Origin of the sequence: Neptunomonas sp. XY-337, assembly GCF_004959845.1 — a bacterium.
Taxonomy (GTDB): Bacteria; Pseudomonadota; Gammaproteobacteria; order Pseudomonadales; family Balneatricaceae; genus Neptunomonas; species Neptunomonas marina.
Genome location: NZ_SPLL01000002.1, coordinates 633,340 through 688,156, shown reverse-complemented (window position 1 = coordinate 688,156; position 54,817 = coordinate 633,340). Strand labels below are relative to the sequence as shown.

Annotated in this window: 65 protein-coding genes, 4 tRNA genes and 1 pseudogene (2 of these 70 running past the window's edge); 18 read left to right on the top strand and 52 right to left on the bottom strand. The window is 50.1% G+C overall.

The window, feature by feature from the left end:
- Positions 1–525: the 5' portion of a LysR family transcriptional regulator gene (locus E4L36_RS06965; protein ID WP_136680004.1), read on the bottom strand. Its footprint begins 363 nt before the window's first position; the window shows 525 of its 888 coding nt (coding positions 1–525); the start codon lies at positions 523–525; its stop codon lies off the left edge, out of view.
- Between the two features lie 102 nt (positions 526–627).
- On the opposite strand from E4L36_RS06965, the gene E4L36_RS06960 reads away from it, so the two are divergent.
- Both E4L36_RS06960 and E4L36_RS06955 read left to right on the top strand, forming a co-directional pair.
- Complete coding sequence (locus E4L36_RS06960; protein WP_136680003.1) at positions 628–1,224, top strand: NAD(P)H-dependent oxidoreductase; 597 nt, start codon at positions 628–630, stop codon at positions 1,222–1,224.
- 131 nt (positions 1,225–1,355) lie between these two features.
- Positions 1,356–2,648 (top strand): diguanylate cyclase, encoded by a 1,293-nt coding sequence (locus E4L36_RS06955; RefSeq protein WP_136680002.1) that lies wholly within the window; start codon positions 1,356–1,358, stop codon positions 2,646–2,648.
- On the opposite strand, the gene E4L36_RS06950 is transcribed toward E4L36_RS06955, so the two are convergent.
- From E4L36_RS06950 to E4L36_RS06930, 5 genes are all read right to left on the bottom strand, one after another.
- On the bottom strand, positions 2,649–3,314 hold the full coding sequence (locus E4L36_RS06950) for a trimeric intracellular cation channel family protein (RefSeq protein ID WP_127696207.1): 666 nt from the start codon (positions 3,312–3,314) through the stop codon (positions 2,649–2,651).
- A 19-nt stretch (positions 3,315–3,333) separates the two neighbouring features.
- On the bottom strand, positions 3,334–3,849 hold the full coding sequence (gene ruvC, locus E4L36_RS06945; protein WP_136680001.1) for a crossover junction endodeoxyribonuclease RuvC: 516 nt from the start codon (positions 3,847–3,849) through the stop codon (positions 3,334–3,336).
- Between the two features lie 80 nt (positions 3,850–3,929).
- Entirely contained in the window at positions 3,930–4,667 is a 738-nt protein-coding gene (locus E4L36_RS06940) for a YebC/PmpR family DNA-binding transcriptional regulator (RefSeq protein WP_136680000.1), read from the bottom strand.
- A gap of 55 nt (positions 4,668–4,722) precedes the next feature.
- Positions 4,723–6,489 (bottom strand): aspartate--tRNA ligase, encoded by a 1,767-nt coding sequence (gene aspS / locus E4L36_RS06935; protein WP_136679999.1) that lies wholly within the window; start codon positions 6,487–6,489, stop codon positions 4,723–4,725.
- 128 nt (positions 6,490–6,617) lie between these two features.
- A complete protein-coding gene (locus E4L36_RS06930) occupies positions 6,618–7,061 on the bottom strand; it encodes an HIT domain-containing protein (RefSeq protein ID WP_127696215.1) in 444 nt (147 codons plus the stop codon).
- 43 nt (positions 7,062–7,104) lie between these two features.
- Between E4L36_RS06930 and E4L36_RS06925 the strand changes: the two genes are divergently transcribed.
- Positions 7,105–8,241 carry a GNAT family N-acetyltransferase gene (locus E4L36_RS06925; protein ID WP_136679998.1) on the top strand — a complete coding sequence of 379 codons (1,137 nt, stop codon included), beginning with the start codon at positions 7,105–7,107 and terminating at the stop codon, positions 8,239–8,241.
- Between the two features lie 16 nt (positions 8,242–8,257).
- On the opposite strand, the gene E4L36_RS06920 is transcribed toward E4L36_RS06925, so the two are convergent.
- The 5 genes from E4L36_RS06920 to E4L36_RS06900 all read right to left on the bottom strand — a co-directional run bounded on the left by E4L36_RS06920 (position 8,258) and on the right by E4L36_RS06900 (position 10,997).
- Positions 8,258–8,331, bottom strand: a tRNA-Cys gene (locus tag E4L36_RS06920).
- Positions 8,332–8,447: 116 nt separating this feature from the next.
- Positions 8,448–8,732, bottom strand: coding sequence for a hypothetical protein (locus E4L36_RS06915; protein WP_136679997.1), 285 nt, complete (start codon positions 8,730–8,732; stop codon positions 8,448–8,450).
- A gap of 158 nt (positions 8,733–8,890) precedes the next feature.
- Positions 8,891–9,472: a transglutaminase family protein gene (locus E4L36_RS06910; RefSeq protein WP_136679996.1), complete on the bottom strand. Its 582-nt coding sequence runs from the start codon at positions 9,470–9,472 to the stop codon at positions 8,891–8,893.
- Between the two features lie 44 nt (positions 9,473–9,516).
- Positions 9,517–10,149: a LysE family translocator gene (locus E4L36_RS06905; protein ID WP_136679995.1), complete on the bottom strand. Its 633-nt coding sequence runs from the start codon at positions 10,147–10,149 to the stop codon at positions 9,517–9,519.
- Between the two features lie 44 nt (positions 10,150–10,193).
- Positions 10,194–10,997, bottom strand: a complete 804-nt coding sequence (locus tag E4L36_RS06900) for a helix-turn-helix transcriptional regulator (RefSeq protein ID WP_136679994.1) — start codon at positions 10,995–10,997, stop codon at positions 10,194–10,196.
- Positions 10,998–11,113: 116 nt separating this feature from the next.
- Between E4L36_RS06900 and E4L36_RS06895 the strand changes: the two genes are divergently transcribed.
- The gene (locus E4L36_RS06895; protein WP_136679993.1) at positions 11,114–11,935 is read left to right on the top strand and encodes a sulfite exporter TauE/SafE family protein; all 822 of its coding nucleotides are present in this window, start codon (positions 11,114–11,116) and stop codon (positions 11,933–11,935) included.
- A gap of 46 nt (positions 11,936–11,981) precedes the next feature.
- Here E4L36_RS06895 and E4L36_RS06890 read toward each other — a convergent pair whose 3' ends face one another.
- Together E4L36_RS06890 and E4L36_RS17810 are read right to left on the bottom strand one after the other, a co-directional pair.
- Positions 11,982–12,518, bottom strand: coding sequence for a hypothetical protein (locus tag E4L36_RS06890; protein ID WP_136679992.1), 537 nt, complete (start codon positions 12,516–12,518; stop codon positions 11,982–11,984).
- A gap of 858 nt (positions 12,519–13,376) precedes the next feature.
- On the bottom strand, positions 13,377–13,514 hold the full coding sequence (locus E4L36_RS17810) for a hypothetical protein (RefSeq protein WP_169051494.1): 138 nt from the start codon (positions 13,512–13,514) through the stop codon (positions 13,377–13,379).
- 102 nt (positions 13,515–13,616) lie between these two features.
- Between E4L36_RS17810 and E4L36_RS06885 the strand changes: the two genes are divergently transcribed.
- The gene (locus tag E4L36_RS06885) at positions 13,617–14,468 is read left to right on the top strand and encodes a hypothetical protein (protein WP_136679991.1); all 852 of its coding nucleotides are present in this window, start codon (positions 13,617–13,619) and stop codon (positions 14,466–14,468) included.
- Positions 14,469–14,572: 104 nt separating this feature from the next.
- A complete protein-coding gene (locus E4L36_RS06880; RefSeq protein ID WP_136679990.1) occupies positions 14,573–15,136 on the top strand; it encodes a hypothetical protein in 564 nt (187 codons plus the stop codon).
- A 251-nt stretch (positions 15,137–15,387) separates the two neighbouring features.
- Here the strand turns inward: E4L36_RS06880 and E4L36_RS06875 are convergent.
- The 6 genes from E4L36_RS06875 to E4L36_RS06850 form a co-directional block, all read right to left on the bottom strand.
- Positions 15,388–15,474 (bottom strand) — tRNA-Leu (locus E4L36_RS06875).
- Positions 15,475–15,510: 36 nt separating this feature from the next.
- A tRNA-Cys gene (locus E4L36_RS06870) sits at positions 15,511–15,584 on the bottom strand.
- A gap of 16 nt (positions 15,585–15,600) precedes the next feature.
- Positions 15,601–15,676: transfer RNA gene (locus E4L36_RS06865), tRNA-Gly, on the bottom strand.
- 96 nt (positions 15,677–15,772) lie between these two features.
- Positions 15,773–16,351 (bottom strand): CDP-diacylglycerol--glycerol-3-phosphate 3-phosphatidyltransferase, encoded by a 579-nt coding sequence (gene pgsA / locus E4L36_RS06860; RefSeq protein WP_240770688.1) that lies wholly within the window; start codon positions 16,349–16,351, stop codon positions 15,773–15,775.
- A 2-nt stretch (positions 16,352–16,353) separates the two neighbouring features.
- Positions 16,354–18,171, bottom strand: coding sequence for an excinuclease ABC subunit UvrC (uvrC, locus tag E4L36_RS06855; protein ID WP_136679989.1), 1,818 nt, complete (start codon positions 18,169–18,171; stop codon positions 16,354–16,356).
- Positions 18,172–18,180: 9 nt separating this feature from the next.
- Positions 18,181–18,477 carry an excinuclease ABC subunit C gene (locus tag E4L36_RS06850; protein WP_127695854.1) on the bottom strand — a complete coding sequence of 99 codons (297 nt, stop codon included), beginning with the start codon at positions 18,475–18,477 and terminating at the stop codon, positions 18,181–18,183.
- A gap of 79 nt (positions 18,478–18,556) precedes the next feature.
- Here E4L36_RS06850 and E4L36_RS06845 point away from each other — a divergent pair, with 79 nt between their 5' ends.
- Positions 18,557–19,435 carry a DUF1853 family protein gene (locus E4L36_RS06845; RefSeq protein WP_136679988.1) on the top strand — a complete coding sequence of 293 codons (879 nt, stop codon included), beginning with the start codon at positions 18,557–18,559 and terminating at the stop codon, positions 19,433–19,435.
- 64 nt (positions 19,436–19,499) lie between these two features.
- Here the strand turns inward: E4L36_RS06845 and E4L36_RS17805 are convergent, their stop codons facing one another.
- Complete coding sequence (locus tag E4L36_RS17805) at positions 19,500–19,649, bottom strand: hypothetical protein (RefSeq protein WP_164847147.1); 150 nt, start codon at positions 19,647–19,649, stop codon at positions 19,500–19,502.
- 55 nt (positions 19,650–19,704) lie between these two features.
- On the bottom strand, positions 19,705–20,574 hold the full coding sequence (locus tag E4L36_RS06840; protein ID WP_127695850.1) for an NAD(P)-dependent oxidoreductase: 870 nt from the start codon (positions 20,572–20,574) through the stop codon (positions 19,705–19,707).
- A 109-nt stretch (positions 20,575–20,683) separates the two neighbouring features.
- Between E4L36_RS06840 and E4L36_RS06835 the strand changes: the two genes are divergently transcribed.
- The gene (locus E4L36_RS06835) at positions 20,684–21,175 is read left to right on the top strand and encodes a TlpA disulfide reductase family protein (RefSeq protein ID WP_136679987.1); all 492 of its coding nucleotides are present in this window, start codon (positions 20,684–20,686) and stop codon (positions 21,173–21,175) included.
- A 125-nt stretch (positions 21,176–21,300) separates the two neighbouring features.
- On the opposite strand, the gene E4L36_RS06830 is transcribed toward E4L36_RS06835, so the two are convergent.
- The 7 genes from E4L36_RS06830 to E4L36_RS06800 form a co-directional block, all read right to left on the bottom strand.
- Positions 21,301–21,651, bottom strand: a complete 351-nt coding sequence (locus tag E4L36_RS06830; RefSeq protein WP_136679986.1) for a RidA family protein — start codon at positions 21,649–21,651, stop codon at positions 21,301–21,303.
- A 12-nt stretch (positions 21,652–21,663) separates the two neighbouring features.
- The gene (locus tag E4L36_RS06825) at positions 21,664–23,058 is read right to left on the bottom strand and encodes an FAD/NAD(P)-binding oxidoreductase (RefSeq protein WP_136679985.1); all 1,395 of its coding nucleotides are present in this window, start codon (positions 23,056–23,058) and stop codon (positions 21,664–21,666) included.
- Positions 23,055–23,375 (bottom strand): (2Fe-2S)-binding protein, encoded by a 321-nt coding sequence (locus E4L36_RS06820; protein ID WP_136679984.1) that lies wholly within the window; start codon positions 23,373–23,375, stop codon positions 23,055–23,057. The genes E4L36_RS06825 and E4L36_RS06820 overlap by 4 nt, the downstream gene beginning before the upstream one ends.
- Positions 23,353–24,483 (bottom strand): FAD-dependent oxidoreductase, encoded by a 1,131-nt coding sequence (locus E4L36_RS06815; protein ID WP_136679983.1) that lies wholly within the window; start codon positions 24,481–24,483, stop codon positions 23,353–23,355. Before E4L36_RS06815 ends, E4L36_RS06820 begins: the two co-directional genes overlap by 23 nt.
- Positions 24,484–24,556: 73 nt before the next feature.
- Positions 24,557–25,558 carry a TRAP transporter substrate-binding protein DctP gene (dctP, locus tag E4L36_RS06810; protein ID WP_136679982.1) on the bottom strand — a complete coding sequence of 334 codons (1,002 nt, stop codon included), beginning with the start codon at positions 25,556–25,558 and terminating at the stop codon, positions 24,557–24,559.
- 52 nt (positions 25,559–25,610) lie between these two features.
- Positions 25,611–26,909 carry a TRAP transporter large permease gene (locus tag E4L36_RS06805; RefSeq protein ID WP_136679981.1) on the bottom strand — a complete coding sequence of 433 codons (1,299 nt, stop codon included), beginning with the start codon at positions 26,907–26,909 and terminating at the stop codon, positions 25,611–25,613.
- Positions 26,902–27,462, bottom strand: a complete 561-nt coding sequence (locus E4L36_RS06800) for a TRAP transporter small permease (protein WP_136679980.1) — start codon at positions 27,460–27,462, stop codon at positions 26,902–26,904. The genes E4L36_RS06805 and E4L36_RS06800 overlap by 8 nt, the downstream gene beginning before the upstream one ends.
- Before the next feature lie 168 nt (positions 27,463–27,630).
- Here E4L36_RS06800 and E4L36_RS06795 point away from each other — a divergent pair, with 168 nt between their 5' ends.
- A complete protein-coding gene (locus E4L36_RS06795) occupies positions 27,631–28,557 on the top strand; it encodes a LysR family transcriptional regulator (RefSeq protein WP_136679979.1) in 927 nt (308 codons plus the stop codon).
- Between the two features lie 262 nt (positions 28,558–28,819).
- On the opposite strand, the gene E4L36_RS06790 is transcribed toward E4L36_RS06795, so the two are convergent.
- The 3 genes and pseudogenes from E4L36_RS06790 to E4L36_RS06780 all read right to left on the bottom strand — a co-directional run bounded on the left by E4L36_RS06790 (position 28,820) and on the right by E4L36_RS06780 (position 32,036).
- Positions 28,820–29,998 (bottom strand): alanine--glyoxylate aminotransferase family protein, encoded by a 1,179-nt coding sequence (locus tag E4L36_RS06790; protein WP_136679978.1) that lies wholly within the window; start codon positions 29,996–29,998, stop codon positions 28,820–28,822.
- A 51-nt stretch (positions 29,999–30,049) separates the two neighbouring features.
- Complete coding sequence (gene mtnN, locus E4L36_RS06785; protein WP_206064520.1) at positions 30,050–30,811, bottom strand: 5'-methylthioadenosine/S-adenosylhomocysteine nucleosidase; 762 nt, start codon at positions 30,809–30,811, stop codon at positions 30,050–30,052.
- 271 nt (positions 30,812–31,082) lie between these two features.
- Positions 31,083–32,036 (bottom strand): annotated as a pseudogene (locus tag E4L36_RS06780) (IS110 family transposase).
- A 228-nt stretch (positions 32,037–32,264) separates the two neighbouring features.
- On the opposite strand from E4L36_RS06780, the gene E4L36_RS06775 reads away from it, so the two are divergent.
- Complete coding sequence (locus E4L36_RS06775) at positions 32,265–32,792, top strand: hypothetical protein (RefSeq protein ID WP_136679977.1); 528 nt, start codon at positions 32,265–32,267, stop codon at positions 32,790–32,792.
- Between the two features lie 100 nt (positions 32,793–32,892).
- Here E4L36_RS06775 and E4L36_RS06770 read toward each other — a convergent pair whose 3' ends face one another.
- Positions 32,893–33,720, bottom strand: a complete 828-nt coding sequence (locus E4L36_RS06770) for a pseudouridine synthase (RefSeq protein ID WP_136679976.1) — start codon at positions 33,718–33,720, stop codon at positions 32,893–32,895.
- A 146-nt stretch (positions 33,721–33,866) separates the two neighbouring features.
- On the opposite strand from E4L36_RS06770, the gene E4L36_RS06765 reads away from it, so the two are divergent.
- The 8 genes from E4L36_RS06765 to E4L36_RS06730 all read left to right on the top strand — a co-directional run bounded on the left by E4L36_RS06765 (position 33,867) and on the right by E4L36_RS06730 (position 38,309).
- A complete protein-coding gene (locus tag E4L36_RS06765) occupies positions 33,867–34,547 on the top strand; it encodes a Bax inhibitor-1/YccA family protein (protein ID WP_127695840.1) in 681 nt (226 codons plus the stop codon).
- Positions 34,548–34,623: 76 nt separating this feature from the next.
- Entirely contained in the window at positions 34,624–35,016 is a 393-nt protein-coding gene (gene tusD, locus E4L36_RS06760; protein WP_127695838.1) for a sulfurtransferase complex subunit TusD, read from the top strand.
- A gap of 2 nt (positions 35,017–35,018) precedes the next feature.
- A complete protein-coding gene (gene tusC, locus E4L36_RS06755; protein ID WP_127695836.1) occupies positions 35,019–35,375 on the top strand; it encodes a sulfurtransferase complex subunit TusC in 357 nt (118 codons plus the stop codon).
- Positions 35,375–35,671, top strand: a complete 297-nt coding sequence (gene tusB, locus E4L36_RS06750; protein ID WP_136679975.1) for a sulfurtransferase complex subunit TusB — start codon at positions 35,375–35,377, stop codon at positions 35,669–35,671. The genes tusC and tusB overlap by 1 nt, the downstream gene beginning before the upstream one ends.
- Positions 35,672–35,676: 5 nt before the next feature.
- A complete protein-coding gene (locus tag E4L36_RS06745) occupies positions 35,677–36,012 on the top strand; it encodes a TusE/DsrC/DsvC family sulfur relay protein (protein WP_136679974.1) in 336 nt (111 codons plus the stop codon).
- A 28-nt stretch (positions 36,013–36,040) separates the two neighbouring features.
- Complete coding sequence (locus tag E4L36_RS06740; RefSeq protein ID WP_136679973.1) at positions 36,041–36,952, top strand: NAD(P)-dependent oxidoreductase; 912 nt, start codon at positions 36,041–36,043, stop codon at positions 36,950–36,952.
- A complete protein-coding gene (gene hyi / locus E4L36_RS06735; RefSeq protein WP_136679972.1) occupies positions 36,945–37,721 on the top strand; it encodes a hydroxypyruvate isomerase in 777 nt (258 codons plus the stop codon). Before E4L36_RS06740 ends, hyi begins: the two co-directional genes overlap by 8 nt.
- Positions 37,722–37,793: 72 nt before the next feature.
- Positions 37,794–38,309: a chemotaxis protein CheW gene (locus tag E4L36_RS06730; RefSeq protein WP_240657028.1), complete on the top strand. Its 516-nt coding sequence runs from the start codon at positions 37,794–37,796 to the stop codon at positions 38,307–38,309.
- A gap of 60 nt (positions 38,310–38,369) precedes the next feature.
- On the opposite strand, the gene E4L36_RS06725 is transcribed toward E4L36_RS06730, so the two are convergent.
- The 20 genes from E4L36_RS06725 to plsX all read right to left on the bottom strand — a co-directional run.
- A complete protein-coding gene (locus E4L36_RS06725; RefSeq protein WP_136679971.1) occupies positions 38,370–38,795 on the bottom strand; it encodes a secondary thiamine-phosphate synthase enzyme YjbQ in 426 nt (141 codons plus the stop codon).
- 49 nt (positions 38,796–38,844) lie between these two features.
- The gene (locus tag E4L36_RS06720; RefSeq protein WP_136679970.1) at positions 38,845–39,321 is read right to left on the bottom strand and encodes a DUF411 domain-containing protein; all 477 of its coding nucleotides are present in this window, start codon (positions 39,319–39,321) and stop codon (positions 38,845–38,847) included.
- A 4-nt stretch (positions 39,322–39,325) separates the two neighbouring features.
- The gene (cueR, locus tag E4L36_RS06715; RefSeq protein ID WP_127695824.1) at positions 39,326–39,748 is read right to left on the bottom strand and encodes a Cu(I)-responsive transcriptional regulator; all 423 of its coding nucleotides are present in this window, start codon (positions 39,746–39,748) and stop codon (positions 39,326–39,328) included.
- A gap of 384 nt (positions 39,749–40,132) precedes the next feature.
- Entirely contained in the window at positions 40,133–40,489 is a 357-nt protein-coding gene (locus E4L36_RS06710) for a cupredoxin domain-containing protein (protein WP_240770686.1), read from the bottom strand.
- Positions 40,490–40,500: 11 nt separating this feature from the next.
- Positions 40,501–42,750, bottom strand: a complete 2,250-nt coding sequence (locus E4L36_RS06705; protein ID WP_346763627.1) for a heavy metal translocating P-type ATPase — start codon at positions 42,748–42,750, stop codon at positions 40,501–40,503.
- A gap of 76 nt (positions 42,751–42,826) precedes the next feature.
- Positions 42,827–43,996, bottom strand: a complete 1,170-nt coding sequence (locus tag E4L36_RS06700) for a glutathionylspermidine synthase family protein (RefSeq protein WP_136679967.1) — start codon at positions 43,994–43,996, stop codon at positions 42,827–42,829.
- 4 nt (positions 43,997–44,000) lie between these two features.
- A complete protein-coding gene (locus E4L36_RS06695) occupies positions 44,001–44,612 on the bottom strand; it encodes a DUF1190 domain-containing protein (RefSeq protein ID WP_169051493.1) in 612 nt (203 codons plus the stop codon).
- 10 nt (positions 44,613–44,622) lie between these two features.
- Positions 44,623–45,033 (bottom strand): DUF350 domain-containing protein, encoded by a 411-nt coding sequence (locus E4L36_RS06690; RefSeq protein ID WP_136679965.1) that lies wholly within the window; start codon positions 45,031–45,033, stop codon positions 44,623–44,625.
- A gap of 23 nt (positions 45,034–45,056) precedes the next feature.
- On the bottom strand, positions 45,057–46,085 hold the full coding sequence (locus tag E4L36_RS06685; RefSeq protein ID WP_127695810.1) for an ion channel: 1,029 nt from the start codon (positions 46,083–46,085) through the stop codon (positions 45,057–45,059).
- 25 nt (positions 46,086–46,110) lie between these two features.
- The gene (locus E4L36_RS06680) at positions 46,111–46,902 is read right to left on the bottom strand and encodes a TatD family hydrolase (protein ID WP_136679964.1); all 792 of its coding nucleotides are present in this window, start codon (positions 46,900–46,902) and stop codon (positions 46,111–46,113) included.
- 14 nt (positions 46,903–46,916) lie between these two features.
- Entirely contained in the window at positions 46,917–47,267 is a 351-nt protein-coding gene (locus E4L36_RS06675; RefSeq protein ID WP_127695806.1) for a PilZ domain-containing protein, read from the bottom strand.
- Positions 47,268–47,288: 21 nt separating this feature from the next.
- Complete coding sequence (locus E4L36_RS06670; RefSeq protein ID WP_136679963.1) at positions 47,289–48,311, bottom strand: DNA polymerase III subunit delta'; 1,023 nt, start codon at positions 48,309–48,311, stop codon at positions 47,289–47,291.
- Entirely contained in the window at positions 48,311–48,949 is a 639-nt protein-coding gene (tmk, locus tag E4L36_RS06665) for a dTMP kinase (RefSeq protein WP_136679962.1), read from the bottom strand. Before tmk ends, E4L36_RS06670 begins: the two co-directional genes overlap by 1 nt.
- Before the next feature lie 2 nt (positions 48,950–48,951).
- Positions 48,952–49,986: an endolytic transglycosylase MltG gene (gene mltG / locus E4L36_RS06660; protein WP_240770685.1), complete on the bottom strand. Its 1,035-nt coding sequence runs from the start codon at positions 49,984–49,986 to the stop codon at positions 48,952–48,954.
- Entirely contained in the window at positions 49,987–50,823 is an 837-nt protein-coding gene (gene pabC / locus E4L36_RS06655; protein ID WP_206064519.1) for an aminodeoxychorismate lyase, read from the bottom strand.
- A gap of 51 nt (positions 50,824–50,874) precedes the next feature.
- Positions 50,875–52,113, bottom strand: coding sequence for a beta-ketoacyl-ACP synthase II (gene fabF / locus E4L36_RS06650; protein ID WP_127695797.1), 1,239 nt, complete (start codon positions 52,111–52,113; stop codon positions 50,875–50,877).
- A 99-nt stretch (positions 52,114–52,212) separates the two neighbouring features.
- Positions 52,213–52,446, bottom strand: a complete 234-nt coding sequence (acpP, locus tag E4L36_RS06645) for an acyl carrier protein (RefSeq protein WP_127695795.1) — start codon at positions 52,444–52,446, stop codon at positions 52,213–52,215.
- 170 nt (positions 52,447–52,616) lie between these two features.
- Positions 52,617–53,360, bottom strand: a complete 744-nt coding sequence (fabG, locus tag E4L36_RS06640) for a 3-oxoacyl-ACP reductase FabG (RefSeq protein ID WP_136679961.1) — start codon at positions 53,358–53,360, stop codon at positions 52,617–52,619.
- 13 nt (positions 53,361–53,373) lie between these two features.
- Positions 53,374–54,306 (bottom strand): ACP S-malonyltransferase, encoded by a 933-nt coding sequence (fabD, locus tag E4L36_RS06635; RefSeq protein ID WP_136679960.1) that lies wholly within the window; start codon positions 54,304–54,306, stop codon positions 53,374–53,376.
- A 110-nt stretch (positions 54,307–54,416) separates the two neighbouring features.
- Positions 54,417–54,817, bottom strand: the final stretch of a protein-coding gene (gene plsX, locus E4L36_RS06630; protein ID WP_127695789.1) for a phosphate acyltransferase PlsX. It continues 628 nt past the right edge of the window; only the last 401 of its 1,029 coding nucleotides appear in the window; the start codon falls outside the window, past its right edge; its stop codon occupies positions 54,417–54,419.

Sequence of the window (54,817 nt, the reverse complement as noted above, 5' to 3'; positions counted from 1 at the left end):
ATGACTTGGCGCAGCCACCAACTGGAAATCGACGGTGACAAGCGGGTCTGCGACGTACCCCGGAGGCAACCGCGCAGTAATAACGATATCCGCCTGCTTTTGCAGCAGTGCCTCATCGGTACCGCTCAAAATGGCCTCACGCCACTCAATGCGGGTCAGCGGATGGTTCTGCGCAAACTGCTCAATAACATCCAGCATCAGCTCGCTGGGTACCAGCGCGTCCGCTGCAACACTGACGCTTGGCTCCCATCCTTTTGAAAACTGTTTAGCTAACCCTTCAACTTGCAGCGCATCTTCTACCAGAACTTTAGCGCGGCCATAAAGCTGTTTACCCATCGGCGTGAGTGCAGCGCGGCGCCCTTGTAGCTCAAATACCCTCACAGAAAGCGCTGTCTCCAGCTTTTGGATCGCATAACTGATCGATGACTGGCTTTTGTCGAGATGCTCAGCCGCTGCGGCATATCCATGGCACTCAACCACAGCGATTAGCGCCTGCCACTGTTCCAACGTCACTTCAATTTTCATATCTATTTTCTTGATCAAATAAATCGAATTATAGCTATTTATTATCCATTAAATAAATATAAAACTATCACCATTGATCTCACAAATCAGGCGGAACACACCATGAAAACACTACTCCATATCCAAACCAGCATTTTTGGCAATGATGGCCAATCTAACCAAATTGCACAAAGCTATATCCAGAAGTGGCAAGCTGACAACCCAATGGGGGCCGTCGTCGAGCGCGATTTAATCAGCCAGCCCCTTCCCCATATGGATTTAGCCATTGCCACCGCGCTGCGCGCGCCCGCAGACCAACGAACAGCTGCCGACGAGCAAGTCATTGATCTATCAGACACGTTAATTGCAGAGCTCAAACAAGCCGACGCTATTGTGCTGGGCGTTCCGATGTACAACTTTTCGATTCCTACGCAGCTAAAAGCGTATTTTGATCTGCTAGCGCGTGCAGGAGAGACGTTCCGCTACACCGAAAATGGCCCTGTTGGTCTCATTGAGAGCAAGCCTGTATTACTTATTACAACGCGCGGTGGCATGTACAAAGACACCGCATCAGACCATCAGATACCTTTTGTTCAACAGTTCCTAGGCTTTATCGGATTAACGGATACGCGCGTGATCTATGCCGAGGGTTTAGCCATGGGCGATGTCGGTGAAGGCTCACTGAAAAACGCACATGAGCTGGCAAAAAACATAGCTTAATCAGTAACGCGATAGCTGTTGGAGTGCGCATCAACAGCTATCGGCTTTCATCAAATTTGTCTCTTAGATGTCGTCCTTTTCAAACAGCTGCTAAAATAAAGGTATCCACCTATCAGAGCGAAGTAAGCTGAATGACTGATCCCCTCTCCACCCATGGCTTTTTTCGGCAGCTCTTTTCATCCTCCAGTGACGCGATTTATGTGATCGACCCTGCCACATCCAAAGTGCTCGAAGCTAATGCTGCAGCCTGCAAAGCGCTCTACATGGAACGTGATGAAGTGGTTAACCATAGCGTTTTAAGCCTAAACAAAGACGTGGTTGGCTTTGAGCAGTGGCGTTTGATCAGCCAGGCGATCAAAGAGCAGGGGCAGTTTCGGTTTGTAGGGCGGCACAAGCGTAAAGATGGCAGCGACTTCCCTGTTGAGGTGATCAGCGACTTCTTCTCGCACGAAGGGAAAGACTATATCGTCTCTATCGCCCGCGACATCAGCGCGCGCAACGCCCACGATACAAAAGTCAGCGATGATGACTACATCCGTACCTTTGTTCTAAACGAGGCTAGCGATGGTTTGTGGGACTGGAATACCCAAGATAACAGCTTATTCTTGAGCCGCCAGTGGTACCGTATGCTGGGCTATGGACCTGATGAGGTCACAAATCCAACACTCAACACGTGGAAAGACGCTGTCCATCCCGAAGACTTAGAGCAAGTCATTAGCTTACTTCAGAGCCACCTTGAGGGAAACGCCTCCCGCTACGAGGCCAAATACCGGCTGCGCAACCGCCAAGGCGACTACATCTGGGTGCATGATCGCGGCATGGTTGTTGAGCGTGACGAGAGCGATGCGCCACTCAGAGTCGTGGGCATGGTACTTGATGTTACCGAAAGCCAATTGCTAGCAGAAAAGCTACTGGAGCACTCTCGCTATGATGACCTCACTAAGCTCTATAATCGTAAAACAGGCTACGAGCTGTTTGAGAAGTACCTTCAGATTAGCGAGCATCAGCCCACCGAAATCCAGATTATCATGCTCGATATTGACCGTTTTAAAGAGCTCAATGATACCTTCGGACACGTAACCGGCGACCACGCGATTCAGCACTTCACTGAGACGATGCAAAGCGTTACACGCAAAACCGATATCCTATGTCGCTGGGGTGGCGAAGAGTTCTTACTCCTCTGCCCCGGCAGCACAAAAACTGCCTCGGTCAAGATGGTGAACCGAATATTGAGTGAGTTCAGCCAGACACCTTTCACAACCGATGAGGGGATCGAGCTGCATCTAAGTGCAAGCGCCGGCGTGAGCAGCTACCCAGAGGACGGTCACTCCATTCGCGGGCTTGTTAAGGCAGCCGATACGGCCATGTACAAAGCGAAATCGCTTGGGCGCAACCGTGTTTGCACCCAAGAAGATCTCAGCTAATTACTGCTTAGGATTACGAGCTTCATCGTTTGGCTCAAGGCGGTGGCCTGCCACAACAAACTCTGGCAAGTTGAGATCGCCAAACACGGCTGCTAAGCGCGTTGCAAAGATGATCAGCATCGAGATAACCGCCAAGATTTGCTGGTCAATTAAGCCGTAGAACGCCACATAAAATATCGCGCCCAGCATGGCACATGTTGCATAAAGCTCGCCATCACGGTGCAAAATGAGCGGAATTTGCCCCGTCAGCACATCGCGAATCATGCCCCCGGCAGCCCCAGTGATACAGGCCATCATGACCACAATGGTTGGACTAGCGTCTAGCATCAGGGCTTTTTCAGCGCCTAAAATCGCAAAGAGCGCCAACCCAGCAGCGTCAAGGATTAGCATCAACCGCCTTGGATACTGGAAATATCGGCACAGCAAAAAAGCCGCTACCGCAGACCAGATGGCCGTCCAGAGATAGGTGGTGTTGACCACCCAGCCTAATGGGTAGGAATCAAGTGTAATATCCCGAATCGTACCGCCGCCTAAAGAGGTGACAATCGCCAACACCACCACCCCTAGCGTGTCCATCCGCTTTCCTTGTGCCGCTAGCGCCCCTGTAATCGCGAAAACAGAAACACCAATTAGCTCAGCGATATAGATAAACTCATCATACGCCACGTATGCTACTCCTCAGCGATCAACACCAACGGCCGCGGCGGCTACCTGTAGTACCCGCCAACTTCACTAAACCAACCCGTGTATGGGCATGACATAACGCAATTGCCAGTGCATCTGCCGCATCTGCTTGCGGTATTCCGGGCAACTTCAGAATATGGGACACCATATGCTGAACTTGTGTTTTATCAGCCGAGCCTTTGCCGACAACCGCTTGTTTAACGGCTCGGGCCGCATATTCGTATACAGGCAACGATTGCTGACTTGCCGCCACAATCGCCACGCCACGCGCCTGCCCAAGCTTCAATGCAGAATCTGCATTACGCGCCATAAAGACCTGCTCGATCGCCACCTCTTGCGGTGAGTACTGGCGTATGACCTCGGAAATACCCGAGAAAACTTGATCGAGCCGTTCCGGCAATGCATCACCTTTAATTCGGATGCAGCCACTGGCAACGTACTCATTTTTTGCACCCACAGAGTTAATAACGCCGAAACCGGTGATACGGGAGCCTGGGTCAATGCCGAGAATCAGCATGTATCTGCTTGTCCTTACTTTAGACAAAAAAACAAAAGCCGGGCTAAAACCCGGCTTTCTCATGACAACAACGGAGGGGTTTATGCCTCGTAGGCCTCCGGTGGAATCTCAGCATTATGATAAACATTTTGCGAATCATCTAGATCCTCCAAAACATCAATCAACTTGAGGATCTTCTGGGCCGTTTCAACATCCAGTTCAACTGATGTTGAAGGCACCATATCGACCTCAGAATGCGCAGGTTCAAGGCCCGCCTCTAACAACCCTTGTTTCACATCCATGAAAGCTTGCGGTTCGGTGAGGACTTCAACAGAGCCATCTTCGTGTGCCACCACATCATCTGCACCTACCTCTAACGCCACTTCCATCACGGCATCTTCATCCGCATCCGTGAAAGTGATGCGGCCCTTCTTATCAAACAAGTAAGCCACCGAGCCATTCGTGCCCAAGTTGCCGCCATGTTTATTGAAAGCCGCTCGTACCGCAGCCACGGTACGGTTGACGTTATCGGTCATACACTCAACGAGGATCGCAACACCACTTACGCCGTAACCTTCGTAGGTTAGCTCATCGTAGTTCTCACCTTCACCACCACCGGCACCACGAGCAATCGCCTTGTCGATGGTGTCACGCTTCATGTTTGCACCGAGCGCTTTATCAACCGCTGCGCGCAAACGTGGGTTATCGTCGGGATTACCGCCACCCTCTTTTGCTGCAACCACCAGCTCTCGAATCAACTTGGTGAAGATTTTGCCGCGTTTAGCGTCCTGCGCTGCTTTGCGGTGTTTTATATTGGCCCACTTAGAATGACCTGCCATAAAAACCTCTCCGTCGCAGCGCGCTGCACCCCACGATGCCGCGCGCTGGTATTACTTACTGCTCTTTCTTACGCAACTTTATGTTCAGCTCACGTAGCTGAGCTGCACTCACTTGGCCCGGTGCTTCAGTCATCATGCACGATGCACTCTGCGTTTTCGGGAAAGCGATCACTTCACGAATAGAGTCTGTGCCTGTCATCAGCATGATCAAACGATCCAGACCAAATGCCAAACCACCGTGTGGAGGCGCACCGTATTTCAAGGCGTTCAACAGGAAACCAAATTTATCGTCAGCTTCTTCGTCAGAGATACCCAGAATTTCCAGTACTGTTGCCTGCATCTCTTGGTCGTGAATACGCACAGAACCACCGCCTAGCTCACAGCCGTTCAGTACCATATCGTAAGCACGAGACAGCGCTTCAAGCGGGTTAGCTTTTAGCTCTTCAGGTGAACAGCTCGGTGCTGTGAATGGGTGGTGCAGCGCCGTTAGGCCACCGTTGTCGGTCTCTTCGAACATTGGGAAGTCGACTACCCACAAAGGCGCCCACTCGCACTGTGCCATATCGAGGTCTTCACCCACTTTGATACGCAGCGCACCCAGTGCTTCAGAAACGATCTTCGCTTTATCTGCGCCGAAGAATACGATATCGCCATTTTGCGCACCTAAACGCTCCATGATCGCCATCGTTACATCTTCGCCCAAGAACTTGATGATCGGTGACTGCAGACCTTCGATGCCGTTCTCGATCTCATTGACCTTAATCCACGCAAGACCTTTCGCACCGTAGATGCTAACGAACTTAGTGTAGTCATCGATGTTCTTACGCGTTAGCTGAGCACCGCCTGGTACTTTCAACGCAGTCACACGGCTCTTAGGATCGTTTGCAGGGCCAGCAAACACTTTAAACTCAATCTCTGCCATCAAATCTGCAACATCAACCAGCTCCATTGGGTAACGTAGGTCTGGTTTGTCGGAACCGAAGCGCTGCATCGCTTCAGAGAATGGCATACGTGGGAACTCACCCAGATCGATACCTTTAAGCTCAAGGAACAGCTTACGGATCATATTCTCGGTGATGCCCATGATACCTTCCTCGTCCATAAACGAGGTTTCGATATCGATTTGGGTAAACTCAGGCTGACGATCAGCACGCAGGTCTTCATCACGGAAGCACTTAGCCACTTGGTAGTAGCGATCAAAGCCCGCCACCATCAATAACTGTTTAAACAGCTGCGGCGACTGCGGCAGTGCGAAGAACGCACCTTCGTGCACACGGCTTGGTACCAAGTAGTCACGCGCGCCTTCAGGCGTTGCGCGGTTCAAAATTGGCGTTTCGATATCTAGGAAACCGTTGTCATCGAGGTAGTTACGAATCGCATTCGTCACTTTAGAGCGAAAACGCAGTTTCTCTTGCATCTCTGGACGACGCAGGTCGATATAACGGTGACGCAAACGTACATCTTCGCCAACGTGCTGGTGCTCGTCTAACTGGAACGGTGGTGTTTCAGACTTGTTAAGAATAACGAGGTCTTTACCGAGTACTTCGATCTCACCTGTTGGCATATCTGCATTAACAGTGCCTTCAGGACGATTACGCACCAGACCACGTAGCTCGATAACATACTCGTTACGAACACTATCCGCGAGCGCGAAGCTCTCTTCTCGGTCGGGATCAAACACAACTTGGGTCAGACCTTCACGGTCACGGACGTCCAAAAAGATAACTCCACCGTGGTCACGTCGACGGTGAACCCATCCGCTTAGTGTTACCTCTTCACCAACATGCTCTTTTCGCAGATCGCCGCAATAATGGCTGCGCATAATCTCTTGTTCCTATTGTTTAACCGCGTGCTGAATGAGCCAGCACATAGAATTGGGTATCAAAAATAAAGGCCGAAATTATACCTGAAAGCGTACTAGAAAACAGGCTTTCGGCCTCGGCAATCGCGTTAAGCTTGGATCAATTGCAGATCACCGGTTAACATCGTTGCTACTTTTTTACGAATCGCTTCCACCTGTTCTTGCGTATAGGCAACAGGAGGATGAGCACCCCACACAGGGCCGGGCCACGCCGGATCGGATTCTTGACGTGCAACATGGTGTATATGTAGTTGGGAAACGATGTTCCCAAGAGCGCCGATATTCATCTTCTTGGCAGCAAAACTATCGGCCATTAGCTCAGCAAGCTCTGCCGATTCATCCATCAACTGTTGCCGATCCTCTTTGGATAGATGGTATATTTCAGTGGCCCCGGCACGGCGCGGAACCAAAATAAACCACGGGTATTGAGCATCGTTCATGAGTAATAATCGACATAGCGGAAAATCGCCCAATACAATGCAGTCGTTAGCCAAACGGCTATCGAGTACGAACTCAAGCTCTAATTCATCCATCTTTCACACTCCGATACGTTGATAACCAGACACAGTATACGCTATGGCATACCGACTCGCTCTTGTTCAATCCGTTCACGATATCCCGAAAGATCAATGGGATACCTGTCTAGGTAGCGATTACCCATTCCTGCAATATGCATTTATCGCGGCGCTGGAAGACAGCGGCGTTACCCATGCAGATACCGGCTGGCAGCCTCTTCACATTACCCTCTACGAGGGCGATACGCTGCTTGCGATTGCACCGTCCTACATTAAAACCCACTCCTACGGCGAGTATGTCTTTGACTGGGCATGGGCCGATGCATATCAGCAGCGCGGGCTGGACTACTATCCTAAACTGCTCACCGCAGTGCCTTTTTCGCCTGTTACTGGCCCGCGCATACTGACGCAGCAACCATTAAACGAGGTCGTTCCATGGCTCGCCGAGGGCGCCACTGCATTTTGCGAACAGCAAGGCTTTTCGTCGTGGCATACGCTGTTTCCAACCCAAGCTGAAGCCGAAGCCCTCTCCGATGCTGACTTACATATTCGCCTCGGGAGCCAATATCATTGGTTTAACGAAGGCTATAGCCACTTTGACGACTTCTTGGCACGTTTTACGTCACGCAAACGTAAAAGTGTGAAACGCGAGCGGCGCAAAGTTGCTGAACAAGGCGTCACCATTCGCTGCGTTGAGGGTAACCATATCGATAAAACGCTGCTAGACAGCTTTTATCACTGTTACCACCTCACGTATTTAAAGCGTGGCCGACAGGGTTATCTCAACAAAGCCTTCTTCGCTAACCTATTGGAAAACATGGCGGATCAACTCGTCTTGCTTGTAGCAACCTATGATGAGCAAACCGTCGCGTGTGCTTTGTGCTTTAAAGACAGCACCACCCTTTATGGCCGTTATTGGGGCTGTTTAGACAATTTCGATAGCCTGCATTTCGAAACCTGCTACTACACTGGCATCGAGTATTGTATTGAACAAGGCTTACAGCGCTTCGATCCCGGTGCCCAAGGCGAGCATAAAATACAGCGCGGATTTCAACCGATTGAAACCTGGTCATCGCACTTTATTGCACATCCGGGGTTTGATGGAGCAGTCGGGAAGTTCGTTGAACAAGAAAAACAGGCGATGCAAGAGCAGATAAAGGAGCTCACGACCTGGTTGCCGTTTCGTTGCGAGGACTAAAAACAAGAGAGAATAATGGAGGCGCGAGCCGGAATCGAACCGGCGTACACGGAGTTGCAGTCCGCTGCATAACCACTCTACCATCGCGCCTTAGAAACCGAATAATCTATCAGAATGATACGGCTCCTGAAAAGAGGAGCGCACTATACCGACAAATACAGGCGCTGACCAGCCTTCCCGTCAAGAAAAATCAACACTTGGGTAGATTAGTCGATACACAGCGTGGGTTCCGCTTTTCCTGAAGACACATAAGTGCGGCAGCCGAAAAGTACGGTGGTACTGGCGCACTGGCCCGCAACACTCGTTCCAATCTTGGCTCCGGTCTCTTTCGCTAAACAAGCCACTTGGCATTGATCACTGTCGGAGCACGCCTTACCCGCATCATGCGCCGTTAAAACACAGGCAGGCTGCTGCAACTTACCGACCTTTCGCCACTCGCCTGCATAAGCGCGGCACTCTTTACTCTGTCTGGATGCTCGCTGCCAGCTCAACTAACGATGTCTGAGCCTGCTGCTTCTGCGGCAAACCACTGCACGCCGCGAGCAAACCACAGCACACCCATGCAAACGTCAAATAAAGTGGTTTCAACAAAAGTCCCTCTTAAATCAGCAGAGCCAACAAAAACCTGACATATGAAAGCCGCAAGCAGTTACCGCAAACCAAGCAGCGGCACATCAGGCAAGTTTTCAGCTACGGCCTGATAGGTTTCATAGCCTGTGAGTCGGTCCACCACCACGGGCAGAGGCGCTGGCCATATCTCGGGTAGATCGGCTTCGCCTTCAGCGGTTGCAGCGTATGCTAACTGTTCTTGTGGCGGGCAAAACGCTGCATTCACACCCGGCTTATCGCCGCGAGCATCCACCCGATACCAACCAAACTCCTGCAGATATACAGCGTTCAAGCCATGTAAGCAGTATTGCGATGGGGTCATGCTGGTCAAACGCTGATAACACAACCCTGCCGGTATGCCGTTGGCGCGTAAGAGAGCCGCTAAAAGATGACTTTTGGCATAGCAATACCCTGTGCGGTGCGCCAAAACATCCGAAGCGCGGCAGGTGACTGGGTTCAGTTGGTAATCCCAACTGTGCTTAATCTCATCCTTCACAAACGCAAAGCAGGCGCGCGCAATATCGATAGGCGTGTCCAACCCTTCAGACAGCACCCTTGCTTTAGCCAACACATCGGGGTGCTGCCAGTCGATATATTGGCTCGACGCTAAATATTCATCCATTTTTGCTATCCCCATCATCACACCTCATCAGCCGAAGGGGCTGCTTATTGCGTCGCTTTCAGTTGAAATAAGCTTGCGCCCATGCCGATAAACAAACCACCACTAATCCGTTGAAACCAAGCCCCGCGGCCACCCGTCAAGAGTCCCTTGGCCCGCTGAGCAAGATAGCCATAGCTGGTAAGCGATACGAATGAGAAGAACATAAAAATCGCAGTCATCACAAAAAATTGCGGCAACACGGCATTAGTGACATCTAAAAACTGAGGAAACAGTGCCGTGAAAAACAGGATCGGCTTCGGATTGGTGGCGGCAACCACAAACCCCTCTTTAAAGGAGGCCGTTAAGCTACGCGCAGGCACGTGACCTGCGCCCTGCTTTAACGTCATGGCTTTACGGCTTGCCAGCAATTGGCGAACACCTAAGTAGATCAAGTATGAGGCCCCCACCACTTTTACCACCAAGAACAAGGTTGCAGAGGTCATCAAAATAGCGCTTAAGCCACTCATCGCTAAGCTCGATAGCAGCAGCAAACCTAGGATATTCCCTAAAGCAGAGACCATCACAACCTTTACACCATGCATTGCACCGTTATAGATCGCTAAGAAGATCGCCGGGCCCGGACTAATGACGTAAAAAAAAGCGACCACCACATACATCAGCAACAGTTCGTAGTTCATGTCTTCCTCCCACCTGAACAAGATTAGCCTGATAGAATAAAGCATTAGCGCTTATCGATATATACATTTTCAACAGCGAAGTAACGGGCTGGCGGCACGCCCATCAAACGCTTAAACATCGCGATAAAATTACTGGGCGTCGCAAAGCCCAGCGCAAACGCCACATCACTAACCGACCTCCCCTGCGCTAACAGCGCGAGCGCATGATTTAACTGAGCCTGATTACGCCACTGCGCAAAGCTAAGGCCTGTCTCAGCTTGCATTAAACGCCGCAATGAGCGCGTAGAAAGCGCACCGAACGCCGCCCACTGCTCCACTGTTTTCGCATGATTTGGCTCGCTTAGCAGCCCTTCTGCAATACGTACTAAACGAGGGTCCTTTGGCATAGGCAGATAGAGCTTTTCCGGTGCTGCGGTACGAATTTCATCCAGCATCACCGCCATGATATGTTGATCTTCGTTTGTTAAATGCTCCCGGCTCCACGTTGTACTGCGCACGACCAACGCCTCTAGTACAGGGTTCAGACTCAATACCCGTGGCTGATGTGGTAGCACGCCGCAAAGTTGAGGATGCAGTAGCACCGAATGGCCAACCACCGTGCTGCAAAACAAAACGCTGTGCTGCGCCCCCGGCGGGATCCACCCCGCACGATAAGGCGGCAGAACCCATGTACCGGCCTCCGTCTTGATCTGCACCAATCCCGCTTGAATACACAGTAGCTGCCCACGAAAATGCTGATGCCAACGATAGGGCTTATCTGCCCTTCTGTTCTGATCAGCCTGCCGAGACCACCGGCAGCCAATAAGCGGCGCGCCTGACGCTCTCTCACTGAAATCCCTTACGCTCATGTCTAAGCCCTGCCTTGGCCGTTATTCATTATATTTCGTCCAAACATCATTAAATTACTAGCAGAAAAACACGCTAACGTAACGCCTCTCTTTGATTATGCCGAGGTGTTTTGCCAATGATCGACTTAACTTTCGCACTCTACTACGCCCTACTTGGCGCTGGTGTTGGGTTTATTGCCGGGCTTGTAGGCGTGGGTGGTGGCGGCCTAACCGTACCGGCGTTTACGCTGCTCTTTACCGCACAGGGTATTGCCGACCAAGAGGTCGTGCATCTCGCCCTTGGAACATCGATGGCCGCGATGATTTTTACCACCTTTAGCAGCATGCGAGCCCACCAGCGCAAAGGCCATATCAACCGGCCACTTGCCATCAAAATGGTCATTGGAGTCACCGCTGGTACGCTCCTCGCTACCACTATCGCAGCTGAGGTAGACGGCATTTTACTCGCGCTCTTTTTCAGCATCTTTATGCTTTATGTGGCTTTTAAAATGTTTCAACCAAAGCCTGTACAACCCAATGCAAACCTACACTCCACTGCGGGTAATATTGGCGTTGGCGGCGTTATCGGCACCGTTTCAGCGCTGGTCTCGGTAAGCGGCGCTGGGATGATTGTTCCCTACCTGATCGGGCAAAATGTTGCGGTGAAACACGCGGTGGGGACATCGGCTGCCATCGGTTTCCCGCTCGCTGTGACTGGGGCGCTCGGTTACCTAGTTAATGGCTGGGAGCACACCGCAACTGCAGAGCTGACATTGGGTTACATCTACCTCCCCGCTGTTGTGATTTTCTCGATCACAAGCTACCTCTGTGCACCCATTGGTGTCGCCTGCGCGGCGCACTTGCCCGCCGATCACTTGAAAAAAGCACTGGGTATTCTTTCTCTATTACTGAGTGTAAAAATGCTGGCACACGTGGCAACGCTTAGCAGGTGGATATAGCAAATTGCGGGGCTCACCTCACGGCAGAGCCCCTACAACTGCAGGATTAGTGAACGTGAGGCTTTAAAGTAAAGGTATCGGTAGTGTAGCGAACACCGTCTCTCACGAATGAGATTTCGGCATCTGTCATAAAGCTTTTACCGGTTAAAAAGCTAGCATCCGCACCAGAATCACCGGGGAAGATAAAGTAGTTGGTTCCGGTGCCCCGGATATTCCCCTTCCCGTCTTCATCTTCGTTACGCAAGGTATTACGCACACGTAAATCAACGGACTTCACCGCTAACCGAGGGAAACTAACATGAATCTCAGAATCGATGGGTAGATCAAGTGGTTGGCTCCCCGCCTTGTCCGTTGTGATCCACAACTCCAGATCACCTTTATCGTCATGCAGTTTAAGCTCGGCAAAGCCGACGCGCTTATTCGCAACCAGTAACGGCACTACAACGCCATCATGTAAGGTATGGCTGTGCCCGTGATCGTACATGCTCTCTTGGGAGACCGTTTGGTTCGCATAATGGTTCGCACACCCGGTAGCCACCGACACAATTGAAAGTAGTAATACTGATGTTTTGAGTTTTAACACAGCTTCCGTTCCCTCTTTGTAAAACAGCACATGAGCCGCTCGAAGCTAACAAGCGGCAAACGTTACACTATAGATAACCCGAAAAAACCTAGCCTGAACTAAGGGCAACAACCCGCCATCATCAGCAGCTCACTCACAGAGCAGGAACACCCTGCTGGTCTCAACCTTAGGCCATGCTTGATCTGGTGTATATGAACGAGTACTGTTTTAGATAAGTCATGGCGAGTATGCGCATAGGTTGTGTAATGCTTGGCAGCAGGAAGCTGAACCATACAAAGGACACCTTCAAAACTGTATGGATAAACAGCATATTTTTCCTGCCGCTTTTCAAACCTAACAAAGCAAAAACTAGCCACTCTATTTTTCATTAAGCTAATAGTGCTGATTTAAAGCCTTTGGAAACAATAGCTTAAAAAGTTAGCCCAAAAGTCAGAAAAATAGAATGAATTCACTTTAATAATTATTATGATGCCCCATGGCGTCATAATCAGACTGTTATAAATCTTTTACTATTGAACCCTTGTGGTTCATAAACCAACAAAGGAATTGTTATGATTGATGTTACTATCTTTATCGGTTCAGAGGATGGAGTGTACTATCCTACTAAAATGTTGAACATCCCTTCGGTAGGGGAGTTCATAGAGTTACACTCGTACTCTGATATGGCTGCTAACCTAGACCATAAGTACAACCTCAAGGTTTTAAAGGTTATCCACGAGGTTATTGAGTTTGATCCAGATAAACAGTCTGTAGTTAAAGAGCACCACCACTTTGTTAAATTAATATGTAGCAAGTAGTTAAAAGTTCAGGCCAGCTGAACCAACAGGGACTCTATCTCCAGCAAGACTTCGGAAATATTTAATTTTGTCTTGCTGGAGACCTTCCCTGTGTTTCCTCAAGAATAGGAATAACTTGCGTTAGGATTTGTAATTTCTCCTCTTTGGTTTTACTGCCCCAGTTATAGGAAAGTTGGTGAATTGCGTAATCAATATCCATAATTTGTTACCTCTGATATTAAATAATATTAATAACAAGAAGCGGTAGGCGGACAAGCAAAGCTTGCCGCTACGCTAAGCGTTAGCAGGCTAGGAGAAAATAGTGAAACGTGAAAATGAAAGAAGTTTGATCCCTTTACTTATCGTTTCCGGCGTTGTTGCTGCGCCTATAATATTTATTCTTGGCCTAGTTACAGGAAGTCAAATACAGCTCTCAAACTTACTTACAGCTGATTCACTTTCTTCTTGGACTAGTGCATTAGCAACTGTAACAATTGCCATATTGACTTTTATATTGGCAAAAGAAACTTGGTATCTGCGTGAAGCACAGATTGAACAGGTAAACGAGCTCAAACGAGAGAATATACGCCCTAACGTTTCACTTCGATTAAAAAATAGCCCAGTTTCCTTTAATTTAATCGAGGTAGAAATTAATAATCTTGGTAAAGGAATAGCGCGAAATTTGAAATTTAAGTTTTCAGATAGTAGCGGGGCCGAAATTTTTGAGACAGATAATCCTATAGTTGATGAATTCTTGAGACTTCATATTTTTTCAGAAGGAATACATTCCCTTGGTATAGGCCAAAAAGTTGAGAGCTTCCTATTTAGCTTTTTTGATTTAAAAGGAAAGCTAGATGGTGATGATGTTTTTTCCCCTTTTTTTAAAATCGAAATAACATTTTCAGATGTGAACGGTGAACAGTATTCAAATGAATTAGTTGTGGATTTCAAAGAGTATAAGGGAGTTTCTGAAGTCGGTGGAGGCGACCCTTTACATAAAATAGCTGATGAGTTGAATAAGCTAACAGAGCAGTTTGGTAAGGTAGTTAACTCATCACCTAATAGGCTCCAGGTGAATACGTACTCTTCAGCTGACCGTGAAGAAGAAAGCCGTCTTCGTCAGCAACGATATGAAGACAGGAAGAAACAGCAAGAGAAAAAGGCTGAACAGTAGTGTTTAAAGAAAGCTGCTAACAAACGCAAGCACTTGACCCAAAAAAGCTACGCTTTTTCGGTCAAGTGTTACGGGCGTTAGGTGCCTCAAGGATAAATATGAGCATGGAAATAATTTCAGCAATTACGGGAGCTACACCTTTAATCATAGGTGCAGCCATAGGTACAGTAATTGGCCTAGTACCGATATTGAAAGATACGGCCGAAAGTAATTGGAAAAAGCAGTTCAGAAAGCAAGTGCGACTTGGAATAATCAAGAACCACTTAACTTATGAAGATATGCAGCATATTGCAGAGCGCTGGTCTCAAGACAGAAAATCTATTCTTTTTAGCTTACGCATTATGCATTCGGAGGCGATATCGGGCGAAGATGAAGATCTAGCAAAAAATATTGACTCCATTCGGGAGCTAATAGATAAACATCAGAATCAAGAGCCCTATTCAGAGCTCCCTGAAAATATAAGCATCCAGCTCAATAGCTTAAACTCAAAAGAAGAAACTGAAGAACAAGTATCTCAACTTGCCTCTTCATTAAGCGAGTTATATCTGTCGAATCAACAAAAACACTCTCGCCAAGTAAAGTTTACTTACTGGGGAGCAATAGCTGGCGGAATTGGAGTCTTCATCGGTGTTGCTGGCTTATATTTTGCGGTGGCAGGTAGTGCCTAACAAGCAATTTAACAGGGACAAAAATAGCGGGCTGATTTTACTTAGCAAAAAATTCAGCCCATAACCTTTAGCTCTTTTAAAACGATGCCATCGCTAATCTACCTGATGTAAATCAATCGCAGGCCTGACGTAACAATTTACGTCTAATCACGATTGCTTCCGAAGGACTAATAAGAAACGAATGACCGGATAGGCTGGAATATTTTAGAAACAAAGAACTTTGCAAAAACTGCGAAATAAAAAACTTTAAATGGTGCCCGGGGCCGGACTTGAACCGGCACGACCGTGAAGTCGGGAGATTTTAAGTCTCCTGTGTCTACCAATTCCACCACCCGGGCTGGGTGCTTCCACGACTGATCGGGAAGAGGGAATAATGGAGGCGCGAGCCGGAATCGAACCGGCGTACACGGAGTTGCAGTCCGCTGCATAACCACTCTACCATCGCGCCTTCATCTGTTTGCATTTGGAGCGGGAAACGAGACTCGAACTCGCGACCCCAACCTTGGCAAGGTTGTGCTCTACCAACTGAGCTATTCCCGCGCTGCGAAACAGTGGAGCGTATTATAGAGAGATCACCGCGGGTGTCAACCAAAAAACAATAAAAAATAATATTATTTTTGCTTAAAGATTAACCACTTACAGGTCTTCTGTAAGATCTGGCCATGCGGCTTTCAGGTATACAATCATCGACCACAACGTCAGCGCGGCGGCGATATAAAGGGCACCAATCCCCGCCCACGAAAGCTCGCTGAAGGGTGTGAAGGTAATCATCAAAAAGATAGCCAGCATCTGCAAGGCGGTTTTAACTTTGCCAACAAACGATACGGCAACACTGGCGCGCTTTCCAAGCTCAGCCATCCATTCGCGTAGCGCAGAGATTAGCACTTCGCGGCTAATGATCACCATAACGGGTAGCGTAATCCACGCTTCATTGAAGGTTTCCACTAGCATCACTAAGGCGGCAACAACAATCAGCTTATCCGCAACCGGATCAAGGAATGCGCCAAGCGCCGAAGCTTGATCGAGCTTGCGGGCTAAATAGCCGTCAAACCAGTCGGTAACGGCGGCGAATGCGAAAACAGCGCCCGCCGCGAGGCCCGCGTATTCCCACGGTAAGTAGTAGATCACCACAAAGACGGGGATAAGAATTATACGCAACAACGTTAGCAGGTTAGGAATTTTAATGCGGGTCAGCATACGTGCTGTAAGCTCCATGGTCATACTTCTGGATGTAACGCTGCATAGATTTCTTCTGCTAACGTCCGGCTTATACTAGTGACTTTTGCAATTTCTTCAACACTCGCGCTTTCAACAGCAGGTACACCACCGAAATGTTTAAGCAACTCTCGGCGCCGTTTTGGGCCAACACCGGGGATACCTTCAAGGCGCGATTGCTTGCGCGCTTTACCACGGCGGGCACGGTGCCCTGCTATCGCAAACCGGTGCGCTTCATCACGTACGTGCTGAATGAGGTGCAGCGCGGGCGAGTCCGATGCCAAGGTTACTTCATCGCCGGTTTCAGCCATTACCAAGGTTTCAAAGCCGGCTTTTCGCGTGCTGCCCTTAGCAACACCGATAATCTGTACATCGTTAATTTGTAGCTCACGCAGAACATCAACCGCTTGGGACACCTGCCCTTTACCGCCATCGATCAGCAAGATATCGGGCAGCACACCCTCGCCTTTTTTGATGCGAGTGTAGCGGCGCATCAGCGCTTGATGCATTGCGGCGTAGTCATCACCGGGGGTGATATCTTCGATGTTAAAGCGGCGATAGTCCTTTTTAAGCGGGCCATCTCGGTCGAAAACAACACAGGATGCAACCGTTGCCTCACCAGAGCTATGGGAGATATCAAAACACTCCAGCCGCTTCGGAACAGCATCTAAGCTAAACACCTCTTGCAAAGCTAAGTAACGCTGATAGATGTTCTTTTTGCTCGCTAGGTGGCTCGCCAAGTGCTGCTCGGCATTGGTTTGGGCCAGTTTTTGCCAACCGCTGCGCTCACCTTTTACACGATGCGTAAGATTCACGCGCTTGCCGCGTTGCTGTTGCAGCGCCTCTTCGATACAGGCGTTATCGTCTAGCTCATGGGTTACGATAATCGCCGCTGGTATTTCACGGGCGCTGCCGATGTACCACTGGGCGATAAAGGCTGACAAAATCGTCTCGGCGGTATCCTCAATCGATACGCGAGGATGAACAGCTTTACTACCCACCACTCGCCCACCGCGCACAAACAGCACATGCACGCATACACCACCGGGCATCACGGCACAACCAATAACATCGGCATCACCCTGCCCGCCAGTCACGTATTGCTGCTCTTGCACGAGCTGCAAGCTTTGGATCTGATCACGGTAATCCGCTGCACGCTCAAAGTCCAAACGCCCAGAGGCGCTCTCCATCTGCTCGGCAAGCTCCTTCATGATGGTATGGCTTTTACCTTCCAAAAACATGGTGGCGTGGCGCACATCTTCGGCGTAATCCTGCGTTGAGATCGCTTCAACACAGGGCGCACTGCAACGTTTTATCTGGTACTGCAAGCAAGGGCGCGAGCGGTTGCGGAAGAAGCTTTCATCACACTGGCGAATCTTAAATACTTTTTGCAGGATATTTAGGCTATCCGTTACGGCATTGCGGCTCGGAAAAGGGCCAAAGTACTTGCCCTTTTTGCGCTTCGCGCCACGGTGAAAGGTGAGTACCGGATAAGCCTCGTTCTCAGAGACAAAGATATAGGGGTAGCTTTTATCATCGCGCAGCAGGATGTTATAGGGCGGGCGGTTTTCCTTGATCAGCGTCTGCTCAAGTAGTAATGCTTCGGTCTCGCTATGGGTTACCGTGATATCGATATCAGCGATATGGCGCACCAGTGCTTGGGTTTTAGTGCTTAAACCCGACGCACGGAAGTAGCTGCTCACCCTTTTTTTAAGGTTTTTCGCTTTACCAATATAGAGTAACTCGCCCTGAGCGTCCCGCATCTGATAAACACCCGGACGCTGCGTCAGATGAGCTAAGAAGGCTTTACTATCAAACATTTACGTAGGCTATTTTGCTTCTCGACGAGCTTTGTTCGCTTGCATGTGGATGTGAGTCGCTTCGGTGTGGATCTCTTTTAACGCTTCACGGGTTCCGTCAGAGATACCTGCACCCCGCGATAAGGACACCTCAAGAAAAACTCCGATCTCTGCGTAGTAGTACAGGCGCGCATTAAAGTGTGGCGCGCGCTTAAGCTTGCTAAGGGCTATCTGCGCGCCATTCATCAAGATCGTGTTGATGTTGGTATCGGACGCCAGCGGTGCTAAATCTTCGCGGCGAATAGCGCTAAGGGTTTCTCTACTCATGACTCTCTCATCAAGCTGTGTTGCAACGTGCTAAAGTACCATGATCAATGCCCGCTATCCACGGTAGGTCTCGTTCGTTATGGCAAATAACCCCGCTCTTCTTAACCTAAAAACTGATCTCGAGTGGCTGTATCGCACCCCTTCGTTGATGGCGGATACACCGCGCTTTTCGGCGTTTATGCCTAGCCAAGACGTATCCCTCCTGCCCGACCTGCCCTATGTGCCCGCAGAGCCGCCAGCTTATCGCTTGGGAAAGCAGTTCGAAACCACCGTTGAAGCTCTTTTTTACGGCCCTCAGTCAACGGGGCGACTGCTGAGGAACCTCCCTCTCACGCATCACAAACGCACTGTCGGTGAACTCGATCTCGTTTACGAGACGGCAGAGGAAACCGTTCATCTTGAGCTTGCTATTAAGTTTTACTTACTCAACGGCTCCGCCCAACAACTCGAACACTTTATCGGCCCGGGTGGACGGGATCGGTTGGATAAAAAGTGGCGCCGTTTAATCACCCATCAACTGCCGCTTGGTCAAAGCGCTTTAGGTGCATCGAAGCTAACTCAACTGGGGTTTAACACACCAACACGGTCCTGTTTTTTAATGCCGGGTATTCTGTTTTACCCAAGAGCACAATGGCAGAGCATTACAGCGCTTCACCCTGCACTCAATCCGAATCATCAACGGGGGTGGTGGCTGCATAATGACCAGCTAGCAAGTCAGACCGATCTGAACAACACGAAGTTTATGATCTTAGCCAAACCCTATTGGTTGGCAGGGCCTGCACACTTTTCGTCTGCTGAGCGCGCAGATAGGCTCGTTTCATGGGCGCATATTATTGCCCTGCAGTCGCAGTGCCATGAGCCGCTGATGCTGGCAGAGATGGAGGAGCAAGATGGCGAGTGGACGGAAAAGAGCCGTGCCATGGTGGTTTCGAACAACTGGCCAGACCGAAAAAAATAACGAGGCCCAAAACAAAAAAGGTGCTGTAAAACAGCACCTCTTGATGACGACAAATGCCGCAGTATTACTTCTCTTGTGCCGCCGCTTTAGCCGCGTCTTCTGCCATGAATTTCTTCAGCATACGCACACCAACCACGACCATCGCAACGCAACCGCCCACAACAACCATGCTCGGAGCGAAAGAAGTAAAGTTGTAGATATCAATACCAAACATAGAACCGCACCTTTTGTCTAATCATTATTAATCAAATGCGCGCTAGTATAACAACTTATTGATCTTCATCAAAACGCTTTACGAGGCTCGATGTATCCCAGCGTCCACCACCTAAGCGCTGCACTTCTGCATAGAACTGATCAACCAAAGCTGTTACGGGCAATTGCGCGCCATTGCGGCGGGCTTCATCTAATGTAATGCCCAGATCTTTACGCATCCAATCAACGGCAAAGCCAAAGTCAAACTCATCGGCTAGCATCGTTTTGTGGCGATTCACCATCTGCCATGAGCCCGCCGCGCCATGCTGGATGACATCGAAAACTTGTTCAGCATCTAAGTTAGCTTTTTGCGCAAAGTGCACCGCCTCGGATAAACCCTGCACGAGGCCAGCGATACAAATTTGGTTAACCATCTTCGCCAGTTGGCCACTGCCCGCCTCACCCAGCAGACGAATCGACTTACCGTAAGCCTGCATAACAGGTTCTGCCACGTCGTAAGAAGCCGCCGAACCGCCGACCATCACACTTAGCACACCGTTCTCAGCACCTGCTTGGCCGCCTGATACCGGCGCATCGAGGAAGCCAACCCCTTGCGCTTGCGCCACAACACTAAGCTCACGTGCCACTTCAGCAGAAGCGGTTGTATGATCGACAAGATGGCTTCCTGCGCTCATGGCTTTGAGCACGCCGTGCTCACCGGTGGTAACCTCTCGCAGATCGTCATCGTTACCCACACAAACAAAAACGATGTGCGCATCTTGTGCAGCTTCTGCAGGTGTTGCTCCGCTGGTACCGCCATGTTCAGCAACCCATTGCGCTGCCTTCGCTGCTGTACGGTTGTAAACCGCAACCTCATGGCCCTGTGCTTTCAGGTGCCCAGCCATTGGATAGCCCATTGTTCCCAAACCGATAAACGCGACTTTCATGCGAAATCCTTCATCCCAGTGATATTATCGTTACAATTAAGGGTACTATTTATGCCACACTCACAGCGTTGACGCTATGTATATAACACGATTGACTCAGGGGGCTACAATGCTGCTGAAACGTATTTTGATGTCATTTTTACTGCTCACAACAGCATGGTCGGTGCAGGCCGAAACAACAAAATTCTACGATCTCGCTTTTCCCAATTTAGAGGGTAAGGAGGTCAGCCTTTCTGAGTATAAGGGCAAGGTCGTGTTGCTAAACTTCTGGGCAACATGGTGTCCACCTTGCGTGCGCGAGATGCCCTCGATGCAGCGATTGCAGGATAAATTTGCCGATCAGCCTTTCGAAATTGTTGCGATCAACGCCGGAGAGTCTGCTGATGCTATCGAAGCCTTTTTACTTGGCTTAGATAACGAGCTGACCTTTACCATCTTACTCGATGAAAAAAGCCGCTCGTTTCAAGAGTTTCGTATTCCTGGTTTACCCATGAGCTACCTGATCAGCAAAGATGGCGAGCTGCTCGAAACTATCATGGGGGGCCGTGAATGGGATGATGAGAAGCAAGTAGCGTTGGTTGAGGAGGCATTAGCGCAGTGAAACCGCGCTAAACCAGCAGTATTGGTAGTTCTCCCTCGGGGATTAAAAGCCAGTGGCTTTTGATATTACGACCACAAAAAAACCGGCAAATAGCCGGTTTTTTTATAAGTCATTCAGCACAATGGTTAGTTGGTTGCTGCAATCACAGAGATTTCAACCAGTAGCTCAGGGCTAGCCATCGCAGCTTCAACACATGCGCGAGCTGGCGCATGCCCCGGTACCGTCCAGCTATCCCAAACGGCGTTCATATCAGCGAAGTCATCCATCGTTTTTAGATAAATTGTCGCCGACAGTATCTTCTCGCGCGAGCTTCCCACCGACTCAAGCAGAGCGTCTACCTTCGCTAACATCGTTTGTGTTTGCTCAGTAATACCAGCGCTGCGATCTTCGGCTACTTGGCCGCACAGGTAGGCCGTGTTGTTATGGACAACAACCTTGCTCATGCGAGCAGCAACTTGGTGGCGTTCAATGGACATCTATCAATCTCTCTATTTACTGTATGGATTCAATGACGCCAGCTCTCCTAACGTCAGTGGTTTAATAGGCATACGGATGTTGTAGTAGCCTACATCGGGAATAGCTTTTCCCTGCGCCTCAGCCAGTAAAGCACTTACCGTCGTGCCACATTGGCGCCCTTGGCAGGCCCCCATGCCAGAGCGACAAAACGCTTTTGTCTGGTTCGGCCCAGAGCAACCCAGCTCAACTAATCCACGGATCTCGCCGGCGGTGATCTCCTCACAACGGCATACAACCGTTTCATCTGCTGGGCGAATAAATGTTTCGGTGGGCCGATACAACGCATCAAGAAACGGGCGGATGGCCAACTGCTGATGTAACTGGCTCTCTAGCTGTTTGCGCTGCGATACGGGCATACTCAACTTGTCCATTGCGCGCGCGGCGGCATCCGCCACTAACTGACCTTGCAGCTCAGCGACTACCGCTCCACCGATACCAGAAGAATCACCGGCCACGAAAATATCCGGATGACTGCTCATACCTGTTTCAGATAGTTTCGGCTTCCAACACAGCTGAACCTCATCCCAAATATGCTCCAAGCCAATGGCTCGGCCTAGCTGAGTATTCGGAATAACGCCTTGATGGCTAAGCAAGGTACGGCAAGGAATAAGCTTCTCTTCCCCGCGATGCTTAATAACAACCGCTCCAAGATTACCCGCGTGATCAGGCTTGGCGTGGACTTCGCTCACTCCACTGTACATAGGTACTTTGTAGCGACGGATCTCAGCCAGCATTTTCGCGCCCTTCAGCAGATAACGCCAACCACGCAGCGCTCCTGCAATTTCAGGAAGCGCTGCCATATAGTTTTTGCTGGGCGTGGTATCCACCAGCGCATCGATCTCAACACCTGCGCGTAATAACTGACAAGCAATTAACAGGAATAGCGGCCCACTGCCAACGATTACCAGCGGGCCGTTGGGCACCATGCTGGAGGTCTTGAGCAGAATCTGCGCGGCACCACAGGTCATCACACCCGGCAAAGTCCAGCCCGGAAATGGAGCGGGACGCTCCTGTGCACCGGTGGCGAGCAGGAGTTTATGAAAGCCCACACGGCGGCTCTCGCCAGCAACTGAGAAGCAGAGCGTATTGTCATCGCGAACTTCCCAGACCGTTGCCCCTTGCAACTGCTCAACTGATGCTCTATCCAGCATCGTCAACAGTCTTTCGCCCGAATAGTAGTCTGGCCCTAAAATAGACCGGTCGCTGATCGGCGTATGACCGATATTGCGATAGATTTGGCCACCGGGTCTGATCTGTTCATCAAGCACCAGCGTCTTCAGCCCTTGCTGTGACGCAGTCGCGGCTGCAGCCATACCGGCAGGGCCTGCACCAACAACAACCAGATCAAAGCGTTCAATAGCGCTCATATGCTCTCCCCACTTACCGAACGGCTACCCCGCTGAATATTCACAACCATGCCCTCACGCACTTCGGTCATACAGGCTTGAGTGTTGGGTACGCCATCTATCTCCATCAGGCATTCAAAACACACGCCCATCATGCAGTAAGGCGCGCGGCCTGAGTCGCTAACCGGCGTTGTACGGGTTTGGCGAATGTCGGTTTGTAACACAGCCGCAGCAACGCTTTCGCCGACAAATGCTTCGACAGTCTGCCCCTCAATGGTGAGCTGAACCGTCGGCGTTGTTTGGTGAACTACCCGTTTATAGCTTGAATCGGCGGCCATCAAATTTCTCCAGTTCAAGGTTAGGGTCTGCTTTTCCGGTAGCGATCCAGTCAGCGATTGGCCCAGCATGAGCCGCCGCCAACGTTACGCCGCTATGACAGGTGACAAGGTAAGCACCGGGGTATTGCTCCGACTGCTGATAGATCGGGTTGCCGTCTGGCGTCATGATACGTAGCGCTCCCCAAGAGCGAATCAGACGAACATCCTTCAACAGCGGGTACATCGTAATTGCGCGATTGGCGATCTGCGCCAACACATCGGTGCTCGTGCCGCTATCAAAACCAACATCCTCTTTTGAATCGCCGCACTGCACTGTGCCTTCAGCCGTCTGGCGCACGTGGCCTGTCGGGTAGTCGAGAAAATGTTTAACACGTTCCGCAATAAGCACCTGCCCACGGTTTGGAAACACCTGCGCCTCCATCCCCACCATCGGGGCCAGCGCTTTGTTGCCAAGGCCTGCGGCCAGTACTAATTTGTTACAACTGTATCGACCACCTACGCTCTCAAGCACAAATTGGCCGTTATCTGGTTTAATCTTTGTAATCGGACCGGCGTTCACCAGCTTGCCACCCAGCGCCTCAAAGCGCTGCACCAGCGCTCGTAGCAAGTAGAGCGGATTCACATGGCCATCTTCCGGCCCCCAAGTTGCACCTGGGATCGTGGGGCCAATATCAGGCATCAGCTCTTTCACTTGTTGGTGATCGAGTACCTCGAAGGGATACCCTTCAGGATGGTTAGCCGCCATGCCATTCAGCATCTGCACACGCTGTTCAAGCTCGTCTTCGGTCAAACAGACGAATACTCCGCCGCGCTGTGACAGCTGGATATCAATCCCGGTATGCTGCTCAAGCTGCTGTGCCATATCGCCCCACAACTGGGAAGATAAACGGCTCAACCGGGCATAAGCGGGCATGTTGTCACCCTTACCTTGCACCCATACCAAGCCAAAGTTGCCACGCGAAGCACGGAAGGCAACATCACCTTCATCGTACACGGTCACTTGCTGCCCTTGCTGCTGGATGCCCAGTGCGACAGCAAGCCCCACCAGTCCACCACCAATTACGGCCACTTCTGAGCTATCGCGGTTAACCCGCAGGCTCTCAGACATTATTTTCTCCAAACACAAAGATTAAAGCAGATAGCGTCAGCTGAGCACTTCTGCCCAGCTGACTAACAGGCATTTACTCAGCTAGCGCAGCATCCAAAATCTCTTGCGCCCACTCTTTACCAATGTCGTTTACGATGACAGGCCATACGTTCTGCTTCACCTTCGCAGCAGTATTAGCAATCTGCTCTGGTGTCACATCAACGATCGTTGCACCTGCTTCTTGAAGACGTTTTTCATTGGCAGCTTGATCCATCTCAGCACGCGCCCAACGGCTATTTTCGAAGTTCAACGCTGCTTCAGAAATAGCGGCTTGCTGAGCTGGCTTCATGCCATTGAAGCGCTCCTCATTCATGATCAAGTACCAAACTTCGAAGTGTGTGTTCAAAGGTACGTAGTACTTAGTTACATCGCGGAACGAGGCATAGTAACCTTCCGCACCCGAACCGATCACACCATCAACAACACCCGTTTGAACGGCTGTAAAAGCCTCAGAAAATGGCAGCGGGGATCCGATAAAACCGGTGTTATCAGCTAACAGCTGGAACACCTTAATAGGTGGTACACGCACCTTCGCAGACTTGCTAATAGAGGAATCAGCAGCGCCTTCCACCTCTTTGTTCAGCGCAATACCGCCAAAGTAAACAGGCCATGCACCCAAGACTTTGATACCTTGCTTCTGATACAGATCTGATACGGTATTACGCATCACCGAACCTGGCCCAAACTTCTTCTGAGCATCCGCCCAATCGGCTGCCATATAAGGCAACGACACGATTTGGAAACGTTTATCAACACCGGATGAAATCGGCTGTACTGCCATGTCCACAGCACCTAGACCCACACGCTCTTGCACAACGGTGTAGTCACCCAATGCGTTCGCTGGGTACAGCTTCACACGCAACTTACCATCCGTTGCTTTAGAGACTGCTTCAGCAAACATCGTGGCGTCTTTATCGATTGCCGTACCTTGTGGACGTACGTGTGATAGCTTTAGCGTTGCCGCTTGAGCAATCCCGACACTTGCTACCGAAAGTGAAACGGCCAGCGCTAGATTTTTAGTCATTGATCTCAACATGTTGCTTCCTCTTTGTGTGTCCTATCGGACGCTGTTTTATTTTTTATGTTGATCAATATCCCAATAAGCTTGGGATAAATTCGGATAGGCCCGGCCATACCAGTACAAGGCCAACCACCGGCAGATAGCCGAATAGCAGCAAGATCATGGCGGGTTTGATAATTTCGGTGAATTTCACATTGCCGATACGCGCACCGAGGTACAGGATGCTGGCATAAGGTGGAGTCACACCGCCCATCGCCGTGGTAACACCCATGATGGCGGCAAACTGAATTGGGCTTACGCCTAACGCTTCCATCAGCGGCATCAGCAACGGTGCGGTTAGAATAATGGCGGTCAAGTCGTTCACTACCATTCCGATGGCGAACAGGAACAAAGTGATCAGAATCAGCAGTAAAGTTTTATCCTGCGTCACCTCAAAGATCGACTCCACCAGCGCCTGTGGAATATCTTCCATCACAAACAGCTGGCTTAGCATCAAGCTAAACAGCACCATGATGAGGATGGCTCCTACTGCGGTGGCTGACTCTTTACCCGCTTCTAAGAAGGCTTTAAAGGTTAAACCCTTATAGATCCAGAAGCCGACCGGCAACGCGTAAATAACCGCCACCGCCGCAGCTTCAGTCGGTGTCATAACCCCGCCATAAATGCCGCCAAGAATAATGACTGGCATCAGCAGAGCGGGCAGCGCCACAACGGTATTGTTGCCTGCTTGCTTCATCGTCTCGCTAAAGCTGACTTTTTCATCCAGGATGAGCGGAAACTTACGCGACATGATCATGTTCACAACGGCAAAATTGAACATAATCAGCAAGCCGGGGCCCAACGTCGCCAAGAAACTTGCCAGAATAGATGTCTCTGTCACCCAGCCGTAGACAATCATCGTGACACTCGGCGGGATCAAAAGGCCAAGAATCGAAGAGTTAGCAATCAAGGCTGTGGCATAAGCACGGGGGTAACCCTTTTTCTCCATCTCTGGAATTAGCAGCGGGCCAATGGCCGCGATACCGGTCAGACCACTACCAGAGATCGCACCGATGATGGCGCAACTAATGGAAGCAACGACGCCCAGACCACCACGAATACGACCAACAAAAACGTTGACGAACTTCAGCAAACTACCGGCGATACCGCTCACGCTCATGATCGTTCCGGCAAATACAAACAGCGGAATCGCCAGCAATACGGGGTTAGTCAGTTGGCTGAATCCCCACAACATCATGCCTTTAAAGTACACTTCGCCCACAAAGGTCATGACCATCAAGCCAGCACCAAAACAGTAAGGCAGCGGGACACCCAAACTCAGTAGGATAACCAGTACGGCAAACGCTAATAGCGCGACTTCAACCATCTTTCTGCTCCTCCTTCTGAGCCAGTAGCTGGAACTCATCCGTCTCGTTAGTGTGCGGATGTTCGTGATCGATCAGTTGCTCAGTGTCCTCACGTCCGTGAAACAGAAAACTCAAGTGTTTTAATAGGTGCCAAGCCACATAAAGTGTCATCAGCGTCAGTCCAAAAAAGAGTGCTGACTCATAGATAATGGTGGGGAGGTAGAGCGTTGGGGTTTCTTTGCTAACACGCAGTGCATACTTGAAGTAATCAAATGCCCAGTAGGTTAGCCAGATCGAGATCGCCAAACTGCAACTCTCCGAAATCACTAGCAGAACACGTCGAGCGCGCTCAGTGCTGAGGAAAATTTCCAGCACATTCGCTCGAATTTGCGTGTCTTCACGTGATGCGTTGACTGCACCGAGAATGTACAGCCATAGCGTAGGAATCACAGCAACTTCCTCTAACCCCATAATCGGTGTTTCGAAGATGTAACGGGTGATCACCTGAATAAACTGCATACCTGCAACGGTGCTGATGAGTGCAGCCAGTGTGTATCGAAACAAAGTCTCCATATTTTTATCTCTGTACTGGAGGCTGGTGGTAGTGCCCATTGAGAGCACGGCGTGGTTAAGTCATTAAATAATCACGAAACGAGTAAATAATATCAAATACAAAATCATTGATACTTCATAACATGATGTTATATTAATTTTTTAAATTTAAGCTGATGGCAGGGAAAGATGGCGAAACTCAGTTTCAGGCAGGTAGAAGCTTTTCGAGCGGTAATGGTAACGGGCACAACGACAGCTGCTGCTGAGATGCTATTTATCTCCCAACCCGCGGTAAGTCGCTTACTGAATGATTTTGAAAGCAGTGTGGATATGCCTCTGTTTAAGCGCGAAAAGAAGCGGCTATTACCCACTCCAGAGGCCTTACTGCTTTTCGAAGAGATAGAGCGCTCATTCGTGGGTATTGAGCGCCTATCTAGAATTGCGGAGGAGTTAAAAGCGTTCCACCGTGGCACGTTGCGTATCGCGAGTATGCCAGCCCTAGCGCAGGACTTTTTGCCAAAAGTATCTCATGAGTTCATGAGCAAGAATGACGGTATCTCGATGACGGTCCAAGTCCGGAGCTCCCACCAGGTGGCCGATTGGATTGCCACTCAACACTTTGATGTGGGCTTGTCTGCCATTAGCGTGTCAGATCCAGCAATCAAGGTGGAACTGCTGGCAAAAAGCCGATTAGTTTGCATCTTACCGCCAGGCCACCCACTCGCCGAGAAGACCACCATCCACCCCGAAGATCTCGCTGATGAAATGTTTGTATCGCTGGGGACAGAACAGAGCATCCGTTACAAAGTAGATGATGTGTTCGAGAACGCAGGTATCAACCGTAGGATGTTTTTCGACACTCAAGTATCCCATGTTGCCTGCTCTTACGTGCTAAACGGGTCGGGGGTATCGCTTGTGGATCCTGTTACCGCCCTCAATTTCATCTCCGAGGGCTTGGTTGTGAAGCCTTTTGCACCAGCGATCCCGTTTAACTACAACTTGATCCACCCCGCCAGCCGCCCAGTTTCACGACTAGCGCTAGATTTTTGCGACTTGCTAAAGACACGGCTGAATGAGTTAGCCGTTAACTCTGAGGGGCTGTTTGAGATCTATTAGCTTGAACCGCTCTGCGCTTTAACCAACGCCGTGAATAATCAATCACTCTACGCTCGTAAAGGTGCCATGATAGGGCTGCAACCAGCAGTGTTAATATGAAGCTAGCAACCATTAGCGGGGGAAACTTATAGCCCCGGCAACATGCTGGAAAAACCAATGCATAACGCACCACTAGCCAAACCACTAGGCGTTAACACAATCGAAATACAGCCGCTAAAACAAAAAAGCCCGCATTTAAAGCGGGCTTAGCGATAAATATCCGTTAGCTCGCGTAGACCGACTCTACAGCTTGCAGAGCCTTGCCAACCGGGATATCAGCTCCCATACGTGCCAACGTACTTTCTAGTGCAGAGACACATAACACCACGTTTGTGCGGTTACATGCAGCGCCCATTAGACCAATACGCCACACCTTGCCTGCTAAATCGCCAAGGCCCGCGCCAATCTCTAAATTAAAGTTGTTCAGCAACGCACTGCGAACCTGCGCATCATCAACACCCTCGGGAATCAAAACCGTGTTGAGCTGTGGTAAACGATAGGCCTCATCAACTAAGAAGTTGATACCCATCGCTTCTAAACCAGCTTTAAGCGCTTGGTGATGCAAAGCATGGCGCTCCCACGCCTTCTCAACACCCTCTTCTTGCAAAATCACGAGAGATTCATGCAGCGCATACAACGAGTTTACCGGCGCGGTGTGGTGGTAAGCACGCTTGCCCTCACCGCCCCAATACCCCATCACGAGTTTTTTATCCAAAAACCAGCTCGGTGCGCGCGTTTCACGGGCTTGGACCTTCGCTAGCGCCTTTTCGCTAAAGCTGACCGGAGCGATACCCGGTGGGCAGGATAAGCACTTCTGAGTGCCCGAGTAAACGGCGTCAACACCCCATTCATCAACACGCAGCTCGCTACCACCTAGCGAGGTTACGGTATCGACAATCGTCAACGCGCCGTGGTCTTGCGCCACTTTACACAAAGCCTGCGCATCAGAGCGCACACCCGTTGAGGTCTCCGCATGTACAAACGCTAGAATTTTCGCATCAGGATGCTCTGCGAACGCCGCTTTGACTTTCTCGACACTGACAGGGGTTCCCCAAGCGTCTTGCACCATCACCGCTTCACCACCAAAGCGCTCTACGTTCTCCTTCATACGGCCACCAAACACGCCGTTTTGGCAAACGATGACCTTATCACCCGGCTCAACCAAGTTGACAAAGCACGCTTCCATACCAGCCGATCCAGGAGCAGAAACAGGCATCGTCAACGCATTTTCGGTTTTAAACGCCTGCTTAAGCAGAGCTTTAACCTCATCCATCATAGTGACGAAAGCTGGGTCAAGATGGCCGATCGTTGGGCGCGACATGGCCTCTAGTACACGCGGGCTCACATCAGAAGGGCCTGGGCCCATCAGCGTACGTTTTGGGGGGTGAAACGATGTAATCATATACAAGCTCTCTTTATTCTTATGCTATCTGCAATCACAGTGGTGCGAGGGTTAAAGCTGCCCAAGCTCCACGGTAATGGCCTGAACCATCGCAGCAGAATGTGCAGCGGCGGTTTCTAAAAACTGTTCAAACGATAAGTTAGATTCTTTACCCGCAATATCTGACAGTGCACGAATGACAATAAATGGCGTTTGAAACTGATGACATGCTTGAGCAATCGCAGCTGCCTCCATCTCAACCGCTTTCATCGTCGGAAATGCAGCCCGCGTTTTTTCAACCCGCTCAGGGTCGTTCATAAAGCTGTCACCCGTCGCGATTAAGCCACGTACTGTCTGCATCCCTTGCATCTGAGCGATACACTTCTCAGCCACCGCTGCCATGCTCGCGTCAGGAACAAAAGCCGCCGGGGAGCCCGGAACCTGGCCCATTTCGTATCCGAAAATGGTGACATCCACATCGTGATGGCGCACCTCAGATGAGATGACAATATCACCAACGCTCAAGGCGGGATCAAAGCCACCTGCAGAGCCAGTATTAATCACACAATCGGGCTTAAACAGATTCAGCATGATAGTGGTGCTGATCGCTGCATTAACCTTGCCAATACCCGACTTCAGTAACACCACGCTCACACCATCAAGCGTTCCGGTATATAGCGCATAACCTGCGACTTCATGATCTTCGCGGTTCTGCAATGCGTTGCGCAGAATCTCAACTTCCTGCTCCATTGCACCGATGATGCCGACGATTATGTCGGTATGCTGCTGTTTTTTATCAGCTATTAGCTCACTGAGAGTCCGCTGTGTAGTCATGAAACATTAGAGTCCTTCGATTAGAAAACCGGTAATAAAACTATATTTTGAATAGAACTTATCTTAGCAGGCGAAGCATACGTCATTTCAACAGGTGACTGAACCGCAATGTAAACGCATAACGATTATAAACTCGAAAACGAAGCCCAAAAGAAACAAAAAAAACAATTAAAATCAATTCTTTACATAAACTAAAAATAACATAAAATCGAAATGCGATTTACATTCATGTGAAGCCATAAAAAGTGACTGTGGTGTTTAGTCAACTGTTTTAAGCTGTTTTCTGGCACCACAACTCTTCATTTTTTACCATTGTGTTTAAGATTACGATCATCTTCCGCATGCAAGCAACGATAGCCACTTTAGGGATTTTCCCAGCAGCCTTAAGACGTTCATAGTAACTTTTGAAAACGGGGTTACATTGAACTGCTGACAGCATCGCCATAAACATCACAGTTCTAACCCGGTGCCTGCCGCCACGTATTCGTCGTTTGCCATTGAAGGAACCACTTTCCTTATTCATAGGTGCTACACCGACGAGCGCCGCGATCTCTTTGCGGTTTAAGTTACCTAGCTCTGGTAGCTCACTGAGCAGGGTATAAGCTAAGACTTTACCGACACCTGGCACACTGGTGAGGACTTCAGTTTTGAGTCGCCTGTGCTTTACCTGGCTCACCAAATCATCGATTTGTTTAGTGACTTTGTCGATCTGGTGTTCTCAATGTTTCAACATGGATTTGATAGAGCTATGAAGTTCTTTGGGCATAATCTGCAGTCGATTTTTCTCCATTGTCTGCATCTCTAATAGCTGTGACCTTCTGATCAATAAGTCTTTGATAATACGCGACTGTTTATCGGGTAGAGCCTTGCTATCCGGTTTCATAGTGGCAGCAAACTTGGCAATTATTGCTGCATCCATTTTATCGGTTTTAGCGAGCACGCCGAGGGCTTGTGCAAAGCGGCGTATCTTGATCGGGTTGATCACTGAAACAGGAATTCCCGCTTTATCGCAAGCGTAAACAAAGGCATGTTCATAGCGCCCAGTAGCTTCCGTAACGACACGTTTAACCTGATGCTCTAATAGGACTTGTATAACTTTTTGAATCGCTTTAGATTCGTTAGGTATAGAGAAATGGAGATCGAGCGGATGAAGGACAATATCCAGTTGCGACTTACCGACATCAACGCCGACGTTGATTTCAATTTGGCTTTCCATAGTTTCCATAATAAGCTGACTCTGCCTTGCTATGCGGGCTCGAGGCCCCAATGACTGTTCGAGTTATTGCTATAGAGTTATGCAGTGCTTCCCACTTGTTACCGGTCTCTCAAAGAGGAGCCAACAATCAATCGAGCTACTGCATAAAGGCCCTCAACGGCCATTGAGGGTGGGCCTCCAATTTACCCGGAAATGGAACGGAATTAACCATACAATTTAATCAAGGACGAAATAAAGATGAATAAACTTTCTTTTGCTTTAGCTACAACTATTCTCGCTACTAGTACATTATCCAACGCTAGCTCTTACGAAAAAGTATCCGCTAGCCTTGATTTTATCGAAATCAAAGAACACTGGACTGATTTCAAATTTTACGAAATTGCATCAAAAGTTGGCCCATCGATGGTCGAGATTACGATAGAGCCAACTCAATTGGGCTACACTGACGGTAAGGGCATAGTTATCAGGGACTCATTAGGAAAAGAAGTGTTCTTTTCAATTAACGATGGCCACTCCGCAATACTATACGACATGAACTCGAACAGCACTGCAGACTCCACTGATGAGTTTCCAATTGTTCTAGGTGAGAAGTACCGCTTTTTCCTGAACATTGATAGTAACGGTATACAAGCAAGTTATTTGGATAACAATGCAATCCGCCCTATTTTGGGCTTCGAGCACGCACTTTTACCACCGTTTACATTTAAACTTGCAACACAAAGAACAGGTGCTAAATACTACGATGTTCTAATCACATCCCAGTAGTTATTCAAGCTGTATTCGTTGACAATTGACTATCTAACTACCCTGCACGACTAGCTTTATCGGGAGGGTAGTTTTTTGCGAAACCAAGCAAGTAAGCAAATTATTGTTCTTCTGGGTATTGCCACTCGTTTTGCTCCACATCTCCTGCTACAGCTTCTACCTGAGGAACATTTCCGGTATCGCCACCAACCGGTGCCGGATACAGTCCTTGCCAGCCGAGTTGATCAAACAACTCTGAGACCTTGCGTGATACGGGAGCTTTAATGGTTAACATTTCGCCGGTTGTCGGGTGTTCAAAGCTCAACTCCGTCGCCATCAACAGCATTCTGCGTGTCGCAAAGTGCTCTCTAAACAAGCGATTATGGCGCCCTTCACCATATTTCGTATCCCCCACCAACGGGTGGAAGATATGCTTCATATGTCTGCGGATCTGATGTTTGCGGCCGGTGGTGGGCTTAACTTCCACTAGCGAGTAGCGCGCACAAGGGTATTTTCCAATTGGGATCGGCAACTCCACTGTGCCCAAGCGCCGATACGCCGATACGGCCTCTTTGGCTGGCTTGTCAGGATCCGCCAACGGATCAGCTTTCTTGTCAAAGATCGGCTTTAATGCGTAGTCGATCACACCCTCTTCTGGCACAAAACCACGTGTCACGCAGAGATAGGTCTTTTGCACCTTGCGTTCAGCAAACATGGCATTTAAGGCTTGGGCGACCTCTTTTTTCTTGGCAAAGACGATAACGCCAGAGGTTGCTCGGTCCAGACGATGAATTGTGTAGACCGGCTCGCCACGCAGATACCGTTTCAACGAATAAACTAAGTTCGGGGTTTTCTTGGGTGCAATCCAGCTCGGGTGCACTAGCAAGCCCGCAGGTTTATGGATAGCAATAATGTCATCATCCTGATACAGGATATCTAAGTAAGGCATGTCGATACGCTTGATTTTAGGGCGGGAAAAGTATTTCCGACTATTTTACTTGGAATTTTTCGTGCCGTGTAGGGTCATATCTCTTGAAATGCACGGCGAAATCGCCATTATATTCACTGACTTAAGACGCTAATACAGAGGATGATATGAGCAATGTACGTTCGATGGGTGTCGACTCGCAACAGTCGGTACTTCAAACCAACAAGTTAATCCGCAACACCTACATGTTGTTAGCGATGACACTGGTTTTCAGTGCTGTGACAGCTGTCATCTCCATGGCTATCAACCCTCCGTTTATCGTGTACCTCGGTAGTATTATCGTGAGCTTCGTGATGCTGTTTGTGTTGAACAAAAAACAGAACAGCGCTGCTGCACTACCGCTAACATTTTTGTTTACAGGCTTGATGGGCTTCGGTCTCGGTCCATTGCTTAACCACTACTTGGGTATGGCAAATGGTGGCCAAATTGTAGCAACCGCTCTTGGCATGACCGCACTGACGTTCGTGGGCTTGTCCGCTTACGTACTCACATCCAAAAAAGACTTTAGCTTCATGGGCGGCTTCTTAGCAGCTGGCTCTATGGTGCTATTAATCGCGATGGTTGCGCTGTTCGTTCTGCCGCTGTTCGGTGTAGACGTAGGCGGCATGAGCCTTGCGTTCTCCTCTCTGGTGGTGTTGCTGATGGCAGGTTTCATTCTTTATGACACCAGCAATATCGTCAACGGCGTGTACACAAACTACGTGATGGCAACAGTCAGCTTGTACCTGAATATCTATAACTTGCTGGTCCATCTACTAAGCTTAGTTGGTGCCTTTAGCGACGACTAATCTAGCACCGAACATCTAAGCAACGCCCTGCTTTCTTTGTTAAGATTGCGGGGCGTTTTTATTTGGGTTTGTTGATATGAAATTCTCTATCTTGATCTACGGATCGCCACACAACAGCCAAGCAGTGCACACCGCCTACCGCTATACAAAAGCGGCGCTGGCAGCGGGCCATGAGGTTCACCGCGTGTTTTTTTATGGTGAAAGCGTACTCAGCGGCTCTTTCTTAAACGCTCCCCAGCGAGATGAGCAGAACATTATGCAGCTTTGGCACGAGTTAGCGCTGCATCACGACCTTGATTTAGTGATCTGTATCGCAGCCGCCCTAAAGCGCGGTGTGCTTGATCCAACAGAAGCCAAGCGCCATGAGAAACCTGCTCACAATATTGAGGCACCCTTTCAATTATCAGGGCTTGGGCAGTTAACCGAAGCGATTCTGCTCTCTGATCGCCTTGTGACGTTTGGAGGTTAGATATGTCACAAAAGAGCATTCTACTGATTCTCTCCCAAGCTCCCTATGGCACGCCCAACGCTCGCGAAGCGCTCGACATTGCACTAACGAGCGCAGCTTTCGACCAAACCGTCTCGATCTTATTTAGCGGGGATGCCACATGGCTACTGCAAGCGGAGCAAAATCCTGCAGATATTGAGCAAAAGAGCGTTGCTCAAGTCTGTGCAGCGCTACCCATGTACGACATTGACCAACTGTTCGTCGTAACAGACGATGCCGAGCAGCGCGGAGTTGAGTATCAGCAAAGCCCAGCTTCACCACTTGGGAGCGACGCACTCAGCGCTTTTATCGCCAAACATGATGTGGTTTTACGATTCTGATGAGCACTCTACATACGTTGAACAAAGCCCCTTCAAACAGCAGCCTTTGGCACGATTGCCAGCGCGCACTGCAAGCAGGGGATACATTGCTACTGATTGAAAACGGCGTCTACGGCTGTGCTGATGACACATTCACAGCACAGATCATCGCCGCTGATATCAAGGTGTATGCGCTTCATGCGGATTTAAACGCGCGTGGTATCACCCTATCCAGCGATAGTGGTGTGGCCGTCGCAAGCGATGATGACTTTATCCGCCTAAGTATCGAAAACAACAAAGTCATTAGCTGGTTTTAACCCCTATGCAAGAGATTTCACTATCAAGCAGCACCGTGACCTTAGACGACGAGGGCTACCTGCTTAACCTCGACGACTGGAGTGAGGAGCTTGCTCAAGCGCTCGCAGAAGAAGAAAACATTACTCTGACCGACTCCCATTGGGAGATCATCGGCGTTATTCGCCACTTCTACCAAGAATTCGGGCTCTCCCCCGCTATGCGCCCACTCGTCAAAGCCGTGGGGCAGCAACTCGGCCCCGATAAGGGCAAAAGCATGTATCTGATGAAGCTCTTTCCAGAGAGCCCCGCTAAGCAAGCGGCGCGCTTAGCGGGCTTACCTAAGCCAACGAACTGTCTATAAGCTAACCAGACAAGGAAGAACAATAACAATGAAGCTCACCTTGATAGGTACCGGACTCATGGGTCTACCAATGGCCCACCATCTGCTTGATGCAGGCTTTGAGTTAACCGTTTGGAACCGTACTCCTGCCAAAGCAGCGCCGTTGTGCGAGCGCGGAGCACAGTGGGCGGAGACTCCAGAAGCAGCTACGGCAGATGCCGATATCGTTATTCTCATGCTGGAAAACGGCACAGTGGTTGAGCATGTGCTGTATGACCTGAAGGCGCTTTCAGCGTTGCGATCGGACTCCCTGCTGATTGATATGGGATCAACACCACCAACACTCGCTAAAAAGCACGCTCTTGATGCCCAAACACAGGGCGCTGACTACTTAGATGCTCCCGTTTCTGGGGGCCAAGTAGGCGCCGAGCAAGCCACGCTTTCTATTATGGTTGGCGGCAGCCAATCCGCACTAAAGAGAGCCCAACCTGTCTTTGACGTCCTCGGTAAAAAAACCACTTATATAGGGCCAGCAGGATCGGGGCAGCTCGCTAAATGCGCCAACCAAGCTATTGTTGGCATCACCATTGGCGCAGTTTCCGAAGCGCTACTCCTCGCGAGCGCTGGCGGAGCCAATCCCGCCGCAGTCAGAGAAGCCCTGCTAGGTGGCTTTGCGGATAGCCGCATCCTCGAACTGCACGGGCAACGTATGATCGAGCGTGAATTTACCCCAGGTGCAACATCACGTGTACAGCTTAAAGATCTGCGCACCATTCTAGATACCGCTCACGATCATCAATTGACGCTACCATTAACACAGCGCACCCATGACGAATATCTCGCGCTGGTTAACCAAGGGCTTGATCATGTGGACCACAGCGGTCTTCTGCTCCAACTCGAGGCGCTAAACCAACCGGCTAAAGTGCAAACACACTCGCACAAAGAGCAAACCGATGCCTAAATTTGCAGCCAATCTAAGTACACTGTTCACCGAGGTACCACTAGCTGAGCGATTCAAGCTAGCGCAAGAGGCAGGGTTTACACACGTGGAAGTTCAGTTCCCTTACGAACTGGATATCGATACGTTAAAAACCCAGCTCGACCAACACGCCTTGCAGCTCATTTTGATCAACTTACCCGCGGGTGATTGGTCGGCTGGCGACCGCGGTATCGCCTGCGATCCCACCAGAGTTGCTGAGTTTCGTGCCGGCGTTGAGCAATGTGCTGAGTATGCAAAAGCTCTGGGCGTAGCGCGGGTGAACTGCCTGAGCGGATTATTACCCCCTGATGTCGATAAAAAACGTGCTGAAAATACACTTATCGAGAATCTGCGCTATGCTGGTTCTTATATGGAAGAGCGCGGTATCTCTTTGTTAATAGAGCCAATTAATACGTTGGACGTACCGGGCTTTTTTCTAAGCTCCATGCAGCAAGCGGTAGCGTTGATCGAGCGTGCGAATATCTCTAACCTCGCCGTGCAATATGACGTTTATCACATGCAGGTCATGGAGGGTAACCTGATCCACACCCTACGATCTCATTTGAGCAGGGTTGGGCATATTCAGGTCGCTGATGTACCGGGACGCCATGAACCAGGCACCGGAGAGATCAACTTCAGCAACCTATTTGATGCAATCAACACTATGGGATACACCGGCTACGTCGCGTTTGAGTATTTCCCTGAAAAAGATACCCAAAGCGGGTTAGCTAAAATCGCATCATGGCGTTAGCAAGTTAATGAAGGCGGACCAAGCAAAATGAGCTTACAAGAAGAGTCAGAACAACTGAAAATGCTGGAAGGCATGCAGCAGGCCACCAAAGATAAGAAGGAGCGAGCTCGTCGCGCCAACCAAGAAGAGATCGTTTATCACCAGTGGGCCACCTTTAAGGTCAACAACGAACTCTATGGCATTGACGTCATGCAAGTAAAAGAGGTCTTGCGCTACTCCGACATTACGCCTGTGCCCGGCGCAGACTACTATATTCTTGGCATCATCAACCTGCGTGGTAATGTTGCAACTGTGATTGATACACGCCGTTTGTTCAACATGCCGACCGTTGATATCGATGACGACACGCGCATCATCATGGTTGAATTTAACGAGCAGGAAGTCATTGGCCTCGTTGTAGATAGCGTTGATGAAGTTATCAATATTCCGCAAAACGATATTGAGCGCGCACCAAACGTTGCGGGTGATGACTCCAGCCGCAAATACGTGCAAGGCGTTTGCTACCACAGCGGCGTGCTAACAATTCTGTTGGATCTGAGCAAAATGATGGCCAGCATCACCCCTATTAGTGAAGAGGAATTTCACTAAAGCCTCCTCCACGATCAGGAGCTGCGAGTTCAACGGCAGCTCCTTTTTTACGCTGTGCACTTAGCTCAATTCGCCATTTAACGTCAGTACTAACGTGCGCCGCCCGCCATGGTTACGGTGCTCGCCTAGATAAACACCCTGCCATATCCCCATATTAAATCGTCCCTTAGCGATAGGAATCGACACGCTACTACCGAGTAAACTGCTTTTCAGGTGAGCAGGCAGGTCATCGCTTCCCTCGTAAATGTGCGTGTAATATGGCTCATCCTCTGCTGCAACACGGCTGAAATAACTCTCGAAATCAGCGCGCACACTCGGGTCCGCATTTTCATTGATCGTCAATGAAGCGGAGGTATGTTTAATAAAGACGTGCAAAATACCGACATTCAGATCGCTAACCTCAGGTAAGGCTCGCGCAATTTCATCGGTGATGAGGTGAAAACCCCGCTTACGCGGGGCAAGTGTTACTTCGCGTTGCAACCACATATCAGCTCCAACATACCTAGCGCCTCAAAACTGAGGCGCTGCGGGTCAATTAATAGTTTTCGTACTCACTAAAAACTTCCACATGGCCCTGTTTATCAAGTGAGTAAACTCTAAACGGCTGCTTCGGAGCATCTGGCATATCCATACCCGGACTGCCCGATACCATTCCAGGGACTGTCAGCAGTTGCAGGTTGGGTTGTTTGAGGGCGCGTTTAATATCTTGCGCTGGCACATGCCCTTCAAAGACTTGCTCCCCAATGACTGCGGTATGACACGACTGTGCCTGAATCGGCACCCCCAAACGCTGCTTAATCGGCGCAACATCATCGACAACGGTATCGGTGACATCAAAGTTGTGCTCTTTTAGATGGACGATCCAGTCTTTACAGCACCCACAGGTAGCACTGCGGAACACCTCAACGGACACACGATCACCGGTTTTGCCCTTTAACCAGTATGGGTCGCCGGCATGAGCATGGAGAGAAAAGAGTACTGCACTCAGCAGCATAAAAAACGGACGTAACATAAAACTACTCCTCACTACCTCGTTTACCTGAGGCGGTATCGGTTCGGCTCAGCTCATCCAAAATAGGACACTCACGCCCCATATCACCGGGACACGCTTGATAGAGATTCAACAAGACTTGGCGCATATCACTAAGGTCTTTGATCTGCTGTTCGATGCGTTGCAACTGCTGATCAACCTTAGCTTTCACCTCGGAAGAGGTGCGATCTGCGCTGTGCTGTAGTGCCAGTAGATCCCTACACTCGTCAAGAGAGAACCCCAACCCTTTAGCGCGCCGCACAAAGATGAGCGCCTCTAACTGCGCTTGCGTATAGAAGCGATAGCCATTGGCACGGCGCTGTGCCTTGGGAATAATGCCCTTATCCTCGTAAAAGCGTATCGTTTTACTGCTCAGGCCTGTTGCCTGAGCCGCCTCAGAGATATTCATAGCGTTGTCGTATCCATGGTTGAGCCATAAAAATTATAACGATGGAAACAGATTAAACGCTACCCCGCTTCGGAGGCCGATCTAAACGCTCGGAATGCTGATACTGATAGTGGCTCGAGAGCCGTTGATGAGAGGGTATACCCATTTCCGGCTGTGAGCAGAAACCATAGCAAAGTGCAGCGCTGGCGGGCTGAGCTGCACAGCCCGACAAAGCCGCACACGCCGCCATATCGCATTGATGGCACACAGTATGAGCAGGTATGCCAGTTTGTGATGGACAGGCATGATGATCGTGCGCTGGCGCGGGCAAAGCGACAAGTAAGCCTAAACAGACCCAGAATGCGAACACTCTCCCCCAAGACACCTTGCTCACCTATATGCCCATCATGTGACGATTAACTGGCCACGATACATCTGCATCTGGCAGGCAAACGGGTATGTTCCCGTTTCCGGGGGTGTAATACGCTGGCTAACCGTTTCATTAAGGGGCAGATCGAGGGAGAGATCAAGCCCCTCAAAGATCACCACTTCGGCACAGGGGGCTTGATCTTCGCGAATAAAGTTCAGCGTCAACGGTTGCCCCACACGCGCGTGAATAACCGAAGGGGTGTAAACACCACCAGCTACCTTGATGGTTACCGCCTCCTCTTTGCTGATCGCGGTTTCAGGCGCCCTCTGCCCCCAGAACCACCAAGCAATCAACGCAACCAACCCAAGACCTAGCAGATTAACCAGCCACATCATCTGACTCCTTAGCGGTTTGAAGGTTTAAAGAAACGTAAGCGGTTGGCATTACTCACCACCGTCAGTGACGAAAATGCCATCGCAGCACCGGCAACCACCGGGCTTAATAAGATACCCGCTATCGGATAGAGCACTCCGGCGGCAATAGGGATACCCGCTACATTGTAGATAAACGCCCCCACAAGATTTTGCTTAATATTACCCAGCGTTGCACGGCTCACTTCAATCGCATCCGCTAAGCCGTGCAAGGAGCCACGCATAAGCGTAACGTCAGCACTCTCCATCGCGATATCTGTGCCTGTCCCTATCGCGAAACCCACATCCGCCTGTGCAAGTGCGGGGGCATCATTAATGCCATCACCCACCATTCCAACGCGCTCACCCTGAGCTTGGAGCTGCTGCACATACTGGCTTTTATCACTTGGCTGGACCTCAGCATAGAACTCACTAATGCTCAGCTTCTCAGCGATTGCAGCGGCAGTTGCGGTGTTGTCGCCGGTTAGCATGACGATCTTTAAACCATCCCGACGTAGCCGCTCTAACGCCGCGAGAGTATCGCTTTTAAGCGGGTCAGCAATCGCAAATACTGCGACAAGATTGCCATCAATGGCGAAAAACACAGGAGTCTGCGCTTGCGCAGCCAAGTCATCCGCTTCACGTTGCAAAGCTTCTGTTTCGACTTGGTTTTCAGCCATGAGACGTTTATTACCAAGCAGCAGGCGATGGCCTTCCACAACACCTGATACCCCCTGACCAATCACAGCATGGAAGTCATGCACGTTAGACAGACTTAAGCCTGCATCTTTCGCAGAGGCTACCACCGCATCTGCCAGTGGGTGCTCTGAGCCCGCCTCTAAACTGGCAGCTAAACGTAGCACTTCACTTTTAGCGAGATCGTCGACAGGATATATGCCTGTTATCCGTGGTTGACCCTGCGTTAGCGTACCGGTTTTATCTAGCACAATGGTGGTGAGTTTTGAGGAGGTTTGCAGCGCTTCACCATTGCGGATTAGCACCCCCGCTTCCGCGGCTTTACCAACACCCACCATAACGGACATGGGCGTTGCCAAGCCCAGAGCGCAAGGGCACGCGATGATCAGCACTGTCGTCGCCGACACCACGGCAAACGCCACTGAAGGCTCTGGGCCAAAGTTCAACCAAGCCAGCGCACTCAAAACCGCAATCATCATAATAGTGGGCACGAAGTACCCAGAGATCGTATCCGCCAAGCGCCCGATAGAGGGTTTTGCGTTTTGCGCCTTCTTCACCAGCCCTATAATCTGCGCAAGGGCGGTATCTTTACCCACGCGGGAGGCTTTAAAAACCAAGGTGCCACTTTTGTTGAACGTACCGGTGTAAAGCTCATCACTTGGCGTTTTCGCAACAGGCATCGGCTCACCCGTTAACATCGACTCATCCAAAGTCGACTTACCCTCAACCACGACACCATCGACGGGAATCTTTTCACCGGGACGCACACGCACCAGCATCCCCACTTGAACATGCTCGACGGGAATATCGATCTCATCATCACCTTTAACGATACGCGCAGTCTTCGCTTGTAAGCCAATTAAACGCTTGATCGCTTCAGAGGTTCGGCCACGCGCACGCACCTCTAGGGCAAGCCCCAAGTTGATCAGGCCAATAATCATCGCTGATGCTTCAAAATACACATGCCGCGCTTGCGCAGGAAACAGATCCGGCATCAGTACAACAACCATCGAGTAGAGCCAAGCGGTGCCGGTACCCAGCGCAACCAGCGTGTCCATGTTAGCGTTGTGGTGGCGTAGCGTGTTCCACGCACTAAGGTAAAAGTGGCGCCCAGCTGTATACATGACTGCCAGTGTCAGCAATCCGGCGATAAACCAACCAACGCGCTTAGGCGTTGTATCAATACTCATATCGCCAATGACCATGCCGTAGAGCATCATCGGCACACCCAGTGCTAACGCTATCGCCATGTTTTTCATTAGGCGGCGGTAGTAGAGTTGATCCGCTTTCTCCTTTTCAGCAAACAGCTCACTTTCGCTCTGCTCAACAAGCTTGGCACGGTATCCAGCGGCCTCCACAGCATCGACTAAATGCTGCGCAGCGACATCGCCAGTGACTGTCACACTGCGCTGAGCAAAGTTCATCGCGGCCTGCTCAACGCCTGCCACATGGTTAAGCGCCTTCTCAATTTTACCTACGCAACTGGCGCAGCCCGCCCCTTCAATAAGCAGTATCTGTTCGTTTACGGATGCTTTTTCGGTCACAATATCTCTCCTGATATCGTTTAGAACTAGACGATTGTCTTGAGCTTAGACCTTCCTGTGGCTGTAAGGTCAAGCGGTGTTACAAAATGATATGCGGCAGAAAGCGGCTCATATCCTGTGTAATCGGCCCACTATCCTCACGTAGTGAAATACCGGCTGCCAGCCCATCGACTAGCCAGCTCCCCACAAGGGTATAAGCATCACCGAAGCGCGGCAGTATCTGAGCTTGCTGGTAGATATAGCCCTCTTGGCCGTACGCTCCACCGGATTCATGCAGAACGTTACCTTGCTCGAGAATCTGGATGTTAGCGCCCTCGCGCGAGTAGATCGGTTTCCGTACCCACCGTACAGAAGTATCGAGCCGCTCAGCTTCATGGCCAAAGTAAGCAGGCAGCAGGTTGGGGTGCTCGGGGTACATTCGCCATAGCATCGGTAACAAGGCTTTGTTAGACAGCACCGCTTTCCATGGTGGTTCCAGAAACTGGCAGCCAGAATCGCTCAAAGGGCCAGCATATGCCTCGGCAAACATAAACTCCCACGGGTAGAGCTTAAAAAGATACTCGATCTCACGATCTGCGAGATCAACAAAGCTCCCCGCTTCATTGAGGCCAATATCCTCAACAAAGATAAATGCCGTGCGCCAACCCGCCTCAACGGCACAGTCTTCGAGATACTGAACAGTCCCACGATCTTCCAATGTTCCCTTACAGCACGCAAAGTAGAGCGTTTTCTGCTCAGGCGACTGACGTAAAATGTGTTGGAACCTTGCAACCAGCTTCTCTTGCAGGCTATTAAACTGGTCAGCACGGCGAGATATGCGCCCCAGATCAACACTCTCCTCAAGCCATAGCCACTGCCAGAAACCGGTTTCATAGAGGCTTGTTGGTGTATCAGCGTTATTTTCGAGGAGCTTGGCAGGATGTTTTCCATCGTATACAAAGTCTAGCCGTGAATACAAAGAGGGATCACGCTGCAACCAAGAGTGACGAATAAACTCCCACTGAGCTTCAGGAATAGCGAACTGGGTTAGCAACTGCTCGTCCGCTACGACACGCTCAACAACGTCTAAGCACATCTGATGCAGCTCTTCTGTGGGCGCTTCAAGGTCCTCTTCTATCTGCTGCAGTGAAAACTGATAGTAAGCTGACTCATCCCAATAGCGTTCGCCGTACATGGTATGAAAATAGAAGCCATACTCAGCGGCCTTTTGCTGCCAAGCAGGCCGCTCGGCACAGGGAATGCGGTACATGGATTTAACCGCCCCAGCTGCGGCTCGCGCTACGCGCTGCGGCCACCTTTGCCACCGCCTGACGCCCAAAACCGCCACGCGAGAGCGTTTTGGTATTGGCTTTACGAATCTTAGGCGTCAGCAAGGCCTTCTTGTTGACGAAGTAGCGGCCTCGCTGATTCAGTACCGGCGTACCGTCTGCTAGCACATAGCCTCTAAGCGACTTATGGCGGCCTTTGTAGCGATACAGCGTATTGTAGGCGATCAGGTCACCAACCTCGTCGATTCCCTCTTCCACCAAAAAGCCGACCATATCCGGCGAGTAGCCGTTAAACTCTTCATTACAGCTGTTAAAGCCAAACTCCGCCTCACAGTCTTGGCGGGTTGCGAAACGTGGCTCACTGTACTCTGACTCTTCCATCGCCTTTTGATAAGCGGCCTCACAGGTGGCCATATCCCAGTTTGTCTGGTTGATACAGTCATAAACTGAGCTAATGACAAACACCTCTTGGTCGTCGGAGCAGCCCGCTAAGCTCGCTGCAGCTATCGCAACGGACAAAGGCTTAGTAGCCGGAAGAAACTGCTTTCGCATTCGACCAAGATCGATTGTCTGGCTGCGCTTTACTCTGCGTTCCATCATTACTACCTCAGTAGGTCATTGACGCTGCATTCAGCAGACCCACAGCGATGTTAACGCTACCTAGAATCACACCGGCGCTCACTTCGTTCTCACGAATACGCTGCACGATTCGCGGCATAAACAAAAACCGCACAACCGCAAAGGCGAGGCACTGGGCCAGCAACGCCACCAGCGACCATGCAAAGAAGTCATAGAGTGATACCGATTGGCTAATCACCCCGAATAGAGCGATAGCGAAGCCGATAATACTGCCACCTAAACCGATGGAAGCGGCTAAATTTTGCTCTTTTTTGATCAGCTCCCATTCGTCATGAGGCGTAATTAAGGTGTAAACAAACTTAAAAACTATTAGTAACAAGATCGCGACGCTGAAGTAGATCGCAAAATTTAGTAAGCCTTGAAAAAACAACGCACTCATAACGGATTAGCTCTTATCAGGAATTAAAAGTCGAAACATGCCTGTTCAGACAAACGGGATGCAGCGATATAGTAAAGAAAATCCCCACGCTGCAGTTCTCTGTCAACTGGCGGGTTGAGTTGGATCTCTTTATCGTCTGCCGACATCACACCGATAATGGTGGCGTTGAGGTCATCCTTAAAGTGGTGAAACAGCGCTTTCATCGTACGCGGCTCACCTCGATATTCAACGCGATACTGGGTTTGCCCTTCAGTGGTATCCAGCAGCTGCTTATGCAACGCGCTAGAGCCTGGATCAACGGCAGTTTTCGCCAACATCTCCACCGATACCGATGGCACAATCTCAATATTGGGGCAGTGCACACGTAAAATGCCCGCAGCAGACTCATCTTGAAGATAGGCCACTTTGTGGCTATCTGGGCTAACTGATTTACAAAACAGTGCCGTGGTAACCGTCACATCATCGGCGTCGGTATCGATCACGATGGTGTTAGCCGCCGCGACACACGCCCTTTTCATCTGCTCAGGATCGATAAAAGATTCTACTCGAACAAACTCAATACGCCCTGGCAGCGGGTTCTCTACCTCCGCTTTCACGCAGAGCACAATAGCACGGTCATCCGATGCGCCTTTGGCCCTTAACATGTCGATAAAACGCAAGGTGCGTTGATCGTTCCAGCCGATAATCAAAATATGATCAGATACATTCAACATACGCAGACCTTTTTTCCCTCTGAGCAAGCGCTCCCACACCGCAAACCCCAAACGGGTCACAAGCAGTGCAAAAATATTGATACCGGCTGGTATCACCCAAATGTAGGCAAAGAAACGTCCTAAATCACTACCGGGTGAGAGGTCACCGTAGCCCACCGTGGAGGCCGTGGTGACGAGCCAATAGAAGAACGTGTTGGGCGCTAACAGCGCCTGCTCTCCTGCTACGGCCATCATCAAGTACGATGACACCACATAGAAGAGCGTAAAGAGTAACAGAAAGGCGATGCTCGCTCGGGTATAGAGCGCCAAAATCATGCGCCGTATGCGAAGAAATAACATGGCCTTATAAGCTCCTGATGGGGTATTAGCGATTCTGTGCCGCGTGCGAGAAGAGCCTGAAATAGTTCTCAGTGGTGATGTTTGCTAACTCTTCCAGACGAACACCTTTAAGGTCTGCGATACACTGCGCAACATCAACAACAAACTTTGGCTCATTTTTCTTGCCACGGTGCGGCACTGGAGCAAGATAGGGCGAGTCGGTCTCGATCAGGATTCTATCTAGCGGGATCGCTTTCACTACATCACGAAGTTCAGCCGCATTGCGAAATGTCACGATGCCAGAAAATGAGATCATGTAGTTAAAATCCAAAGCTCGCAGGGCCATCTCGCGAGATTCGGTAAAGCAATGGAGTACGCCACCCGCGTCACCCCCATGGGCTTGGATCAGACTCAGCGTATCGTCACGGGCATCCCGTGTATGGACGATCACAGGGAGTTGAAGCTGGTCGGCAGCGATCAAATGGTTACGAAAGCTCTGCTGCTGAATCTCTTGTGTGTCCGTGGAGTAGTAGTAATCTAGGCCCGTCTCACCAATCGCTACGATCTTATCCAACGCCTGCACTCGGTTTACGAGCGCTTCCACCGACTCAATACCCGCTTCACTTTCAACATGTAACGGGTGCACACCCAGTGATGCATCAATCGCAGGGTTATCCTTGATCAATTCATACATCGTATCAAACTGGTCGATATCGATGGAAACACACAGCATACGGCCCACGTTACGTTCGTGGGCGGCGGCTAGCATGGCGCTGAAATCGTTGTTATAAGGCGAGAGGTCAAGCTTGTCGAGATGACAATGAGAATCTACAAACATAGTAAAAAAGCGGCCTACAGCGTATGAGTTCTGCGATCTGAGTTCAATGCACCGGCCAAGTAGGTCTCAATTTTCTGCACAAGCGTTGTGTCGTCTGGCGACAACTGAATACCGATACCGGGGATTTTGCCCCCTTGCGCGGCTTTGGGTGTCACCCATACCACTTTACCGGTAACCGGAATTTTGTCGGGCTCATCCATGAGTGTCAGCAGCATGAACACCTCTTCCCCTAAGTGATAGGAGCGGGTCGTTGGTATAAACATACCGCCGTTGCTGATATAGGACATGTAAGCTTTGTAGAGATCCTCTTTGGTCTCCACGCTTAACGACAAAATACCGTGACTAATCCGAGGAACAACTGACATTGGACTTGACGAACTCCCTCTCTACTCGGTGCGAACCAGATCGCGCCAATCTATAAGAATGCGTTCTAGCATCAACTGTTTATTGGGGTTTTGTCGGCGTGCTACACCAAGACGCTCCTGCTGAACAGTATCAACCAATGTAAAGATTCTATCCTTCGAGGTGTATTTAGCAACACTATTCAACATTTTTTGCACATCTCGATTTCGGATAGGTGCTGCTGCGCCGCCCACCTTGATACGTGATACATCAGCCAAGAGGCCTTGTAGCCAACTCAGCAACGCTTCAACGTCCTCTTTATGGAAGCTGGCGGCTACCTCAAACGGGGTCGATCTATCTTGTAACAGCTCTTTTAACGCGACTAGGAACTTACCCCGTAAGGCCCGGTGCCCAGCTTCTTTAAACTCGATAGCTGCCAACGGTGCGCCGTGTACAACATCCAGCAACTGCGCCGCTTCATCTTCGCTTAGCTCAAGATGCTCAACCATCCACTGTGTTGCTTGCGCAAGCTGAGGCGGATGACAATCAACCCGCTGGCAGCGGCTTTTAATGGTTGGCATCACCTGACCAAGCTGATGTGTGATCAAAATTAGTAGCACATCATTGCCAGGCTCTTCTAGTGTTTTGAGCAAAGCATTCGCCGCTGATGTATTCATCGCTTCCGCCGGATTAAGAATCACAACGCGGTAGCCCCCTTGCTGAGCGGTACTGTGCATAAAGTCAGAGAGTTCGCGAATTTGATCAACTTTGATCGCTTTGCCACTATCAGATGGTGCTAAAAAATAGAGATCCGGGTGCCCACTGCTATTCAACAACTGGCAGCTACGGCACTGCCCACACGCACGGCCATCACGCGGTTGATGGCAGATCACATAACCTGCTAACGCCTCTGCGAACGCTTGTTTCCCAAGCCCCGGCATACCATTGATCAACAACGCATGTGGCAAATGCTGCGAATCATGCAGCTTAACCACACGCTGCCACTGCGCCTCAAACCAAGGGTAAACTTGCGCATCTAAGGCGTGATAACGCTCCGCGATATCCATTAGCCTACGAACCCTAGCTTGGTGATAAGTGCATCTTTTATCTGTTGCTGAACATTCGCTAGGGGCGCCGAGGCATCGATCACTGCGAACCGGCTTGGCTCCTCTTGAACACGGCGTAAATAGCCTGCGCGCACACGCTCAAAAAAAGCCTGTTTCTCAGTTTCAAATCGGTCAGGGGCGCTACGCGCACTTGCTCGCGCCATCCCCACTTCAACCGGAAGATCTAACAGCAACGTCAAGTCTGGGCGCAGATCGCTCTGCACAAACTGCTCAAGCTGCGCGATACGCTGCCAATCTAAACCGCGCCCGGCACCCTGATAGGCAAATGTCGCATCGGTAAAGCGATCACTCAATACCCACTTTCCCTTTGCCAACGCGGGTTTTATCGTTTGCGCAAGATGCTGTGCTCGCGCCGCAAATACGAGCAATAGCTCTGCGTCATTAGCAACAGGTTCTTGCCTTTGTGATAGCAGCATCGCACGGATCTCTTCCGCCAATGGTGTCCCGCCGGGCTCTCGGGTTACGAGCAGCTCTTTACCCTGTTCGGCAAGCAGCTGCTGAATAAAGGCGATATTGGTGCTTTTCCCTACTCCTTCGGTCCCTTCAACGGTTATGAAAAAGCCTGTCTCATTGCCCATAGTTACTCCGGTGTCGAGCGGTATTCACGCTTGCGTCTAAGCTGATATTGTCTTACTGCATTGTTATGGTCACGCAGCGTCGCTGAAAACTGATGCGTTCCATCCCCTTTCGCCACAAAGTAAAGCCACTTACCAACAACAGGGTTAAGCGCAGCCTGAATCGCTTCGCGCCCTACCATAGCAATGGGCGTAGGCGGCAAAGCTGGGATCGTGTAGGTGTTATAAGGTGTAGGCCGGCGTAAGTCTTTGCGTGTAATGTTCCCTTTGTAGCGCTCCCCCATACCGTAAATGACGGTCGGGTCTGTTTGTAGACGCATCCCTTTTCTCAGACGCTTCACAAAAACACCAGCAATTTGGGGGCGCTCTGCTGCCACTGCCGTCTCTTTCTCCACAATGGATGCCATGATCAGCGCCTCGTAAGAGGACTTATAGGGCAGCGACTTCTCTTTTGAATCCCAACTAGCTTGGAGAGCCGTTTGTAACTGCTGATAACTACGTTTGAGTAGCTCAAGGTCAGTGCTGTCACGCTTAATTTGATACGTCTCAGCAAGGAATAAGCCTTCAGGGTGCTGCTCTTTCGCGCCGATCGCCTTCAGCACCTCTTGATCGGACATATCGGCAATCGTCGTCTTCAGTAGTGGCGCTTTCGCTGCCAAAGCTGATCTCAGTTGCCGAAACGTCGTGCCCTCAATGATAGTAAAGTAGTGCTGCACGGTCTCGCCACGTACCATCTTGTCTAGCAATTCGGCAGGTGTCACATCCGACGCAAACTGGTACTCCCCTGCTTTAACGCGATGCGCTAGCTTGTTAAGCCGTGCATACACCTTAAAATACAGTGGATTATCAATCAGCGATGCTTTTTCTAGCTGATTAAGCAAACGGTTAAAGGATGTTCCTTTTTCAACCACCAACGACTCAACGGGCGCCTCTAATGCTACAGAGGTCGACATGTAACGATGCAGGTCTCCCCATAGCCAATACCCTGTCGCACCAGCAGCAATAGCCATTAAAAACAGTACAGAAAAAAAGCGTTTCACCTACATCTCATCCTTTTCTACAAGCGCTTGAAGCTGCCGTGTGACAGGGCCAACCGGGTAGGATTGATCTGCCAATTTTACAACCGGCCATATACCGATCACTGAATTAGCCAGAAAAATTTCGTCAGCTGTTTTCAGCACGCTCGGCGGGCGATCCACCATTTTAACCTCGATTCGAGTATGCTGAGCAAGCTCCATGATCCGAGTTCGCATCACACCATGGACTCCACACTGCGCCAACGTCGGTGTAAAAAGCACCCCCTGCTCCACCCAAAAAAGGTTACTCATTGTGCCTTCTGCCAACCTACCGTCAACATCAAGCACGAGGCCTTCTGAAATATGCGGATCAGACCATTCCGCTCGCGCTAACACCTGCTCAAGACGATTAAGGTGCTTCATACCCGCCAATAGAGAATTCTTGCCAAGCACGGTGTTACAAAACCTGACTTCAACCCCTTGAGCAGGTTTCATCTCATCACGCTGATAAGGCGACCAAGCAACGATGCGTGTCGGCGTAACATGACTATCGAATGCATAACCACGCTGACCCTGACCACGAGTCACGGTTATCTTCAACACACCAGAGGTTTGACCAAACTCAGACAAATCTGCCTTGAGTTTTTTGATGTCCTGTTCAAGCTCTGCAACAAGGCCATGAGTGCTGATGCCTAAGCGCTGACAACTGCTGGTTAAGCGCTCAAGATGCATTTGCCAATAAAGAGGTCGCCCATTCAGTGTCAATATCGTCTCAAATAAACCATCGCCATACGCCAAACCGCGATCAGCAGGATCGAGATGCGTATCAATAAGTCCATTGATTAACGTTATTTTACTCATGAGTAGGTCTGATAGCTGGGAACCGCCAGGAGGCGGCCCCCAAGAAGCATGTTAAATGCGACGGAAAACCAGCGTACCGTTGGTGCCGCCAAATCCAAACGAGTTGGATACCGCTGCATCGATCGTACAGGTTTGCGCTTGGTGGGCAACGTAGTTTAGATCACAGCCCTCAGAGGGGTTATCCAAATTGATCGTCGGTGGAGCAACTTGATCACGTAGCGCCAAAACACAGAAGATCGCTTCAACCGCACCAGCTGCACCCAGCAAATGGCCAACCATCGACTTCGTCGAGCTCATACGTAACTGATCTACTGAAGCACCAAAGACATTTTTCGCTGCATTCGTTTCAGCAAGGTCGCCCGCGGGCGTTGAGGTGCCATGTGCATTGACGTACTGTACCTGCTCCGGGTTCAGCTGAGCATCTTTGATGGCATTCGCCATAGATGACGCGGCACCTTCACCATTCTCTGGCGGAGCCGTCATGTGATGAGCATCGTCGCTCATGCCAAAGCCAGCTAGCTCGCAATAGATGTGCGCGCCACGCGCTTTTGCGTGCTCGTACTCTTCCAGCACAACGATACCTGCACCATCACCGAGCACAAAACCATCGCGATCAGCATCCCAAGGGCGGCTAGCTCTCTCAGGGTCATCATTGCGTGTAGATAGCGCGCGAGCGGCACCGAAACCACCAATACCTAGCGGTGATGTTGCCATCTCAGCACCACCTGCCAACATGACATCGGCATCGCCGTACTGAATCATGCGCATCGCAGAGCCAATATTATGTGTGCCCGTTGTACATGCGGTAGTTATTGCAATATTCGGCCCTTTAAACCCATATTGGATGGCCAAATTCCCCGCAATCATGTTGGTGATACTGCCGGGTACAAAGAACGGTGAAATGCGTCGTGGGCCGCTTTTGTTCAGCGTGTTATGCGTAGCCTCAATCATCGTGAGACCACCGATACCCGAGCCAATCGCACAACCAATGCGCGGCGCATTTTGCTCTGTCACTTCCAGCTCTGCATCTTGGATCGCTTGCATCGCCGCAGCCATGCCGTACTGAATAAACAGATCCATTTTGCGAGCATCTTTAGGGTTCATGTACTGCGCAACATCGAACTCTTTGACAGAAGCGGAAAAGCGTGTAGAAAATTGAGAAGCATCAAAGTGCTCTATCGGTGCAGCCCCACTTTTTCCAGCGAGAATACTCTCCCAAGCACCCTCTACAGTGTTACCTACCGGTGTCAGCATACCTAGACCGGTAACTACCACTCTTTTGCGAGACATAGTGCCACTCCAGTTGAAAAACTATAGAAAAAGAAAAGCCGCACTCCACGAACGCAGATGCGGCTTTTCAATCAAAATATGATCTCGGTGACGAGTCGATTACTGATGAGCGTTTACGTAATCGATTGCTAGCTGAACAGTCGTAATCTTTTCAGCTTCTTCGTCTGGAATTTCTGTTTCGAACTCTTCTTCCAGAGCCATAACCAGCTCAACAGTATCCAGAGAGTCAGCACCTAGGTCTTCAACGAAAGAAGCTTCGTTAGTTACTTCTTCTTCTTTAACACCCAGCTGTTCCGCGATGATCTTCTTAACGCGCTCTTCAATATTGCTCATAACTCTTCCTATCTATTTATCAACCCTTCATGCCATTTACGACACGAGATCGTGATTTTATTAGAACTACCCCTTGCATAGCAAGGAGGTAATTTACTTTGATAATCGGCTGTCGGCCAATTATCAACAAATCGGTGAAAATTACAAATATTTCGAGAAAATACTCTGACTTAGCTCATGTACATGCCGCCGTTCACTTGGATTGTCTCGCCTGTCACGTAGGCTCCGCCTTCGCTTGCAAGGAATCCAACAACAGCAGCAATCTCTTCCGGACGCCCAAGGCGGTTCATCGGAATCTGTGACTGAAGCGCAGCTTTGTGTTCATCAGCCAAGTCTTTGGTCATATCGGTATCGATAAAACCAGGCGCAACACAGTTAACCGTAATATTGCGCGAGCCGATCTCTCGCGCCAACGCACGCGTGAAACCTTCCATTCCCGACTTCGCAGCAGCGTAGTTGGCTTGGCCAGCATTACCCATAGAGGCAACAACCGAACTAACACTGATAATCCGCCCCCAGCGCGCTTTGGTCATACCGCGCAAGCAAGCCTTTACGACACGATAGATAGATGTCAGGTTTGTGTTCAGCACATCATCCCACTCATCATCTTTCATACGCATCATGATATTGTCGCGCGTAATACCGGCATTATTGACCAAAACCGTGATCGCACCAAACTCCTCTTGCACTGCCTTAATGACTGCCTCAACAGACTCAGCATCCGCAACATTGAGCTTTACACCGCGCCCTGAAATACCGCTCTCTTGCAGGTATGCAGAGATAGATTCAGCACCGCCATCACTTGTAGCAGAACCGATAACAATAGCGCCTTGGCGACCTAATTCCTCTGCGATCGCTTTACCGATGCCACGTGTTGCACCCGTGACCAGAGCTACTTTGCCTTCAATACTCATAAAATTATCCTTATTAAAGCGCTAGCGCAGCTTCGAGGCCTGCGACATCACCAATTGCTTTGACCGCCAACGGCTTATGAACTTTCTTATTCAGCCCGGAGAGCACTTTACCTGGGCCGCACTCTACGGTGCTTTCAACACCTTGCTCAACCATCGCAGCAACGCTGTCCGTCCATAGAACAGGGCTATAAAGCTGAGCAATAAGATTCTCTTTCAGCTCTTCTGCGCTTTGCGCTTGAGCCGCTTTAACATTCTGCAATACCGGGATAGCAGGCAGCGTAATATCTACTTCAGCAAGCTTCTCCGCAAGCTTTTGCGCGGCAGGCTTCATCAATGCACAGTGCGACGGTACGCTAACTGGCAGAGGAACTGCACGTTTCGCTCCAGCGGCCTTACAAGCATCAATGGCACGCTCCACAGCCGCCGCTTCACCAGCCACGACCACTTGGCCCGGGCAGTTAAAGTTAACCGGTGCCACTACGTCGCCTTGCGCCGCTTCTTCACAAGCAGCTTTTACCGCCTCATCTGCCAAACCGAGAATTGCTGCCATAGCACCAGCGCCGGGCGCCACCGCTTGCTGCATGTACTCACCGCGCAGTTTTACCAACGTTACCGCTTGCGCAAAAGGAATCGCACCTGCACATACCAAAGCAGTGTACTCACCTAGGCTATGTCCAGCCATAATCGCAGGTTTCGCACCACCTTTTTCTTGCCATAAGCGCCAAAGCGCAACACCTGAGACCAACAGTGCAGGCTGAGTTTTATCCGTTTGATTCAAATCGGCTTCAGGACCATTCTGAACGAGCGCCCATAGATCATATCCTAGGACCTCAGAAGCCTCCGCGAATGTTGCTTCGATGATGGGATTAGTTTGAGCAAGCTCAGCGAGCATACCCACCTGCTGAGACCCCTGACCGGGAAATACAAGTGCAAGAGACTGTGACATAGAGAGATTCAACCTACTTGAAAGACAAATTTATTCTGCGACGCCCCCTCATGCAGGTGCGCCCTTTTTTGGCAGGATAGTTTACAGGATTAGCGAGGAATTAGAATGTTTTAATGCGTGTTTACAAAGCTCGCAAGGCGATCGCTAACCTTTTGCGGAACATTTTGACGCACTTCAGAAATAGCTTGATCCAGTGCATAACCGAAACCTTTACGGTCGGCGCCACCATGGCTCTTCATAACAATGCCTTGCAAGCCCAGCATCGTGGCACCATTACGTTTCGACGGATCCATTTGCGCCTGAATTTCTCGCAGCACAGGCTGCGCCAACATCGCCAAAAAGCGACGATACATATTCTTAGTAAAGCTATGGCGCACTTTTTTAGTAATTAAACGTGTTAACCCTTCGCAACTTTTCAGCGCGATATTGCCAACAAAACCGTCGCAAACCACCACATCAGCCTTACCTGAGAAAACATCGGAGCCTTCGATATAACCGATATAGTTAAGCC

Excerpts from the sequence above, each read along its gene's own strand:
- E4L36_RS06960 (WP_136680003.1), top strand. The coding sequence starts at position 628 with ATGAAAACACTACTCCATATCCAAACCAGCATTTTTGGCAATGATGGC.
- E4L36_RS06955 (WP_136680002.1), top strand. The coding sequence starts at position 1,356 with ATGACTGATCCCCTCTCCACCCATGGCTTTTTTCGGCAGCTCTTTTCA.
- ruvC (WP_136680001.1), bottom strand. The coding sequence starts at position 3,849 with ATGCTGATTCTCGGCATTGACCCAGGCTCCCGTATCACCGGTTTCGGC.
- E4L36_RS06940 (WP_136680000.1), bottom strand. The coding sequence starts at position 4,667 with ATGGCAGGTCATTCTAAGTGGGCCAATATAAAACACCGCAAAGCAGCG.
- aspS (WP_136679999.1), bottom strand. The coding sequence starts at position 6,489 with ATGCGCAGCCATTATTGCGGCGATCTGCGAAAAGAGCATGTTGGTGAA.
- E4L36_RS06930 (WP_127696215.1), bottom strand. The coding sequence starts at position 7,061 with ATGGATGAATTAGAGCTTGAGTTCGTACTCGATAGCCGTTTGGCTAAC.
- E4L36_RS06925 (WP_136679998.1), top strand. The coding sequence starts at position 7,105 with ATGGCATACCGACTCGCTCTTGTTCAATCCGTTCACGATATCCCGAAA.
- E4L36_RS06910 (WP_136679996.1), bottom strand. The coding sequence starts at position 9,472 with ATGGATGAATATTTAGCGTCGAGCCAATATATCGACTGGCAGCACCCC.
- E4L36_RS06905 (WP_136679995.1), bottom strand. The coding sequence starts at position 10,149 with ATGAACTACGAACTGTTGCTGATGTATGTGGTGGTCGCTTTTTTTTAC.
- E4L36_RS06900 (WP_136679994.1), bottom strand. The coding sequence starts at position 10,997 with ATGAGCGTAAGGGATTTCAGTGAGAGAGCGTCAGGCGCGCCGCTTATT.
- E4L36_RS06895 (WP_136679993.1), top strand. The coding sequence starts at position 11,114 with ATGATCGACTTAACTTTCGCACTCTACTACGCCCTACTTGGCGCTGGT.
- E4L36_RS17810 (WP_169051494.1), bottom strand. The coding sequence starts at position 13,514 with ATGGATATTGATTACGCAATTCACCAACTTTCCTATAACTGGGGCAGT.
- E4L36_RS06880 (WP_136679990.1), top strand. The coding sequence starts at position 14,573 with ATGGAAATAATTTCAGCAATTACGGGAGCTACACCTTTAATCATAGGT.
- pgsA (WP_240770688.1), bottom strand. The coding sequence starts at position 16,351 with ATGGAGCTTACAGCACGTATGCTGACCCGCATTAAAATTCCTAACCTG.
- uvrC (WP_136679989.1), bottom strand. The coding sequence starts at position 18,171 with ATGTTTGATAGTAAAGCCTTCTTAGCTCATCTGACGCAGCGTCCGGGT.
- E4L36_RS06850 (WP_127695854.1), bottom strand. The coding sequence starts at position 18,477 with ATGAGTAGAGAAACCCTTAGCGCTATTCGCCGCGAAGATTTAGCACCG.
- E4L36_RS06845 (WP_136679988.1), top strand. The coding sequence starts at position 18,557 with ATGGCAAATAACCCCGCTCTTCTTAACCTAAAAACTGATCTCGAGTGG.
- E4L36_RS17805 (WP_164847147.1), bottom strand. The coding sequence starts at position 19,649 with ATGTTTGGTATTGATATCTACAACTTTACTTCTTTCGCTCCGAGCATG.
- E4L36_RS06840 (WP_127695850.1), bottom strand. The coding sequence starts at position 20,574 with ATGAAAGTCGCGTTTATCGGTTTGGGAACAATGGGCTATCCAATGGCT.
- E4L36_RS06835 (WP_136679987.1), top strand. The coding sequence starts at position 20,684 with ATGCTGCTGAAACGTATTTTGATGTCATTTTTACTGCTCACAACAGCA.
- E4L36_RS06830 (WP_136679986.1), bottom strand. The coding sequence starts at position 21,651 with ATGTCCATTGAACGCCACCAAGTTGCTGCTCGCATGAGCAAGGTTGTT.
- E4L36_RS06825 (WP_136679985.1), bottom strand. The coding sequence starts at position 23,058 with ATGAGCGCTATTGAACGCTTTGATCTGGTTGTTGTTGGTGCAGGCCCT.
- E4L36_RS06820 (WP_136679984.1), bottom strand. The coding sequence starts at position 23,375 with ATGGCCGCCGATTCAAGCTATAAACGGGTAGTTCACCAAACAACGCCG.
- E4L36_RS06815 (WP_136679983.1), bottom strand. The coding sequence starts at position 24,483 with ATGTCTGAGAGCCTGCGGGTTAACCGCGATAGCTCAGAAGTGGCCGTA.
- dctP (WP_136679982.1), bottom strand. The coding sequence starts at position 25,558 with ATGTTGAGATCAATGACTAAAAATCTAGCGCTGGCCGTTTCACTTTCG.
- E4L36_RS06805 (WP_136679981.1), bottom strand. The coding sequence starts at position 26,909 with ATGGTTGAAGTCGCGCTATTAGCGTTTGCCGTACTGGTTATCCTACTG.
- E4L36_RS06800 (WP_136679980.1), bottom strand. The coding sequence starts at position 27,462 with ATGGAGACTTTGTTTCGATACACACTGGCTGCACTCATCAGCACCGTT.
- E4L36_RS06795 (WP_136679979.1), top strand. The coding sequence starts at position 27,631 with ATGGCGAAACTCAGTTTCAGGCAGGTAGAAGCTTTTCGAGCGGTAATG.
- E4L36_RS06790 (WP_136679978.1), bottom strand. The coding sequence starts at position 29,998 with ATGATTACATCGTTTCACCCCCCAAAACGTACGCTGATGGGCCCAGGC.
- mtnN (WP_206064520.1), bottom strand. The coding sequence starts at position 30,811 with ATGACTACACAGCGGACTCTCAGTGAGCTAATAGCTGATAAAAAACAG.
- E4L36_RS06775 (WP_136679977.1), top strand. The coding sequence starts at position 32,265 with ATGAATAAACTTTCTTTTGCTTTAGCTACAACTATTCTCGCTACTAGT.
- E4L36_RS06770 (WP_136679976.1), bottom strand. The coding sequence starts at position 33,720 with ATGCCTTACTTAGATATCCTGTATCAGGATGATGACATTATTGCTATC.
- E4L36_RS06765 (WP_127695840.1), top strand. The coding sequence starts at position 33,867 with ATGAGCAATGTACGTTCGATGGGTGTCGACTCGCAACAGTCGGTACTT.
- tusD (WP_127695838.1), top strand. The coding sequence starts at position 34,624 with ATGAAATTCTCTATCTTGATCTACGGATCGCCACACAACAGCCAAGCA.
- tusC (WP_127695836.1), top strand. The coding sequence starts at position 35,019 with ATGTCACAAAAGAGCATTCTACTGATTCTCTCCCAAGCTCCCTATGGC.
- tusB (WP_136679975.1), top strand. The coding sequence starts at position 35,375 with ATGAGCACTCTACATACGTTGAACAAAGCCCCTTCAAACAGCAGCCTT.
- E4L36_RS06745 (WP_136679974.1), top strand. The coding sequence starts at position 35,677 with ATGCAAGAGATTTCACTATCAAGCAGCACCGTGACCTTAGACGACGAG.
- E4L36_RS06740 (WP_136679973.1), top strand. The coding sequence starts at position 36,041 with ATGAAGCTCACCTTGATAGGTACCGGACTCATGGGTCTACCAATGGCC.
- hyi (WP_136679972.1), top strand. The coding sequence starts at position 36,945 with ATGCCTAAATTTGCAGCCAATCTAAGTACACTGTTCACCGAGGTACCA.
- E4L36_RS06730 (WP_240657028.1), top strand. The coding sequence starts at position 37,794 with ATGCAGCAGGCCACCAAAGATAAGAAGGAGCGAGCTCGTCGCGCCAAC.
- E4L36_RS06725 (WP_136679971.1), bottom strand. The coding sequence starts at position 38,795 with ATGTGGTTGCAACGCGAAGTAACACTTGCCCCGCGTAAGCGGGGTTTT.
- E4L36_RS06720 (WP_136679970.1), bottom strand. The coding sequence starts at position 39,321 with ATGTTACGTCCGTTTTTTATGCTGCTGAGTGCAGTACTCTTTTCTCTC.
- cueR (WP_127695824.1), bottom strand. The coding sequence starts at position 39,748 with ATGAATATCTCTGAGGCGGCTCAGGCAACAGGCCTGAGCAGTAAAACG.
- E4L36_RS06710 (WP_240770686.1), bottom strand. The coding sequence starts at position 40,489 with ATGTGGCTGGTTAATCTGCTAGGTCTTGGGTTGGTTGCGTTGATTGCT.
- E4L36_RS06700 (WP_136679967.1), bottom strand. The coding sequence starts at position 43,996 with ATGTACCGCATTCCCTGTGCCGAGCGGCCTGCTTGGCAGCAAAAGGCC.
- E4L36_RS06695 (WP_169051493.1), bottom strand. The coding sequence starts at position 44,612 with ATGGAACGCAGAGTAAAGCGCAGCCAGACAATCGATCTTGGTCGAATG.
- E4L36_RS06690 (WP_136679965.1), bottom strand. The coding sequence starts at position 45,033 with ATGAGTGCGTTGTTTTTTCAAGGCTTACTAAATTTTGCGATCTACTTC.
- E4L36_RS06685 (WP_127695810.1), bottom strand. The coding sequence starts at position 46,085 with ATGTTATTTCTTCGCATACGGCGCATGATTTTGGCGCTCTATACCCGA.
- E4L36_RS06680 (WP_136679964.1), bottom strand. The coding sequence starts at position 46,902 with ATGTTTGTAGATTCTCATTGTCATCTCGACAAGCTTGACCTCTCGCCT.
- E4L36_RS06675 (WP_127695806.1), bottom strand. The coding sequence starts at position 47,267 with ATGTCAGTTGTTCCTCGGATTAGTCACGGTATTTTGTCGTTAAGCGTG.
- E4L36_RS06670 (WP_136679963.1), bottom strand. The coding sequence starts at position 48,311 with ATGGATATCGCGGAGCGTTATCACGCCTTAGATGCGCAAGTTTACCCT.
- tmk (WP_136679962.1), bottom strand. The coding sequence starts at position 48,949 with ATGGGCAATGAGACAGGCTTTTTCATAACCGTTGAAGGGACCGAAGGA.
- pabC (WP_206064519.1), bottom strand. The coding sequence starts at position 50,823 with ATGAGTAAAATAACGTTAATCAATGGACTTATTGATACGCATCTCGAT.
- fabF (WP_127695797.1), bottom strand. The coding sequence starts at position 52,113 with ATGTCTCGCAAAAGAGTGGTAGTTACCGGTCTAGGTATGCTGACACCG.
- acpP (WP_127695795.1), bottom strand. The coding sequence starts at position 52,446 with ATGAGCAATATTGAAGAGCGCGTTAAGAAGATCATCGCGGAACAGCTG.
- fabG (WP_136679961.1), bottom strand. The coding sequence starts at position 53,360 with ATGAGTATTGAAGGCAAAGTAGCTCTGGTCACGGGTGCAACACGTGGC.
- fabD (WP_136679960.1), bottom strand. The coding sequence starts at position 54,306 with ATGTCACAGTCTCTTGCACTTGTATTTCCCGGTCAGGGGTCTCAGCAG.